Source organism: Saccharopolyspora sp. NPDC045839, from assembly GCF_056431645.1.
Genome location: NZ_JBWKKH010000019.1, coordinates 1 through 56,970 on the forward strand (window position 1 = coordinate 1; position 56,970 = coordinate 56,970).

General features: G+C 71.0%; 53 protein-coding genes and 3 tRNA genes (1 of these 56 only partly in view). 17 read left to right on the forward strand and 39 right to left on the reverse strand.

Annotated features, from left to right (window positions below; translation table 11 throughout):
• Window positions 1–221 precede the first annotated feature (221 nt).
• The 5 genes from AC07EQ_RS24560 to AC07EQ_RS24580 all read right to left on the reverse strand — a co-directional run bounded on the left by AC07EQ_RS24560 (window position 222) and on the right by AC07EQ_RS24580 (window position 6,970).
• Window positions 222–1,670, reverse strand: coding sequence for a sensor histidine kinase (locus AC07EQ_RS24560; protein ID WP_478390243.1), 1,449 nt, complete (start codon window positions 1,668–1,670; stop codon window positions 222–224).
• Window positions 1,667–2,383 carry a response regulator transcription factor gene (locus tag AC07EQ_RS24565; RefSeq protein WP_093262694.1) on the reverse strand — a complete coding sequence of 239 codons (717 nt, stop codon included), beginning with the start codon at window positions 2,381–2,383 and terminating at the stop codon, window positions 1,667–1,669. The genes AC07EQ_RS24560 and AC07EQ_RS24565 overlap by 4 nt, the downstream gene beginning before the upstream one ends.
• Before the next feature lie 195 nt (window positions 2,384–2,578).
• Window positions 2,579–4,642, reverse strand: coding sequence for an ArnT family glycosyltransferase (locus AC07EQ_RS24570; protein ID WP_478390244.1), 2,064 nt, complete (start codon window positions 4,640–4,642; stop codon window positions 2,579–2,581).
• A complete protein-coding gene (locus AC07EQ_RS24575; protein WP_478390245.1) occupies window positions 4,639–5,892 on the reverse strand; it encodes a bifunctional glycosyltransferase family 2/GtrA family protein in 1,254 nt (417 codons plus the stop codon). Before AC07EQ_RS24575 ends, AC07EQ_RS24570 begins: the two co-directional genes overlap by 4 nt.
• Before the next feature lie 478 nt (window positions 5,893–6,370).
• Complete coding sequence (locus tag AC07EQ_RS24580) at window positions 6,371–6,970, reverse strand: CGNR zinc finger domain-containing protein (RefSeq protein ID WP_478390246.1); 600 nt, start codon at window positions 6,968–6,970, stop codon at window positions 6,371–6,373.
• A gap of 62 nt (window positions 6,971–7,032) precedes the next feature.
• Between AC07EQ_RS24580 and AC07EQ_RS24585 the strand changes: the two genes are divergently transcribed.
• The gene (locus AC07EQ_RS24585) at window positions 7,033–7,434 is read left to right on the forward strand and encodes an SRPBCC family protein (RefSeq protein WP_478390247.1); all 402 of its coding nucleotides are present in this window, start codon (window positions 7,033–7,035) and stop codon (window positions 7,432–7,434) included.
• A gap of 99 nt (window positions 7,435–7,533) precedes the next feature.
• Here the strand turns inward: AC07EQ_RS24585 and mutM are convergent, their stop codons facing one another.
• The 8 genes from mutM to rsmD form a co-directional block, all read right to left on the reverse strand.
• Window positions 7,534–8,424, reverse strand: coding sequence for a bifunctional DNA-formamidopyrimidine glycosylase/DNA-(apurinic or apyrimidinic site) lyase (gene mutM / locus AC07EQ_RS24590; RefSeq protein WP_478390248.1), 891 nt, complete (start codon window positions 8,422–8,424; stop codon window positions 7,534–7,536).
• A gap of 53 nt (window positions 8,425–8,477) precedes the next feature.
• The gene (gene rnc / locus AC07EQ_RS24595) at window positions 8,478–9,224 is read right to left on the reverse strand and encodes a ribonuclease III (protein WP_478390249.1); all 747 of its coding nucleotides are present in this window, start codon (window positions 9,222–9,224) and stop codon (window positions 8,478–8,480) included.
• Between the two features lie 14 nt (window positions 9,225–9,238).
• Window positions 9,239–9,421, reverse strand: coding sequence for a 50S ribosomal protein L32 (gene rpmF / locus AC07EQ_RS24600; protein ID WP_093262685.1), 183 nt, complete (start codon window positions 9,419–9,421; stop codon window positions 9,239–9,241).
• Window positions 9,422–9,423: 2 nt separating this feature from the next.
• Complete coding sequence (locus AC07EQ_RS24605) at window positions 9,424–9,996, reverse strand: YceD family protein (RefSeq protein ID WP_165968092.1); 573 nt, start codon at window positions 9,994–9,996, stop codon at window positions 9,424–9,426.
• A 167-nt stretch (window positions 9,997–10,163) separates the two neighbouring features.
• On the reverse strand, window positions 10,164–10,898 hold the full coding sequence (locus AC07EQ_RS24610; protein WP_478390250.1) for a DivIVA domain-containing protein: 735 nt from the start codon (window positions 10,896–10,898) through the stop codon (window positions 10,164–10,166).
• A 197-nt stretch (window positions 10,899–11,095) separates the two neighbouring features.
• Window positions 11,096–11,521: a guanyl-specific ribonuclease gene (locus tag AC07EQ_RS24615; protein ID WP_478390251.1), complete on the reverse strand. Its 426-nt coding sequence runs from the start codon at window positions 11,519–11,521 to the stop codon at window positions 11,096–11,098.
• A gap of 189 nt (window positions 11,522–11,710) precedes the next feature.
• Window positions 11,711–12,193, reverse strand: a complete 483-nt coding sequence (coaD, locus tag AC07EQ_RS24620) for a pantetheine-phosphate adenylyltransferase (protein ID WP_093262682.1) — start codon at window positions 12,191–12,193, stop codon at window positions 11,711–11,713.
• Between the two features lie 106 nt (window positions 12,194–12,299).
• A complete protein-coding gene (gene rsmD / locus AC07EQ_RS24625; protein WP_478390252.1) occupies window positions 12,300–12,860 on the reverse strand; it encodes a 16S rRNA (guanine(966)-N(2))-methyltransferase RsmD in 561 nt (186 codons plus the stop codon).
• Between the two features lie 223 nt (window positions 12,861–13,083).
• Here rsmD and AC07EQ_RS24630 point away from each other — a divergent pair, with 223 nt between their 5' ends.
• From AC07EQ_RS24630 to AC07EQ_RS24655, 6 genes are all read left to right on the forward strand, one after another.
• Window positions 13,084–15,138 (forward strand): HelD family protein, encoded by a 2,055-nt coding sequence (locus AC07EQ_RS24630; RefSeq protein ID WP_478390253.1) that lies wholly within the window; start codon window positions 13,084–13,086, stop codon window positions 15,136–15,138.
• Between the two features lie 61 nt (window positions 15,139–15,199).
• Complete coding sequence (locus AC07EQ_RS24635) at window positions 15,200–16,615, forward strand: alpha/beta fold hydrolase (protein WP_478390254.1); 1,416 nt, start codon at window positions 15,200–15,202, stop codon at window positions 16,613–16,615.
• Between the two features lies 1 nt (window position 16,616).
• On the forward strand, window positions 16,617–17,699 hold the full coding sequence (locus AC07EQ_RS24640; protein ID WP_478390255.1) for a sensor histidine kinase: 1,083 nt from the start codon (window positions 16,617–16,619) through the stop codon (window positions 17,697–17,699).
• A complete protein-coding gene (locus AC07EQ_RS24645) occupies window positions 17,696–18,349 on the forward strand; it encodes a response regulator (protein ID WP_478390256.1) in 654 nt (217 codons plus the stop codon). The genes AC07EQ_RS24640 and AC07EQ_RS24645 overlap by 4 nt, the downstream gene beginning before the upstream one ends.
• 89 nt (window positions 18,350–18,438) lie before the next feature.
• The gene (locus AC07EQ_RS24650; RefSeq protein ID WP_478390257.1) at window positions 18,439–18,678 is read left to right on the forward strand and encodes a DUF6364 family protein; all 240 of its coding nucleotides are present in this window, start codon (window positions 18,439–18,441) and stop codon (window positions 18,676–18,678) included.
• The gene (locus AC07EQ_RS24655; protein WP_478390258.1) at window positions 18,675–19,097 is read left to right on the forward strand and encodes a PIN domain-containing protein; all 423 of its coding nucleotides are present in this window, start codon (window positions 18,675–18,677) and stop codon (window positions 19,095–19,097) included. Before AC07EQ_RS24650 ends, AC07EQ_RS24655 begins: the two co-directional genes overlap by 4 nt.
• Before the next feature lie 53 nt (window positions 19,098–19,150).
• Here AC07EQ_RS24655 and AC07EQ_RS24660 read toward each other — a convergent pair whose 3' ends face one another.
• From AC07EQ_RS24660 to AC07EQ_RS24690, 7 genes are all read right to left on the reverse strand, one after another.
• Window positions 19,151–22,528, reverse strand: a complete 3,378-nt coding sequence (locus tag AC07EQ_RS24660; RefSeq protein WP_478390259.1) for a pyruvate carboxylase — start codon at window positions 22,526–22,528, stop codon at window positions 19,151–19,153.
• A 407-nt stretch (window positions 22,529–22,935) separates the two neighbouring features.
• Window positions 22,936–25,173: an ATP-dependent DNA helicase RecG gene (gene recG / locus AC07EQ_RS24665; RefSeq protein WP_478390260.1), complete on the reverse strand. Its 2,238-nt coding sequence runs from the start codon at window positions 25,171–25,173 to the stop codon at window positions 22,936–22,938.
• Window positions 25,174–25,257: 84 nt separating this feature from the next.
• A complete protein-coding gene (locus AC07EQ_RS24670) occupies window positions 25,258–25,719 on the reverse strand; it encodes a hypothetical protein (RefSeq protein ID WP_478390261.1) in 462 nt (153 codons plus the stop codon).
• A gap of 99 nt (window positions 25,720–25,818) precedes the next feature.
• Window positions 25,819–26,703 carry a lysostaphin resistance A-like protein gene (locus tag AC07EQ_RS24675; protein WP_478390262.1) on the reverse strand — a complete coding sequence of 295 codons (885 nt, stop codon included), beginning with the start codon at window positions 26,701–26,703 and terminating at the stop codon, window positions 25,819–25,821.
• An 11-nt stretch (window positions 26,704–26,714) separates the two neighbouring features.
• Window positions 26,715–27,665, reverse strand: a complete 951-nt coding sequence (locus tag AC07EQ_RS24680) for a DUF1648 domain-containing protein (protein ID WP_478390263.1) — start codon at window positions 27,663–27,665, stop codon at window positions 26,715–26,717.
• A gap of 50 nt (window positions 27,666–27,715) precedes the next feature.
• Window positions 27,716–28,054: a GntR family transcriptional regulator gene (locus AC07EQ_RS24685; RefSeq protein ID WP_397529872.1), complete on the reverse strand. Its 339-nt coding sequence runs from the start codon at window positions 28,052–28,054 to the stop codon at window positions 27,716–27,718.
• Between the two features lie 189 nt (window positions 28,055–28,243).
• A complete protein-coding gene (locus AC07EQ_RS24690; RefSeq protein ID WP_478390264.1) occupies window positions 28,244–29,794 on the reverse strand; it encodes a DAK2 domain-containing protein in 1,551 nt (516 codons plus the stop codon).
• Window positions 29,795–30,082: 288 nt separating this feature from the next.
• On the opposite strand from AC07EQ_RS24690, the gene rpmB reads away from it, so the two are divergent.
• A complete protein-coding gene (gene rpmB / locus AC07EQ_RS24695) occupies window positions 30,083–30,274 on the forward strand; it encodes a 50S ribosomal protein L28 (RefSeq protein WP_093262649.1) in 192 nt (63 codons plus the stop codon).
• Between the two features lie 59 nt (window positions 30,275–30,333).
• On the opposite strand, the gene AC07EQ_RS24700 is transcribed toward rpmB, so the two are convergent.
• Complete coding sequence (locus AC07EQ_RS24700) at window positions 30,334–30,921, reverse strand: Rv1733c family protein (protein ID WP_478390265.1); 588 nt, start codon at window positions 30,919–30,921, stop codon at window positions 30,334–30,336.
• 181 nt (window positions 30,922–31,102) lie between these two features.
• Complete coding sequence (locus tag AC07EQ_RS24705) at window positions 31,103–31,777, reverse strand: uracil-DNA glycosylase (RefSeq protein WP_478390266.1); 675 nt, start codon at window positions 31,775–31,777, stop codon at window positions 31,103–31,105.
• Window positions 31,778–32,145: 368 nt separating this feature from the next.
• Between AC07EQ_RS24705 and AC07EQ_RS24710 the strand changes: the two genes are divergently transcribed.
• Window positions 32,146–33,483, forward strand: coding sequence for an MFS transporter (locus tag AC07EQ_RS24710; protein ID WP_478390267.1), 1,338 nt, complete (start codon window positions 32,146–32,148; stop codon window positions 33,481–33,483).
• An 82-nt stretch (window positions 33,484–33,565) separates the two neighbouring features.
• Here the strand turns inward: AC07EQ_RS24710 and AC07EQ_RS24715 are convergent, their stop codons facing one another.
• The gene (locus AC07EQ_RS24715; RefSeq protein WP_478390268.1) at window positions 33,566–34,555 is read right to left on the reverse strand and encodes a thiamine-phosphate kinase; all 990 of its coding nucleotides are present in this window, start codon (window positions 34,553–34,555) and stop codon (window positions 33,566–33,568) included.
• A 73-nt stretch (window positions 34,556–34,628) separates the two neighbouring features.
• Here AC07EQ_RS24715 and AC07EQ_RS24720 point away from each other — a divergent pair, with 73 nt between their 5' ends.
• Entirely contained in the window at window positions 34,629–34,862 is a 234-nt protein-coding gene (locus AC07EQ_RS24720; RefSeq protein WP_452618736.1) for an Lrp/AsnC ligand binding domain-containing protein, read from the forward strand.
• A 213-nt stretch (window positions 34,863–35,075) separates the two neighbouring features.
• Entirely contained in the window at window positions 35,076–35,609 is a 534-nt protein-coding gene (locus AC07EQ_RS24725; RefSeq protein ID WP_328592458.1) for a DUF3515 domain-containing protein, read from the forward strand.
• A 68-nt stretch (window positions 35,610–35,677) separates the two neighbouring features.
• On the opposite strand, the gene AC07EQ_RS24730 is transcribed toward AC07EQ_RS24725, so the two are convergent.
• Entirely contained in the window at window positions 35,678–36,769 is a 1,092-nt protein-coding gene (locus AC07EQ_RS24730) for a D-alanine--D-alanine ligase family protein (RefSeq protein ID WP_478390269.1), read from the reverse strand.
• A 96-nt stretch (window positions 36,770–36,865) separates the two neighbouring features.
• The gene (pdxR, locus tag AC07EQ_RS24735) at window positions 36,866–38,278 is read right to left on the reverse strand and encodes a MocR-like pyridoxine biosynthesis transcription factor PdxR (RefSeq protein WP_478390270.1); all 1,413 of its coding nucleotides are present in this window, start codon (window positions 38,276–38,278) and stop codon (window positions 36,866–36,868) included.
• Between the two features lie 60 nt (window positions 38,279–38,338).
• Between pdxR and AC07EQ_RS24740 the strand changes: the two genes are divergently transcribed.
• Together AC07EQ_RS24740 and AC07EQ_RS24745 are read left to right on the forward strand one after the other, a co-directional pair.
• Window positions 38,339–39,001, forward strand: coding sequence for a pyridoxamine 5'-phosphate oxidase family protein (locus tag AC07EQ_RS24740; RefSeq protein WP_478390271.1), 663 nt, complete (start codon window positions 38,339–38,341; stop codon window positions 38,999–39,001).
• Window positions 38,998–39,423 carry a GNAT family N-acetyltransferase gene (locus AC07EQ_RS24745; protein WP_478390272.1) on the forward strand — a complete coding sequence of 142 codons (426 nt, stop codon included), beginning with the start codon at window positions 38,998–39,000 and terminating at the stop codon, window positions 39,421–39,423. Before AC07EQ_RS24740 ends, AC07EQ_RS24745 begins: the two co-directional genes overlap by 4 nt.
• An 82-nt stretch (window positions 39,424–39,505) precedes the next feature.
• Here AC07EQ_RS24745 and AC07EQ_RS24750 read toward each other — a convergent pair whose 3' ends face one another.
• The 4 genes from AC07EQ_RS24750 to AC07EQ_RS24765 all read right to left on the reverse strand — a co-directional run bounded on the left by AC07EQ_RS24750 (window position 39,506) and on the right by AC07EQ_RS24765 (window position 43,374).
• Entirely contained in the window at window positions 39,506–39,976 is a 471-nt protein-coding gene (locus AC07EQ_RS24750) for a cysteine dioxygenase (RefSeq protein WP_478390273.1), read from the reverse strand.
• 414 nt (window positions 39,977–40,390) lie between these two features.
• Window positions 40,391–41,509, reverse strand: coding sequence for a cystathionine gamma-lyase (locus tag AC07EQ_RS24755; protein ID WP_478390274.1), 1,119 nt, complete (start codon window positions 41,507–41,509; stop codon window positions 40,391–40,393).
• Between the two features lie 94 nt (window positions 41,510–41,603).
• Complete coding sequence (locus AC07EQ_RS24760) at window positions 41,604–42,611, reverse strand: NAD(P)H-dependent glycerol-3-phosphate dehydrogenase (RefSeq protein ID WP_478390275.1); 1,008 nt, start codon at window positions 42,609–42,611, stop codon at window positions 41,604–41,606.
• Window positions 42,598–43,374: a lysophospholipid acyltransferase family protein gene (locus AC07EQ_RS24765; RefSeq protein WP_478390276.1), complete on the reverse strand. Its 777-nt coding sequence runs from the start codon at window positions 43,372–43,374 to the stop codon at window positions 42,598–42,600. The genes AC07EQ_RS24760 and AC07EQ_RS24765 overlap by 14 nt, the downstream gene beginning before the upstream one ends.
• A gap of 136 nt (window positions 43,375–43,510) precedes the next feature.
• Here AC07EQ_RS24765 and cofC point away from each other — a divergent pair, with 136 nt between their 5' ends.
• From cofC to AC07EQ_RS24780, 3 genes are all read left to right on the forward strand, one after another.
• Complete coding sequence (cofC, locus tag AC07EQ_RS24770) at window positions 43,511–44,131, forward strand: 2-phospho-L-lactate guanylyltransferase (protein WP_478390277.1); 621 nt, start codon at window positions 43,511–43,513, stop codon at window positions 44,129–44,131.
• Window positions 44,132–44,245: 114 nt separating this feature from the next.
• Window positions 44,246–46,522, forward strand: a complete 2,277-nt coding sequence (locus AC07EQ_RS24775) for an RNA degradosome polyphosphate kinase (RefSeq protein ID WP_478390278.1) — start codon at window positions 44,246–44,248, stop codon at window positions 46,520–46,522.
• A gap of 5 nt (window positions 46,523–46,527) precedes the next feature.
• Window positions 46,528–47,505, forward strand: a complete 978-nt coding sequence (locus AC07EQ_RS24780; protein WP_478390279.1) for an NUDIX hydrolase — start codon at window positions 46,528–46,530, stop codon at window positions 47,503–47,505.
• A gap of 569 nt (window positions 47,506–48,074) precedes the next feature.
• Here AC07EQ_RS24780 and AC07EQ_RS24785 read toward each other — a convergent pair.
• The 3 genes from AC07EQ_RS24785 to leuC all read right to left on the reverse strand — a co-directional run bounded on the left by AC07EQ_RS24785 (window position 48,075) and on the right by leuC (window position 51,215).
• Window positions 48,075–48,734: an HU family DNA-binding protein gene (locus AC07EQ_RS24785; protein ID WP_478390280.1), complete on the reverse strand. Its 660-nt coding sequence runs from the start codon at window positions 48,732–48,734 to the stop codon at window positions 48,075–48,077.
• Window positions 48,735–48,966: 232 nt separating this feature from the next.
• The gene (gene leuD / locus AC07EQ_RS24790) at window positions 48,967–49,569 is read right to left on the reverse strand and encodes a 3-isopropylmalate dehydratase small subunit (protein WP_478390281.1); all 603 of its coding nucleotides are present in this window, start codon (window positions 49,567–49,569) and stop codon (window positions 48,967–48,969) included.
• A gap of 242 nt (window positions 49,570–49,811) precedes the next feature.
• Complete coding sequence (gene leuC / locus AC07EQ_RS24795) at window positions 49,812–51,215, reverse strand: 3-isopropylmalate dehydratase large subunit (protein ID WP_478390282.1); 1,404 nt, start codon at window positions 51,213–51,215, stop codon at window positions 49,812–49,814.
• 88 nt (window positions 51,216–51,303) lie between these two features.
• On the opposite strand from leuC, the gene AC07EQ_RS24800 reads away from it, so the two are divergent.
• Window positions 51,304–52,005, forward strand: coding sequence for an IclR family transcriptional regulator (locus AC07EQ_RS24800; RefSeq protein WP_165968088.1), 702 nt, complete (start codon window positions 51,304–51,306; stop codon window positions 52,003–52,005).
• A 718-nt stretch (window positions 52,006–52,723) separates the two neighbouring features.
• Here AC07EQ_RS24800 and AC07EQ_RS24805 read toward each other — a convergent pair.
• From AC07EQ_RS24805 to gltX, 7 genes are all read right to left on the reverse strand, one after another.
• Window positions 52,724–52,796, reverse strand: a tRNA-Glu gene (locus tag AC07EQ_RS24805).
• Between the two features lie 106 nt (window positions 52,797–52,902).
• A complete protein-coding gene (locus tag AC07EQ_RS24810) occupies window positions 52,903–53,646 on the reverse strand; it encodes a DJ-1/PfpI family protein (RefSeq protein ID WP_478390283.1) in 744 nt (247 codons plus the stop codon).
• On the reverse strand, window positions 53,643–54,659 hold the full coding sequence (locus tag AC07EQ_RS24815; protein ID WP_478390284.1) for a GlxA family transcriptional regulator: 1,017 nt from the start codon (window positions 54,657–54,659) through the stop codon (window positions 53,643–53,645). Before AC07EQ_RS24815 ends, AC07EQ_RS24810 begins: the two co-directional genes overlap by 4 nt.
• 512 nt (window positions 54,660–55,171) lie before the next feature.
• A tRNA-Glu gene (locus AC07EQ_RS24820) sits at window positions 55,172–55,244 on the reverse strand.
• Window positions 55,245–55,277: 33 nt separating this feature from the next.
• Window positions 55,278–55,349: transfer RNA gene (locus AC07EQ_RS24825), tRNA-Gln, on the reverse strand.
• A gap of 175 nt (window positions 55,350–55,524) precedes the next feature.
• Window positions 55,525–56,298, reverse strand: a complete 774-nt coding sequence (locus AC07EQ_RS24830) for an HAD family hydrolase (RefSeq protein WP_478390285.1) — start codon at window positions 56,296–56,298, stop codon at window positions 55,525–55,527.
• Window positions 56,299–56,632: 334 nt separating this feature from the next.
• Window positions 56,633–56,970: the 3' portion of a glutamate--tRNA ligase gene (gene gltX, locus AC07EQ_RS24835; protein ID WP_478390286.1), read on the reverse strand. The gene runs 1,159 nt beyond the window's last position; only the last 338 of its 1,497 coding nucleotides appear in the window; its start codon lies beyond the right edge, outside the window — the gene reads right to left on this strand; the stop codon is at window positions 56,633–56,635.

Here is a 56,970-nt window from a genome sequence, read left to right on the forward strand (position 1 = left end):
CTCGATCAACTCCCACAGCTCGTCACTGATCTCCCACGGCTTCGGCTGAGCCATCCCACGCTCCTCCACAAGCAAACGTGATCAACTCCAGCCACCACCTTGCCACAACAAGATCATTATGCAAGGACCCCTAAAATTGGAAAGCCCACTTCCGGTGGTGCCGTTCCGGGTTTGGCAGGAGCCCGATTTTGCCTAAAACTGGGCACTTTTCGGCGTGTCCGTCAGGTAAGGGGCAGGAGGACGCGGAAGGTGCTGCCTCCGTCTGGGTTGGCGTGCAGTTCCACCCGGCCGTTGTGGGACTCGGCTATCGCCGTCGTGATCGCCAGGCCGAGGCCCGTTCCGCCGGCGTCGCGGTGCCGGCCGTCGTCGACCCGGTAGAAGCGGTCGAAGATCCTCGGTGCGTGCTCCGGCGGGATGCCCGGACCGGTGTCGGTGACCGAGATCAACGCCACCGGGGTGCCCGCCGGCAGCTCCGCGCCGGCCGCCGCGAGCGCCCCTCCCCCGGCCGAACCCCGCGCGACCTCGACGGTGACCGGCGAGCCCGGCGGGGTGTGCATCAGGGCGTTGTTCACCAGATTCGTCAGCACCTGGCGGAGCCGGGGGCTGTCGGCGAGCACCCGCAGCGGGCGATCCCCGTCCCGCAGCTCGATCTCCCGCTCGGGGTCGCGCGCCCGCCCGTCCTGCACGACGTCCTGCACCAGCGGCACCACATCGACGTCGACCAGGTCTATGGTGCGCTCCCGGTCCAGCCGGGCCAGGAGCAGCATGTCGTCGACGAGGCCGCCCATGCGCACCGCCTCGGACTCGATGCGCCGCATCATCATCCGCACGTCCTCCTCGCGGTGCTGATCGCTGCGCCGGTACAGCTCCGCGAAGCCCCGGATCGACGTCAACGGCGTCCGCAGCTCGTGCCCGGCGTCCGCGACGAACCGCCGCAACCGGAGCTCGGAGTGCTCCCGCTGCTGCAACGCGTCCACCAGCCGCCCGAGCATCGTGTTCAGCGCCGCGCCGAGCCGGCCAGTCTCGGTGCGCGGGTCCTGGTCGGGCACGCGCCGGTCTAGCTGCCCGGCCGCGATCGCGTCGGCGGTGTGCTCGATCCGGTTCAGCGGCCGCAGGCTCAGCCGCACCGTCAGCGCCGCCGCGACGGCCAGCACGAGCAGCACCGCGCCGCCGACGACCAGCTCGATGACGATCAGCTGGCGCACGGTCGCCTCGACGTTCGCCAGCGACAGCGCGAGCACCACGAACCGCCCGTTGGGCAGGCCGACCGTCCGCACCCGCCAGTCCGAGCCGCCCGCCCGGTCGGGCACGGTCTTGATCGCCGGACCGTGCTGCGGATCCCGCAGCACCGGGCCGCCCTGGTCGGTCTGGGGCTGCCCGATCACGGCGCCGACCTGGCCGCCACCGGGATCGAACATCAGCACCCGGAACTCGGTGGGCAGCTCGCCGCGTTCGAGCGCGGGGTCCGGTGGGGGCCGCAGCGGGTCCGGCGGCGCGACCAGCCCGTGCTCCCACGGCTCGGACAGCGCCGCCAGCCGGTCGTCGGTGCGCTCGACCAGCGACCGGCTCAGCAGGGCGGTGCTGGTCACCCCCATCAGGAACAGGCCGACCACCAGCGCGCCGACCAGCACGAGCACCAACCGCCCGCGCAGCGTCCGCAGCACCGTCATCGCTGCTCCGGCGGCAGGCGCAGCACGTAGCCGACGCCGCGGATGGTGTGGATCAGCGGCGGCGCGGCGGAGTCGACCTTGCGCCGCAGGTAGCTGATGTAGGACTCGACGATCCTGCTGTCCCCGCCGAACTCGTAGTTCCACACCCGGTCCAGGATCTGCACCTTGCTGACCACCTTCTCCGCGTTGATCAGCAGGTAGCGCAGCAGCTTGAACTCGGTCGGCGACAGGTTCACCAGGCTGCCGCCGCGGCGGACCTCGTAGGTCTCCTCGTCCAGCTCCAGGTCGTGGTAGCGCAGCCGCGAGTCGTTGGCCTGCGCGGGCTGCACCCGGCGCAGGATCGCGCGCAGCCGCAGCACCACCTCGTCGAGGCTGAACGGCTTGGTGACGTAGTCGTCGCCGCCGGCGGTCAGCCCGGCGATGCGGTCCTCGACGGCGTCCCGGGCGGTCAGGAACAGCACCGGCACGGCGTTGCCGTTGGCGCGCAGCTCGGAGGCGACCGAGAACCCGTCCCGGTCCGGGAGCATCACGTCGAGCACCACGATGTCCGGCCGGAACTCCACGGCGGCCCGCAGCGCATCGGCACCGGTGCCCGCGCCGTGCACCTCGAATCCGCTGAGGCGCAGCGCCGCCGTCAGCAGCTCCAGGATGTTCGGCTCGTCGTCGACGACCAGGACGCGCGCGCTGTTGGTATCCGCCACGCCGTCAAGCATCGCCCACCTCCCTGGGAAAAGCCTGAAAGAAGTCCGGGAACCGGATGGGCCCGCGTTTCCGCAGGTCCGGGGCCGTGAGTCTTTTGGGTTGCTATAGCGACCCAAAACACTCACGGGCCCTGACCAGGCAGAACAGTACCCACCGCGGAGCTCCCCGGGGTGGGTACGCGACTCGGCCGCGCACCCACCCGCGGGTCAGTTGCACCGGTAGAGCTGTACCGCCGTGTCCGCCGCGCCTCCCCAGGCGGCCGGGTCGACGGGGGTGCAGTTCTGCTTCACCCACTCGTCGCGTTCCTGCCTGACCTCGCCGCCCGGCATGCCGCCGGGAGGCTGCGCGCCATCCGGTGCGCCGTCGCCCATGCCGTCCCGACGCGGCATGCCACCCATGCCGCCGAGCTGGACGAAGCCGAGCTGGCCGGTCCGCTTCCACTCGGTCAGCTGAGCCACCGACGGGGCGTCGTCACCGCCGCTGAATCCGCCCATGCCGATCACGGTCACGTCCGCGTTGATGATGTAGGACGAAGCGCCCATCGAGCCGGCCTCCACCGCGAGCGGCACGTCGAGATCGCCCGCATTGGCCTGGACGTAGTCGAGCATCTTGCGCTGCTCCGCGCTCAGCGACCCGCCGCCGCCCATGCCGCCGACGAGCAGGATCGGCCCTTGCTCGGCGCCGCCCGGCTCCACCGGGTTCTGCCCGTCCGGCGGCCCGCCGTCGCCCGCATCCGGGAACCGCATGCCGCCCGGTGGGCGCATACCCGTCTCCGGCCCGGCCATCGGGTTCGCACCGCCCATGCTCTTCTGGGCGCTGACCGCCCCGATCGCCGACCACGCCGTCGGCACCGCCAGGGCCGCGGCCAAGCCCAGCGCCAGGCCGGTTCTGGCCAGCGGCTTGCCGCGCCGGCCGATCACGAGCACGACCAGCGCGAGCACGCCCAACCCGGCGGCCGCGTACCCGGCCCACGCGTGCCAGCTCAAGTCGCGCGCGACGATGGCCACCGCCCACGCCACCGTGATCGCGACGCCGACCGGAAGCAGCAGCCACGCCTTGCCCTGCGGTTCGCGGTACCAGCGCCAGAACCGGACGACACCGGCTCCGACGATCGCGCCGACCGCAGGCGCGAGCATCGTCGTGTAGTAGGGGTGCATGATGCCCTGCGCGAAGCTGAACATGACGCCGATGACCACCAGCCAGCCGCCCCAGAGCACCCAGCCCGCGGCCTGCTCCCGGTCCAGCGGCCGCCCGCCGCGCCACCGCCGCACCCCGGCGACCAGCATCGCGACCAGCACCAACGCGCACAGCGGCAGCAGCCAGCTGATCTGACCGGCGAGCTGCTCGTTGAACAACCGCAGCACGCCCGACGAGCCGGAGAAACCGCCGCCACCGCCCGGCGGCTGGCTGCCGCCACCCGGCGGTTGGAGCCCGCCGCTGGGCGGTCGAAGGCCCCCACCGCCGCCGAAGATCCGCCCGAAGCCGTTGTAGCCGAACACGAGATCCCAGGCGGAACCGTCCGCGCTGCCCCCGATGTACGGTTTCGGCGACGGCCACAGCGCGGTCGCGACGACCCACCAGAACGAGCCGACCAGGACCACCGCCGCGGCCACGCCCAGGTCCAGCAAGCGCCGCCCCCAACCGGTGCGGCTGCCGACCAGGTATGCCGCGATGAAGGCGGGCAGCACCATCCACGCCTGCAACATCTTCGTCAGGAAGCCGCAGCCGACCAGGAACGCTGCCAACGCGACCCACCCGGTGGCCTTGCGGGACTCGAAGGATCGCGTCATCGCGTACGCGGCCGCCACGACCAGCAGCACGAGCAGCGTGTCCGGGTTGTTGTCCCGGTTGATCACCACCGTGATCGGGGTCAGCGCCAGCACCAGCCCGGCGATCAGCGCGGCGTGCTCCCCCGCCCACCGCCGGACCGCGCGGTGCAGCAGGAAGACCGCCGCGACACCCGCCACCACCTGCGGGAACAGCACGGCGAACTGGTTGAACCCGAACACCTTCACCGAAAGCACCTGCACCCACAGCGCCATCGGCGGCTTGTCCACGGTGACCACGCCGGCCGGGTCGAAGGAACCGAAGAAGAAGTTCTCGAAGCTCTGCGACATCGACTTCACGGCCGCCGAGTAGTACGAGTTCCCCCAGGACTCGCCGATTCCCCAGCAGTACAGCACCCCGGACAGCACGCAGATCGTGGCCAGCGAGATCCGCTGCCACGGCGCGGCCGCGCGCTGCGCGTTCGTCGCATCAACCGACGTCATCCCTGTTCCTCTTCCTCCGGCAGTGGCGCGGGCCGGAAGACCCACGACCTCAGCAGCACGAACCGCAGCCCGGTTCCGATCATCGAAGACACCACGAGCACGAGAACTTCCAGCCACCGCGACGAATCCGGCTGCCAGGCGTGCAACCCGAGCAGCGCGCCGGAGGTGACGACGTAGTAGAGGGCGAACACGACCAGCCCCTGCAGGTGCACGCGGCCGGAGGAGGCCGGCCCGCCGAGGAAGGTGAACCGGCGGTTGGCCTCGGTGTTCCACAGCGTGGTGACGGTCAGCGCCGCCAGGTTCGCCAGCAGCGGCGGCCACCAGGAGCGCAGCAGGGCGTACAGGACCGAGGTGAGCACTGTGGACACCAGGCCGATCACGCCGAACGAAACCAGCTGCCACAGCAGACCGTTCTCCCGCTTCGCCAGCACCGCCTGCGGGTGCGCGGCACGCGGCGCGGGCCGCTGCGGCAGGCCGGGAACCTTCGCCGCACCCGTGATCTTGACTCGGGTCACCCGGACCAGGCCCGCGACGTCGTCGACGGCGGTCCGCACCACGTTGACCCGGGTGTCGACGTCCTCGACCCAGTCCACCGGCACCTCGTGCACCCGCAGCCCGTTGTGCTCGGCCAGCAGCAGGAGTTCGGTGTCGAAGAACCAGGAATCGTCGCTCACGTGCTTCAGCAGCGGCTTCACCACGTCTGCGCGCGCCGCCTTGAAACCGCACTGCGCGTCGGTGAACCGGGCACCGTGCGTCCAGCGGATCATCTTGTTGTAGCAGCGCGAGATCAGCTCCCGCTTGCCGCCGCGGACCGTGCGGGCGCCGGTCGCCAGCCGGGAACCGATCGCCAGGTCCGAATGCCCGTTGACCAGCGGGGCGACCAGCGGGAGCAGCGCGTCCAGGCCGGTCGACAGGTCGACGTCCATGTAGACCACGACATCCGCGTCGCTGTAACCCCACGCGGTGCGCAACGCCAGGCCGCGCCCCTTGCGGTCCAGGTGCAGCACCCGCACCCCGTCCACCGCACGAGCCAGCTCGCGGGCGACGCCCAGCGTGCCGTCCGTGCTCGCGTTGTCGACCACCGTGATGGTCCAGGCGAACGGAAAACCCTCGGACAGGTGCTCGCGCAACACCTCCAGGCATCCCGGGAGCGTTCGTTCCTCGTTGAAGACCGGGATCACCACGTCGATCGTCGCGGTCCGGCGAGCCACGCGATGCGCGTCGACGCCGAGCTGCGGCACAGCATTCATCTCCCACCACCTCGCTTCCGGCGTCCATCAAGCCGGGGCGAGGTGCGAGTGCCGTGGAAACAGGCTGGGAAATCCCTGGGAATCGGCGGCCGCGACCGGACCGATCGCATTTCCGCAGCTCGGCCAGGCCCATTCGAGACGCGATCAGCGGCCGTCCGGCAATTTCCCGAAGATTTCCCAGAAAGGCCCGCTCGCCGCAGGATCCGGCAACGGCCACTGTGGACGCGGTGTCGGAGTGCCGGAAAGTTCGCGATTTCGCCTAAATCGCGAACCTCTCCGGAGAGTTCGGGCTCCCGATTCCGGGGGGGCGTTGCAGCTTGGGTGCGAACGTTTGTGGGGCGTGGCCGGCTAGGGCGCAGGACGTCGATTTCGCGCGAAATCGCCGCCGACGTCAGGCGCCGGGCGCCTTAGGGATGAGCCGGGCGGAGGAATTCTGAAACGTGCTCTTGGGCAATGTCGGGAGACCTACCCGCGAACGTCAGGACTGGCGGGCCCGGTGGGCGTTCACCTTGTGGCGATTGCCGCAGCGCTGCATCGAGCACCACCGGCGGGAGCCCGGCCGGGAGGTGTCGAGGAAGAGCAGCGAGCAGTCGTCCGCCGCGCATTCCCGGAGCCGCTCGGCTCGATCGCCGCCGAGCAGCTCGATGGCCTCGCGGGCCGCGGCGCCGAGGATCTGGCCGCCGGTGACGGGCGAGACCCACTGCCGGACGCCCGTCGCCGGGTCCAGCCGCGGCCGGGGCGGCGGCTCCGCGCTGTTGTTGAGCACCTCCAGGTCGGCGCTCGACGGGCGCTCGCCGTGCGCCACGGCCTTCGCGACCGGCCACATCGTGTCCCGGAACCGCTTGATGCGGCGGAGTTCGGCGGGCTGGATGCGGATGTCGTCGCTGCTCAGCGGCGCGACCTCGGCCAGCCGCGAGCCTTCCAGCCAGCGCGCCAGATCCGCCGGCTCGTGCAGGATCTCGTAGCGCTGGTACGGCCCCGGCCCGCCGGTGATCAGCAGCTCCAGGCAGAAGCATCCGGCGTCGAACCGGAACCGCTCGCCGGTCGCCGCGGTCAGCAGCCTTGTTCCCACCCTCATGTAACCACTATATTCGGTTTCTCTTCCACTTTAACCGGTTACATCGAGGGCGGGGCGCGGACATGATCGGGCGGACCAAGGACGTCGGCTTCCAGATCGGGGTCTCCAAGACCGTGCCCCACCCGCCGGAAGCGGTCTGGCGCTTCCTCACCAGCCCGGCGGGCGTCGCGCTGTGGCTCGGCGCGGGCGCCACCCTGGAGAAGGGCGCGACCTACCGGACGGCGGACGGCACGACCGGCGAGATCCGCAGCCACCGCGAGCTCGACCGGGTCCGGCTCACCTGGCGACCGGCCGACTGGGACCACGACACGACGGTGCAGGTCGCGATCGTGGGCAAGGGCGACCGCACGCAACTGCGCTTCCACCAGGAGTGGCTGGCGGACGCGGACGAGCGCGCCCGCCAACGAGACCACTGGCAGCGCACGATCACCGCCGTGACGACCGCCCTGGCAACGGAGCCGTGAGCCCTTGCTGGCGGCGTTTTCGCGCGAAACCGCCGTTCACCACGCCTGCCGGACGACGGTTTCGCGCGAAAACGCCATCACTGCCCGGAAGGATGAACGTCAGAGGTGGGCGTTGCGGGGCGTGGGTTGGCACACCGGGCAGGTGTAGGACGAGCGGTTCATGAACGGATCGCGTCGCACCGACGCCCCGCACCGCGGGCACGGGTGCCCCGCCTGCCCGTACACCGCCAGCGACCGGTCGAAGTAGCCGGATTCGCCGTTCACGTTGACGTACAAGGCATCGAACGAGGTGCCACCCGCGTGCAGCGCCTGCTGCATGACATCGGTGACGGCGCCGAAAAGCTCGCGGATCTTGGGCCGCGTCAGCGTCGCCGTGGGCCGGGCCCAGTGCAGCTTCGCCCGCCACAGCGCCTCGTCGGCGTAGATGTTGCCGACGCCGGACACCAGGCTCTGGTCCAGCAGCGCCCGCTTGATCCCGGTGCGCCGCGCCCGCAGCCGGTCGGCCACCGCCTCGATGTCGAACACCTGCTCCAGCGGGTCGGGCGCGATGTGCGCCACCGGCTTCGGCAGCGCGATCCCGTCCACCTCGACCAGATCGGCCAGGTGCAGACCGCCGAAGGTGCGCTGGTCCACGAACCGCAGCTCCGGACCGCCGTCGGAGAACCTCATCCGCACCCGCAGGTGCTTCTCGTCCGGGGCGTCGCCGGGCTGCACGAGCAGCTGACCGCTCATCCCCAGGTGCACCACGAGCGCTTCGCCGCCGGACTCGGGCGCACCGGCCTCATCGCCGAGCTCCAGCCACAGGTACTTGCCGCGCCGCCGCGCCGCGCTCAGGCAGCGACCGACGAGCCGACCGGCGAAATCATCCGGACCGGGCACGTGTCGGCGGACAGCGCGCGGATGCAGGACCTCGACGCCGGACAACGTCCGGCCGACAGCATGTTCGGCGACACCGCGCCGGACGACCTCGACCTCAGGCAACTCGGGCACGAAAACATCTTCGACCACCCGCGCCGGACCCCGGCGCGCGGCCCCGGATTCCGCTACGCGGACGGGGTGCCGGCGTCTTCGGTGGTCTGTTCGGAGAGCTGGCGCCAGGCCGCTTCGGCGGCCTTCTGCTCGGCTTCCTTCTTGGTGCGGCCATCGCCGCGACCGTAGGTCTGCCCGCCGACCGCCACGAAGGCGCTGAACTCCTTGCGGTGGTCCGGACCCTGCTCCTCGACCCGGTACTCGGGCACGCCGAGCCCCGCCGACGCGGTCAGCTCCTGCAGGCTCGTCTTCCAGTCCAGCCCGGCCCCGCGCTGCGGCGCCTCGGCCAGCAGCGGCTCGAACAGCCGGTGGACGACGCCGCGGGCGACGTCGATGCCCTCCGCCAGGTACACCGCGCCGAGCACGGCTTCCAGGCCGTCCGCGAGGATGCTCGCCTTGTCCCGGCCCCCCGTGAGCTCCTCGCCCCTGCCCAACAGCAGGTATTCACCCAGGCCGCCCTCACCGAGCCCGCGAGCGACGCCGGCCAGCGCGTGCATGTTGACCACGCTGGCGCGAAGCTTCGCGAGCTGCCCCTCGGGCAGGTCCGGGTGCTCGGTGTACAGGTGATCGGTGATCACCAGGCCGAGCACCGCGTCGCCGAGGAACTCCAGCCGCTCGTTGGGCGGCAGGCCACCGTTCTCGTAGGCGTACGAGCGGTGGGTGAGGGCAAGGGTGAGCAGCTCGGCGTCGAGCTCGACGCCGAGCGCTGCCAACAGCGGAGCCCGATCGACCTTCCGGACCCGCGACTGCTTTCCCCCCACTGCACGACCGCCGATCAGGCGGGCTGGACGATCTGGCGGCCGTCGTACTGGCCGCAGGCCGGGCAGACGACGTGCGGCAGCTTCTGCTCGCGGCAGGAGCGGTTGGAGCACTGCACCAGCGTCGGCGCCGAGGTCTTCCACTGCGACCGGCGGTGACGGGTGTTGGCCCGGGACATCTTGCGCTTCGGGACGGCCACGACTACTTCTCCTCCTCGGTCCCGCCGAGCCGCTCTTGCAGCGCAGCCCAGCGAGGATCAATGGTCTCATGCGTGTGATCCGGGGCGAGTTCGGCCCACTTCACGCCGCACCCGGAGCACAGCCCCTGGCAGTCCGGCGAGCACAACGGCGCCGAGGGCAGCGACAGCAACATCGCGTCCCGCACCACCGGTTCGAGGTCGATCAGGTCGTGCACGACCCGCTCCACCTCGTCGTCATCCGTGCTGACGTCCGTGGCGCTGTCCGGGTAGGCGAACAGCTCCCGCACCTCCACCTCGACCTCGTCGGAGATCGGGTCCAGGCACCGGACGCACTCGCCGGCCAGGGTGGCCACGGCGGTGCCGGACACCAGCACGCCCTCCACCACCGACTCGGCCAGCAGGTCGAGCTGCACCGGATCGCCCTCCGGCACCTTGATCATGTCCAGCCCGAACCCGGTCGGCGCCGGGGCACTACGCGTGTAGGCACGGCTGCTGCCGGCCCGGTGGCCGATCTCCCGGGTGTCGATCACCCAGGGGCCGACGTGCGCGGTGTGCGCTGCATGGTTCTGAGACATCACAAGTTTCGGTGGTCAATTCGACAGGGCGGTGCGGCATAGGCGGATGAGAAACTGCGCATCATCCCCAGCCAGCTTTCCCAGGGTACGCGACACCCTTCCAGCCGCGACACCAGGGCCTTCCACCACCGAGGACCGCCTCCGGCGCGGGCCCGGTGGCGCGGAGATCAGTTGGCGCCGGTGTTGTTGCCGGCGTGCCACTCCTCGTAGTCGAAGGGGGCGCCCATCGGGCTGCGCAGCTGCTGGCGGCCCTTGCCGACCGTGCGCAGCGTGCGGCTGAGCAGGTCCTCGAAGTCCGCGAGCCGGGAGTCGACGTACGCGTCGCACTCGCTGCGCAGCCGCTCGCCGTCCTCGTTCGCCTCGTCGACGATGCGCTTGGCCTCGGCGTTCGCCGCCTGCACCACCTCGGTGTCGGCCACCAGCCGGGCCTGCTCCGCCTTGCCCTCGTGCACCGACTGCTCGTAGGCGGCGCGGCCGGCCTGCACCATGCGGTCGGCTTCGCTCTGGGCGCGGCCGACGTAGTCCTCGTACTCGCGGCGGCCCGCGGTCACCGCCTGCTCCGCCTGCGCCCGCGCCTCGGCCAGCAGCTCGTCGGCCTGCTCCCGGGCGTCGGCGAGCAGCTGCTCCGCCTCGGCGCGCGCCGAGGCGACCGTGCGGTCGGCCTCGTTGCGGGCGTCGGTGACCGACTTGTCGGCCTGCGCCGCCGCGGTGGACACCACCTCGTCGCGGTGGTCGAGCACGTCCTGGGCGTCGTCGAGTTCCTGCGGGATCGCGTCCCGCACGTCGTCGAGCAGCTCCAGCACGTCGCCGCGGGGCACCACGCACCCCGAAGTCATGGGCACGCCACGCGCTTCCTCGACGATCGTGACCAGCTCGTCGAGCGCCTCGAACACCCGGTACACCTTGATCTCCCTGCCGTCGTAGCCGCCGCAGCGGCAAGCATGTCAGAACACCCGCAGTCGCCGATCATGGGTTTGTCCTGGTACCAGTCTGCCCGGGCCGGGCAGCGCGGCGGGGGAAATCCAGTTCCGCGTGTCAAGCCCCCGAACGCGCTCGTGCGCGCCCCGGACGGCCCGGAACGCGCACGGCTCGCGGTGGACTACGCGTTGATGTTGGTCAGCTGGAAGCTCTCGTAGTGGTCCTGGGTGTAGAAGTACTCGCCGCCGTCGCCGACCACGAACCGGCGGGCGCCGCGGTCGTCGCTGCCAGGGGTCTTGACGGTGTACTCGTGGTAGTAGCCGCTGGCGCACTTCGGCAGGATGCCTTCCCGGTTCTGGAAGACCGTGCCGTCCTGCGGGTACGGGTAGGGGCCGCCCTTCTTGATCAGGTTGACCGTGTCGGTCGCCTCCTTCGGCAGCGCCGAGAGGTCGACCTTCTGGAAGCCCGAGGTGTCCCCGCACGGCGCCTGCGCGACGGCAGCCGTCGGCGCGGCGGACAGGGCGCTCGCCTGGAACCCGACCAGCCCCACCACGGCGATCAGACCGGCCAACAGGACCTGGAGTGTCTTCGACGTGATCCGCTTCATGGTCGAGCACGCTACGTCGATGACGTGTGCACGCACTGAAGCTGACGTGAACCCGAAATGGCATAGGGCACGGTCGAAGGACACGTGCTAGTCCGAACGGCGCAGCGCGGCCCGCGAGGCTCGGCCGCTGAAGCGGCGATTTCGCGCGAAATCGGCGCACGCTCCCGTCGCGGCGCCGTTCCGCGCGGCTCAGTTCTGCTCGGCGAGCCGGTCGAGGAGCCGGCGCTCGATCGTCGGCGGCAGCAGGTTCGACACGTCGCCGCCGTAGGTGGCGACCTCCTTGACCAGCGAGCTGGCCAGGAAGCTGTACAGCGGGTTGGTGGACATGAACATCGTCTCGACCCCGGACAGCTGCTGGTTCATCTGCGCCATCTGCAGCTCGTAGTCGAAGTCGCTGACCGCGCGCAGGCCCTTGACGATCGCGCCGATGTCGTGCGCCTTGCAGTAGTCCACGAGCAGGCCGTGCCAGGCGTCGATGCGCACGTTCGGCCACTGGGCGGTGACCTCGCGCAGCATCTCCAGCCGCTCTTCGACGCTGAACAGGCTCTTCTTGTTCTTGTTGATGAGCACCGCGACGACGACCTCGTCGAACAGCTTCGACGCTCGCTCGATGATGTCCAGATGACCGTTCGTCACCGGGTCGTAGGAGCCAGGACACACGGCACGCCTCATGAGCTGGCACGTTAGCAGCAGGCAGGGGATGCCCCCACGATCACGTGGCGCGGGTCACCGCATGGGTCGTGAGTGCGAAAACGGGCTCCACCCCCCGGCTTCGCACTCACTGCTCCTCGTGCGCGGCCCAGTGGACGGCGGTGTCGCCGTAGCGCTTGGTGCGGAAAGCCTGCAGCGGCGGCGGCCAGTCCGGTTCGCCGCTGCGCACCGCGCGCTCGACGATGACGAGGCTGCCCGGCGCGGTCCAGCCGTTCGGGGCCAGCCCGGCCAGCACGCGCTGCAGCAGCTCGGGCGCGAGGTCGTAGGGCGGGTCGGCCAGCACCACGTCGAACGGCTGCGCCGTCGGGGTGCCGATCAGGGTTTCGGCCTTCGCCTGCTCCACCCGGACGTCGCGGAACCCGAGCGACGCGGCGTTGCGGCGCAGCAGCTGGGCGGCGCGCCGGTCGGATTCGACGAACGTGGCGTGCGCGGCGCCGCGGGAGAGGGCTTCGAGGCCGAGCGCCCCGGAGCCGCCGTAGAGGTCGAGCACCCGCGCGCCGGCCAGCTCGATGGCCGATTCGAGCGCGCTGAACAGGGCTTCCCGCACCCGCTCCGAGGTGGGTCTGGTGCCTCGCGGGGGCACGTCGATGCGCCGCCCGCCCACGCTTCCGGCCACGATCCGAGTCACCCGGCCATCGTCGCGCACCCGCGTCCGACCGGTGCTCCGCGGGCCTGGCAAGCGGCACCGCGACGCAGAACGCCCGCCAGGCTCTCGCGCGGCGGGCGTTGGTGTTCGGCTCAGTTTACGCCTGGGTATTCGGGTTCTTAGCTCCTGGGAGCAGCAAGCAGCCGCCGCGACGGGCCGTAGGCTGATTGGTCTGCCCACTGCGCCACACGGGAGAACGACACAGGTGTCCGAAGCGTCCACCAAGCAGGCCGAGATCGCGGTCGAGCAGCAGCACGTCGACCGGGTTTACGCCCGGCTCGACGAACTGCGCGCCGAAGCCGAGGCGATGCGCGACAAGAGCTACGAGTACGGCCTGGAGGCCACTCCCGAAGCGCTGAACGAGCGCGACGTGATGCTGTACCACGCGAACCGGACGCTGCAGGCGCTGAACGCCGAGTCCGAGGGACTGGTGTTCGGCCGCCTGGACTTCGCCGGCGGCGACGCCGTGCACATCGGCCGGCTGGGCATCCGCGACCCGCAGTTCGACAACCTGCTGGTGGACTGGCGGGCCCCGCTGGCCGCGGCGTTCTACCAGGCCACTCCCGAGCAGCCGCTGGACGTCGTGCGGCGCCGGGTGATCCGCTCGTCCCGCGAGCAGGTCGTCGACCTCTCCGACGACCTGCTGGACCCGGACCGGGCGCCCGCGGACATGCGGGTGATCGGCGACGGCGCGCTGATGGCGGCGCTCACCCGGTCGCGCGGCGACTCGATGCGCAACATCGTCGCCACCATCCAGAAGGAGCAGGACGACGCGATCCGGGCGCCCGAGGGCGGGGTCACCGAGATCACCGGCGGCCCGGGCACCGGCAAGACCGCGGTGGCGCTGCACCGCGCCGCCTACCTGCTCTACCGCGACCAGCGCCGGCTCGGCGGCCCCGGCGTGCTGGTGGTCGGCCCGTCCCCGGTGTTCATGTCCTACATCTCCCGCGTGCTGCCGTCGATGGGCGAGCACAACGTCGAGCTGCGGGCGCTCGGCGAGGTGCTGGACGGCATCGGCACGGCGAAGATCGACGATCCGCGCACAGCTGAGGTCAAGGGCTCATCGCGGATGGTCAAGGTGCTCCGGCGGGCGCTGCGGTTGCCGCCGCCGGACGCCCCGGACCACCTGCAGATGTTCTACCGGGGCACGGTGCTGAAGCTGCAGGCCGACGACCTGAAGCGGATCCGCCGCTCGCTGCACAACAAGGGCGGGCAGCCCAACCGGTACCGGATGCGCGCGGCCGACGCGCTGCTGGAAGCCCTGTGGCAGCAGGCGAAGCAGGCCGCCGACGAGGACTTCCAGCCCGAGCGGGAGCGGCTGATCAGCGAGATCGGCGAGCGCATCGAGTTCCACCGGTTCCTGGTCGCGTGGTGGCCGCCGCTGTACCCGATGCAGGTGCTGCGCTGGCTGTCCGACCCGGCGCGGCTGTCCCAGGCCGCCCGCCGGTTGCTGTCGGCCGAGGAGGTCGACCTGCTGGCGAAGTCGTGGTCCGAGGTGACCGAGTGGACGGTCGCCGACATCGCGCTGATCGACGAGCTGCGGGTGCTGGCCGGGCCGCCGCCGAAGCGCCGCCGCACCGCCCCGGAGGCGGAGCAGTCGCGCCGCGCGGTCAACTACGACGAGTACGCGCACGTGGTGGTCGACGAGTCGCAGGACCTCTCGCCGATGCAGTGGCGCATGGTGGGCCGCCGCGGGCGGCACGCGAGCTGGACGATCGTGGGCGACCCGGTCCAGTCGTCGTGGCCCAATCCGGCGGAGGCCGCCGCGGCGCGGCAGGAGGCGTTGAGCGCGCAGCGCACGCACCGCCGGTTCACGCTGCACACCAACTACCGGAACTCGGCGGAGATCTTCGCCGTCGCCGCCGACGCGGTCCGCGACCTGGTGCCGGCCGACGACCTGCCGGTCGCGGTGCGCACGACCGGCATCGAGCCGGCGGTGCGCGAGGTGGCCGCCGACGAGCTGCCGCAGGCGGCGCGGTCGGCCGCGGTGGAGCTGGTGGCGGCGGCCGAGGGCACGGTGGGCGTGGTCACCACGATGGCCCGCCGCGACGAGGTCCGCGAGTGGCTGTCCACTGTGGATGGGTCCGACTCGGACCGGCTCCGCGTGGTCGGCAGCCTGGAGGCCAAGGGCATGGAGTACGACGCGGTGGTGGTCGTCGACCCGGACGGCCTGGCCGCGGAATCCAGCACCGGCCGCCGCGCCCTCTACGTGGCGCTCAGCCGGGCGACCCAGCTCCTGACGGTCCTCAAGACGCCGTAGTCCGCGAAGATCTATCGAAGGTTGGACGCCAGGTCGCAGGGGTTCCCGAAAGCCTGGGCGCATGAAGAAACTGCTCACCGTCGTGCTCGGCGCGGCGCTGCTCGCGGTGGGGACGGTGCACGTCGCGTCCGCCGAACCGGGACCGTCCTGGCAGGACTGCGGGGACGGCCTGCAGTGCGGCCGGATCGACGTACCGGCCGACTGGGCCGATCCCGGCGGCGACCGGATCGGCCTGGGACTGGCCAGGCTCCCCGCGCAGGATCCGGCCAACCGCAAGGGCACCCTGCTGGTCAACATCGGCGGCCCCGCCCAGCAGATCTCGGTGCTGCGCCGGTCGAAGGCCGCCTTCGCCGACCTCACCCGGTGGTTCGACGTCGTCGTCTCCGACCCGCGCGGCTTCGAAGAGAGCGCCGGGGTGCGGTGCCCGGATCCGATGCCCATGCCGGAGAACGCGGAATGGGTGTTCCCGGACCGGGCCACCTACGACGCCTACGCCGCCGGGAACCGGCGTTTCGGCACCGGCTGCGCCGAAGCGGCCGGGCCGCTGGCGGGCAGGCTGAACACGTGGCAGGTCGCCCGCGACATGGACGCGATCAGGACCGCGTTGGGCGAGGAGAAGCTGAACTACTACGGCAACTCCTACGGAACGGTCTTCGGGCAGGCCTACGCCGAGTTCTTCCCGGACCGCATCGGCCGGATGTACCTGGACAGCGTCATGGACCACACCAACCGGTCCTGGCCCGCCTGGCTGCTGCCGCGCGCGAAGACCATGGAGGCGAACCTCGACCGCTTCGCGCAATGGTGCGCCACGAATCCGGGATGCGCGCTGCACGGCCGGGACGTGCTCGAGGTGTGGGACGAGGTGCTGGCGCGCGCCGAGCGCGATCCCATCCCCGCTCCCGGCGCGGGGCCGGACGCCACGGTGGGCCCCACGCTGATCGTCTCGCGCGCCAATCCCGGCTACGAGGGCCGGTGGCCCGAACTGGCCACGTCGCTGCTGGAGGCGCACGCCGGTGACGCCTCCAGATTCGCCGAAACCCCCACCGGCGGGATGGATCCCGCGCTGAGCCGGATCATGTTCTGCGCCGATTTCCCGTATCCGACCGAGTACGACGAGGTCAAGGCGCTGGAAACCGCTCTGCGGAGCCGAACTCCGCGAATCGGCTGGGCCACCGCGTGGCAGACGTCCTACCACTGCGCCGGTCTCCCCGGGACGACGAACTTCCGGCCGCATCCGATCCGCCCGCGGGGCCTCCCGCCGATCCTCGTCGCGAGCGGCGAGTACGACAGCATGACCCCGCCGCGGGACGCGCGCCGGGTGACCGCGCAACTCGACGGCGCCCGCTACCTCCCGGCCAAGGGCGCTCACGCGCTCTACCTCAGCGGGCACCCCTGCGTGCGGGACCGGGTGCACCGGTACCTGACCACCGGCGAACTGCCGCCGGAAGGCACCGCGTGCGGTGCTGCATCCTCTTGATATGCGCTACGTGCGGGAACTCCTACTCATCGCGGGCGTTTCGGCCGCGCTGATGCTGGTGGCGTGCTTGGAGCGGCGGGCCCCCGTGGACCTGCCGCTGCTGGCCGCCTTCAGCATCGGCGTCTGCCTCCCGCTGCCGGCCCGGCGGGCGCTGCCGCTGACCGTCGCGGTGGTGTCCTCGGTGATCGCGCTGCTGGGCATGGCTTTCCTGCCGAACTGGCCCGGAATGCTCGTCGCGATGGGGGCGTTCTGCGCCGCCGTCTACCACCGGCCGCGAAACCCGTTGCTGGTGCTGGCGATCGCCACCTGCTGGTCGGTGGGCACGCTCCTGATCGCCGGCGGGCCGGTGCAGGTCTTCACCGCGACCGACCTGATCGTCATGGCCATCGCCCCGGTCGCCACGGGCTACGCGTTGCGGCTGCACCGCGAGCGGGCGGGCCAGGCGCTCCGGCTGCAGCGCGCCGAGTCGGACCGCTTGCTGGCCGAAGAACGGGCGTGGCTCACCAGGAACGTGCACGACAGCGTCGGCCACCACCTGACCGCGATCAGGTTGCAGGCCACCGCGACCCGCCGGGCGCTCGACGGGGCTTCGCCGGTCGCCGACCGAGCGCTGGGCACGATCTCGGAGCTCTCGCGGACCGCGCTCGGCGAGGTGCGGAACCTGCTGCGGGAATTGCGGGAGGAACCGGCCGGCGGTCAGCCGGGCCTGGCCGACCTGGACCGGCTCGCCGACCGGCTCTCCTCCCAGGAGCGCAAGGTCAGCCTGCACGGCACCGGGGTCGCGGCCGGGCTGCCGCCGGCCGTCGACCGGACCGCGTACCGGGTGGTGCAGGAGGCCCTGACGAACGCCGCGCGCCATTCCGGTGCGGCGGAAGTCGTCGTCCACCTGCGGCGGGACGAGCGGAGCCTGTGCATCGAGGTCACCGACGACGGACCGCCGACCGACGCGGGAGCCGAGGGCCAGGGCATCCGCGGCATGCGGGAACGCGTGCACCTGCTCGGCGGGACGCTGTCGGTGGGCCCGGCCGTTGCGGGCGGCTGGCGGGTCGCGGCGGAACTGCCCGTGGAGAGGACGGCCTGGTGACGATCCGGGTGCTGGTGGCCGACGACCAGGAGGCGGTGCGCGACGCGCTCCGCCTGGTCCTGGACGGCGAGCCGGACATCGAGGTCGTCGACGTGGCGGCCAACGGGGCCGAAGCGGTCCGGCTCGCGCAGTGGCGACGGCCCGACGTCGTGGTGATGGACCTGCGGATGCCGCACCTGGACGGGATCGCGGCGATCCGCCGCCTCATGGGCGCGCAACCCGCGCCGCGGGTGCTGGCGCTGACGACCTTCGACCTCGACGAATACCTCTTCGGCGCGCTGCAGGCGGGCGCGGCCGGTTTCCTGCTCAAGGACAACGAACCCGACGTGCTGGTGGCCGCGGTCCGCGAGCTGCACCAGGGCCGGGGGCTGGTCGACCCGCAGGTCACCGGGCGCCTGATCAGCCGCTTCGCGGCGCTCTCGCCGCACCCGGCGACCCCGGAGCTGGACCGCCTCACGCCCCGCGAGCACGACGTGCTGCGGCTGGTGGCGCGCGGGATGAGCAACGCCGAGATCGCCGCGGCCTGCACGATCGAAGAGGGCACGGTGAAGACCCACGTGAACCGGATCCTCGCGAAACTCGGCCTGCGAACCCGCGTGCACGCGGTGATCTACGCCTACGAACACGGCCTCGTCCCGCCCGGCCGGTGACCGTGCCACGACACTCGAACGGGCGCAAAACTGCACCTCAACTCGCCTTTCACGTCAAACTAACGTGGCGCACGTGATATCGTGTGGTCATGGGTAGCAGAAATGTGACAGTCCAGCTGGACGAAGCAGTAATTCGGCGCGCGAAAATCGCAGCAGCGCGAAGGCACACGTCGCTAAGCGGACTTCTGGCCCAGCAGATCACCAAGATCGCCGACTCCGATGAGCGCTACGAACGCGCCAAGCAAGAAGCCCTCGCACTCATGGACGAGGCCGCGCGGTCGACCGAAAGCGCACCATCATGGACCCGTGAGGAGCTTTACGACAGGTGACCGCTGAACTCACATTCATCGACACGAACATCCTGGTCTACGCCCACATCGTGCACGACGGCGACCTGCGCGCCAGCCAGTCGCGCCAACTGCTGAAAGAGCTCTGGGCAACGGAAACCGGGGTGTTGAGCACCCAGGTGCTCCAGGAGTTCTACTCCGTAGCCACCCGAAAGACGAAGCTGCCCCGCGAAACCGCCCGCCAGGTGGTGGCGAAGTACGCCGAGTGGGACCCGGTTCGCACCGACCCGCTGTTGATCGTCTTGGCCAGCAAGCTGGAAGAGGACCACACGGTCGCGTTCTACGACGCGCTCATCGTTGAAGCAGCGTTGCGATCGGGTGCGACGAAGCTGCTCACCGAGGACATGCAGCACGGTCGGCGCTTCGGGAATCTCCTGATCGAGAACCCGTTCCGCCCCTGACACGCCGAAAGCGGGCCGCCTCCTGGGGAAACGGCCCGCTTTCGTGGTTCCGGTCAGCCGAGTTCGATGATCAGGTCGCCGCCCTCGACCTGCTGGACCGCGCCGATCGCCAGGCGCTTCACCCGACCGCCCTGCGGGGCCGTGATCGCCGCCTCCATCTTCATCGCCTCGATGGTGGCGATCGTCTGGCCCGACTCCACCGCGTCGCCTTCGCCGACCGACAGCGTCACCACGCCCGCGAACGGCGCCGGCACGTGGCCGGGGTTGGACCGGTCGGCCTTCTCCGCGACCGGCAGGTTCGTGGCCACCGAGCGGTCGCGGACCTGGATCGGCCGCAGCTGCCCGTTCAGGATGGCCATCACGGTGCGGATGCCGCGCTCGTCGGGCTCGCTGATCGCTTCCAGGCCGATCAGCAGCCGCACGCCCGGCTCCAGGTCCACCGAGTACTCCTCCCCCGCGCGCAGCCCGTAGAAGAAGTCCTTGCTGCGCAGCAGGGAGGTGTCGCCGTACGCCTCGCGGTGCTCGGTGAACTCCTTGGTGGGCTTGGCGAACATCAGCCGGTTCAGGGTGCTCCGGCGGTCCGAGACGAGCCCCTCGCGGTCCTCATCGGACAGTTCCGCGAGCTTGCGCACCGCGGTGCGGCCCGCCAGCGCGCGGGTGCGGAACGGCTCCGGCCAGCCCGCCGGCGGCTCGCCGAGCTCGCCCTGCAGGAACCCGATCACCGAGTCCGGGATGTCGAACTTGCGCGGGTCGGCCTCGAAGTCGGCCGGGTCCACGCCGGCGCCCACCAGGTGCAGCGCCAGGTCGCCGACCACCTTCGACGAGGGGGTCACCTTGACCAGCCGGCCGAGGATCCGGTCGGCCGCGGCGTACATCGCCTCGATCTCCTCGAACTTGTCGCCCAGCCCGAGCGCGACCGCCTGGGTGCGCAGGTTCGACAGCTGGCCGCCGGGGATCTCGTGCTTGTACACGCGCCCGGTCGGCGACGCCAGGCCCGCCTCGAAGGGCTGGTAGACCTTGCGCACCGACTCCCAGTACGGCTCCAGGTCGCACACCGCCTGCAGGTCCAGCCCGGTCGCCTGCTCGGTGTAGTCGGTGGCGGCCACCACCGACGACAGCGCGGGCTGCGAGGTGGTGCCGGCCAGCGACGCCGTCGCGGCGTCCACCGCGTCCGCCCCGGCCTGGACGGCCGCCAGGTAGGTGGCCAGCTGACCGCCCGGCGTGTCGTGGGTGTGCACGTGGACCGGCAGGCCGAATTCCTTGCGCAGCGCGGAGATCAGCTTCGCCGCCGCCGGCGCGCGCAGCAGCCCGGCCATGTCCTTGACCGCCAGCACGTGTGCGCCGGCGTCGACGATCTGCTCGGCCAGCCGCAGGTAGTAGTCCAGCGTGTACAGCTTCTCGTCCGGGTTGGACAGATCGGCCGTGTAGCACAGCGCGACCTCGGCGACCGACTTCCCGGTGGCCCGCACCGCCTCGATGGCCGGGCGCATCTGCTCGACGTCGTTGAGGGCGTCGAAGATGCGGAAGATGTCGATGCCGGTGTCGGTGGCCTCCTGCACGAAGTGCTCGGTCACCTCGGTCGGGTAAGGCGTGTAGCCGACCGTGTTGCGGCCGCGCAGCAGCATCTGCAGGCAGATGTTGGGCACCGCCTCGCGCAGCTTCGCCAGCCGCTCCCACGGGTCCTCGGCGAGGAACCGCAGCGCCACGTCGTAGGTCGCGCCGCCCCAGCACTCCAGGGACAGCAGCTCCGGCGTCAGCCGCGCCACGTGCGGCGCGACCGCGAGCAGGTCGCGGGTGCGTACTCGGGTCGCCAGCAGCGACTGGTGGGCGTCCCGGAAGGTGGTGTCGGTGACGCCGACGGCCTTGGATTCCCGCAGCCAGCGGGCGAAACCCTCCGGGCCGAGCTCGGTGAGCCGCTGCTTGGAGCCGGCCGCCGGCGGCACCGACAGGTCGATCGCCGGCAGCTTGTGCACCGGGTCCGGGGTGGTCGGGCGCTCGCCGTTGGGCCGGTTGACGGTGACGTCGGCGAGGTAGTTCAGCAGCCGGGTGCCGCGGTCGGCCGAGTGGCGGGCGGTGAGCAGGTGCGGCCGCTCGCCGATGAACGACGTGGTGACCTTGCCCGCGGCGAAGTCCGGATCGTCCAGCACCGCCTGCAGGAACGGGATGTTCGTGGACACGCCGCGGATCCGGAACTCGGCGACCGCGCGGCGGGCGCGGGCGACGGCGGTGGCGAAGTCGCGGCCCCGGCAGGACAGCTTCACCAGCATCGAGTCGAAGTGCGCGCTGACGCTGGTGCCGGCGAACGCGGTGCCGCCGTCGAGCCGGATGCCCGCGCCGCCCGGCGAGCGGTAGGCGCTGATCATGCCGGTGTCCGGGCGGAACCCGTTGGCCGGGTCCTCGGTGGTGATGCGGCACTGCAGGGCCGCGCCGCGCAACCGGATCGCGTCCTGCGTCATGCCGAGGTCTTCGAGCGTCTCGCCGGCGGCGATGCGCAGCTGCGACTGCACCAGGTCGGCGTCGGTGACCTCCTCGGTGACCGTGTGCTCCACCTGGATGCGCGGGTTCATCTCGATGAACACGTGGCGGCCCTGCTCGTCGACCAGGAACTCCACGGTGCCCGCGTTGACGTAGCCGATCTTGCGGGCGAAGGCGACGGCGTCGGCACAGATCCGCTCCCGCAGCTTCGGGTCCAGGTTCGGCGCCGGGGCGATCTCGATGACCTTCTGGTGGCGGCGCTGCACGGAGCAGTCGCGCTCGTAGAGGTGGATCACGTTGCCCGCGGCGTCGGCGAGGATCTGCACCTCGATGTGCCGCGGGTTGATGACCGCCTGCTCCAGGAAGACCGTCGGGTCGCCGAAGGCCGATTCGGCCTCGCGCATCGCGGCTTCCAGCGCCTCGCGCAGCCCGGCGGGGTCGTCGACGCGGCGCATGCCGCGCCCGCCGCCACCGGCGACGGCCTTGACGAACACCGGGAACGTCATGCTCTCGGCGGCGGTGAGCAGCTCGCCGATCTCGCGGGACGGCGCCGAGGAGTCCAGCACCGGCACGCCGGCCTCGCGGGCGGCGGCGACCGCGGTCGCCTTGTTGCCGGTCATCTGCAGGATCTCGTGGCTGGGGCCGACGAAGGTGATCCCGGCTTCCCGGCAGGCGCGCGCCAGTTCGGGGTTCTCGGAGAGGAAGCCGTAGCCGGGGTAGACGGCGTCCGCGCCGGCCTCCCGCGCGGCCTTGACGATCTCCTCGACGGACAGGTAAGCGCGGACGGGATGCCCAGGCTCGCCGATCTCGTACGACTCATCGGCTTTCAGGCGGTGCAGCGAGTTGCGGTCTTCGTGAGGGAACACCGCGACCGTGCCCGCGCCTAGTTCGTACGCGGCGCGGAACGCGCGGATCGCAATCTCACCGCGATTCGCGACGAGGACCTTGCGGAACATGCCGGCTCCTCCTGGGCAGGTGTCGGTCGGTGTGAGCACCGTACCGCGAAAATTCCCCTAACCGGGAGAACCTCTCAAGTGATGGACACCTCGATACCTTTATGACCTGCCTAAATACCTGATCGATGCAAGGTCTAGACCAAAAGAAATAGGTGAAAATTTCGCTTGATTCGAATTTTCGATCTCTTACTGGAGCCCAGGCGTGGCGTCCGCTCGGGATCACCGCCCGATCGGCGGCTGCCGGCCCCAGAAGACCACAAGACCGTGGATGGCGCTGAGAAGCTCGAACGCTTCGCCCGACCTGGTACTGGCCGGGCGCTGGTCGCCCACTGCCGGACCTGACCCTCGCGGTCCCGCCGACGGGACTGCGCCACCCGTGAGTGTTCTGGGGTGCTACGGCACCCGATTCAGGATTTCTCCAGGTACTCCGCGCGTTCGGCGTCGACGACCTCCGCGACCATCCGGGCCAGGCCCGGGTGGTTCCGCAGCCGCGGGTCCTCGCCGACCACCCGGTCCGCCTCCTCCCGGGCCTGGGCGATCACGTCCTCGTCGCGCAGCAGCGACAGCATCTTCAGCCCCGACTTCCGGCCCGATTGCGCCGCGCCGAGGATGTCGCCCTCGCGGCGCAGTTCCAGGTCCAGGCGGGCCAGCTCGAAGCCGTCCGTGGTGGAGGCGACCGCGTCCAGCCGGTCCCGCGTCGTGGTACCCGCCATCGCCTCGCTGACCAGCAGGCACAGGCCCGGCGCGCTGCCCCGGCCGACGCGGCCGCGCAGCTGGTGCAGCTGGCTGACGCCGAACCGGTCGGCGTCCATGATCACCATGACGGTCGCGTTCGGGACGTTGACGCCGACCTCGATGACGGTGGTGGCGACCAGCACGTCGAGCTCGCCCGCGGCGAAGGCGCGCATCACCGCGTCCTTGTCATCGGCGGGCAGCCTGCCGTGCAGGATGCCCAGCCGCAGGCCCGCCAGCGGCCCGGCCGCGAGCTGCTCCGCGACGTCGAGCACCGCCAGCGGCGGCCGCCGCTCCTCGCCGTCCTCCGGCGGCGGCTCCTCGCCGCCGCCGTCGCTGTCGTCCACAGCGGACTTCGCCGCTTTCTTCTTGCCCTTGCCCGGGTTCTCCTCGTCGTCGCCGATCCGCGGGCACACCACGTAGACCTGGTGCCCGGCCGCGACCTCCTCGTGGATGCGCGCCCAGGCCCGGTCCAGCCAGGCCGGTTTCTCCGCCACCGGAACGACGCTCGTGCTGATCGGCGAGCGGCCGCGCGGAAGTTCCCGCAGCGCCGAGGTTTCCAGGTCGCCGTAGACCGTCATCGCCACCGTGCGCGGGATCGGCGTCGCGGTCATGACCAGCACGTGCGGCGACGCGTCGTCCCCGCCGCGCGCCCGCAGCGCATCGCGCTGCTCGACGCCGAAGCGGTGCTGCTCGTCCACCACGACCAGGCCGAGATCCGCGAACGACACCCGGTCCTGGATCAGCGCGTGCGTGCCGACGACGATCCCGGCTTCGCCGGAAGCCGCCTCCAGCAAGGCCTTCTTGCGCTGCGCCGCGTTCAGCGAGCCGGTCAGCAGCGTGACGCGGGTGGCGTTCTCCGCGCCACCGAGCTCGCCGGCCATCGCCAGGTCGCCGAGCAGTTCGCGCAGCGAGCGGGCGTGCTGCGCGGCGAGCACCTCGGTCGGCGCGAGCATCGCCGCCTGCCGGCCGGCGTCCACCACCTGCAGCATCGCGCGCAGCGCCACCACCGTCTTGCCGCTGCCGACCTCGCCCTGCACCAGGCGGTTCATCGGGTGCTCGGTGGTCAGGTCGGCGGCGATCTGCTCGCCGATCTCCTGCTGCCCCTTGGTCAGCTCGAACGGCATCCGCTGGTCGAACGCCGCCAGGACGCCGTCGTCGCGCATCCGGCACACCGGCGCCGGGTGCGACTTCGCCGCGCCGCGCAGCTGTGCGAGCGCCAGCTGCACCGCCAGCGCCTCGTCCCACTTCAGCCGGTCCTGCGCGGCCTGGACGTCGCCGAAGTTCTGCGGGCGGTGGATCTTGCGCAGCGCCGACTCGAGACCGGCCAGCCCCATCCGGTCGCGCAGCTCCTCCGGCAGCGGGTCTTCGGCGCCGTCCCAGACGTCCAGCACCTGGCCCACGCACCGCGCGAGGGACCACGACGGCAGGCCCTGCGCGGCCGGGTAGACCGGGAGCACAGCGGAGGCGAATTCCTCGGCCGCCGAACCGAGATCGGTCTTGTCCGCGTCGAAGAGCTGGTACTCGGGGTGCGCCAGCTGCAGCTGGTCGCGGAAGGCGGTGACCTTGCCCGCGAACATGCCGCGCCGCCCCGGCAGCAGCTCGCGCTCCCGCCACGCCTGGTTGAAGAACGTGCAGCTCAGCGAGCGGTGGCCGTCGGTGATCCGGGCCTCGACGATGGTGCCGCGGCGGGACTTCATGGTGCGCTTGCTGACCCGCTCGACCTGCGCGAGCACCGTGGCGTGCTCGCCGAGCTCCAGCCCGGCGATCGCGGTCAGCTCGCCGCGCTCGGCGTAGCGGCGCGGGTAGTGGCGCAGCAGATCCCCCACCGTGACGAGGCCCAGCGCCGAATCGAGCGCCTTGCCGGTCTTGGCGCCGAGCACCCGGTCGAGCTTCGCGTCCAATGTGGTCACTGCATGTCCTCCGCCGTGCGCATCGTCACCGGTCGTCCCGCCGGGCAGGCACTCGCAAGTTATCGGACGGCACCGACGAGTCGATCAGTCGGTGGCGGCGACCCGCGCGCTCTGGCTGCCCAGCCGCCAGCCGAGCCAGCCCGCGAGCGCACCGCCCAGCAGCAGCCAGCCCTGCGCGTGGAGATCGACGGTGTCCCGGAAGTCCGGGGCGTCCAGGTTGGTGAGCGTGGTCAGCACGACGGTGCCGAGCATCAGCGAGCCGAAGACGCCCAGCGCCGCCCCGGCCCAGGCCAGGCCGCGCCGTCGCAGCACCCCGCGGACCCCGAACACGCTCCACACCGCGGCGACCGCCAGCCACCAGACGAGCTTGTCGAGCACGAAGTCGCGCAACGAACTGGAACTCTTCGGCGCCCCCGACGACGTCCACTCGATCGCGATGGGCTCCGGCAACCGGGCGCGCAGCAGCAGCGGGACGGCGATCATCAGCAGCGCGATGAGCACGGTCCAGCCACCGACGAACCACAGATACCGGCTTCGGACACTCACTGGACGCTCCCGGGACAGTCGACGACCAGTAACGACAGTAGCGCCAGGCCGCCGCCACCGGTCGGCCCGGCCGGGCATCGCCGACCGGGCCGGGGCTGGTCAGGCGGCCGCGACCGGCTGCGGGGCCCGGTCCAGGCGCCACCGGCGCGTCACGAACAAGGCCAGCGCGGCCATCAGCACCCAGCCGACCAGGCCGGTGATCCCGGCGATGACCACGTTCGGCGGCTCGGCCGCGGAACCCAGGAGCATCGGCAGCCCGGCGGACGCGTTGAACGAGCCGTGGCACAGCACCGCGGGCCAGACGCTGCCCGAGTACAGCCGCAGCCAGCCCATCAGCACCCCGTAGATCACGCAGAACCCGGTGAACAGGACCGCCGCCCAGGGGCCGAGCTGCGGGTAGTTGTAGCCGAGCAGCGTCAGCGGTGCGTGCCAGACGCCCCAGATCAGGCCGGAGAGCAGCAGCGCGGGCCAGGTGCCGGACTCCACCAGCCGCGGCAGCAGCCAGCCCCGCCAGCCCCACTCCTCGCCGAAGGCCGGCACCGAGTTGATCAGCGGCGCGAACAGGACCATCGCCACCAGCTGGATCAGCACGATGGTCCCGACGCCGATCGGCGAGGCGCCGCCCATCGCCTCGCGCATCAGGCTGAAGTCGAAGTCCACCGCGAGGACCCCGACGGCCGCGCTCAGCGCGACGGCCGCCGCGCTGATCAGCGGTGGGCCGAGCCAGGCGGCCAGCAGCAGCACGACCGTGCGCCCCTTGCGCGGCCCGAACGTCAGGCCGGTCGCGCGGGCCCATTCGCGGGCCGGCACGCGGCGGTCCAGCAGCCGCACCGCGAGCACGCCCAGCGTCGGCGTGAACATCATGACTCCGGCGAGCCACTGGAAACCGCTGCCCAGGCCGCCCGCGAGCCACAGCGGCAGCGCCACCAGCCACGCGCCGCCCAGCGCCACCAGCAAGTACACCCACAGATCGCGACGTCCCACGTGGTCCCCCCTCACAGCGCCGAGCGTTCGGTGATGAGCGCGTTGACCAGTTCCGCGCCGCGTTCGGCGTGGTCGACGCTGATGTAGAAGTCGCGGCCGGAGGTCAGCCGCAGGACCAGGCATTCGCCGCCCCGCAGCATGATCGCGGTGCTGCTCGGCAGAACCCGGTAGCCCCAGCCGCCGACCTCCAGCGGCCGCCGGGTCTCGACCCGCGCACCGTCGATCTTCGCCAGCGGGATCAGCCGGGCGGGCCAGCGCTGCGGCCCGAACGCGACCCGGACCCCGCGCTCGTCGATTTGCACCCGCGCCGAGGACAGGGCCAGGCAGGCCGCGCCCGCCAGCAGCGGGGCCAGCACGATCGGCCAGGGCTGGAAGACCGCGGTCGCGGCCGCGGCCAGCAGCACGAGCCAGCCACCCGCGCGGAGCGCCGGGCTCGACACCGACGCCAGCCACACCGCCCGCCGGCCCGGCTTCAGCGCCAGCTCCGGTTCTTCGGCCGCGTCCTGCGCGGCCTCGTCCGGCCCCCGGTGGCAGGCGGACCAGCCGAGCCGGCCCGCGAGCGCCGCGATCAGCAGCACCGGGATCATCTGCCAGTTCACCGACCGGGCCTGCCGCCACTCGGCGACGTCGAGGTTCGCCCACACCGTCAGCGCCGCCAGGCCGATCATGAACAGCGCGCCGGCGGCGAGGACGGCGCCCGCGGCGGCCCGGGTGCGCCGCCGACGCCAGCCGCGCGCGACGTACCCGGCGACGGCCAACCCGAGCACCAACCAGCCGACCGGCACGAAGATCAGGAAACCCGCGACCGGCGTCGAGTCGTCCGGCGCGCCGGCGAAGCCCCAGTGCGACGCGATCGGATCGGGCAGCCGGTCGCGGAAGGCCCGGGTGCCGAAGTAGAGCATCGCCGCCACGGCCACGACCCAGAGGCCCGAGGCGGCCAGGAACCGGGTGCGGTAGGTCATTTCGCCTCCTGCGTCTGGTGGGCCACCCGACTCCGGCCCGGATGAATCCCTCATCTCTCCCCCTGCCTGATCCACTCGATGACGTCGTCCGGCCGATAGCCGTGGCGCTCGGCCTCGGCCAGCAGCTCGCCGACCTTCCGCTGCAGCGCGGCCTTCGCATCCGGGCGACGCAGCACCGTGACGCCGCGCCCGCGGCGGAACTCCAGCAGCCCCTCTTCTCGCAGCTCGCGCAGCGCGCGGAGCACGGTGTTGGGGTTGATCTGCAGCGCGACCGCCAGGTCCCGCGCGGGCGGCAGCCGATCGCCCGGCGCGACCTCGCCGTCGGTGATGGCGCGCCGGATGGCGTCGGCGGCCTGCTCGTGCAGGGGCCGCTGATCGTGCAAATCCAACGAAAGCAACATGGTGCTAATGACACTAGCACCATTGACTTCTTGCTTACCAGCAACCTCGCCGTTCGCGCAGGTCAGGACCCGTGCGTACTTCTTGTCGCTATGGCAGCAAGACGTGCACACGGGCCCTGAACAGGCAAAACGCGACCGCATCGGAGCGATGCGGTGCCGGCGAACGCGACGGAGGTGCTACTCGACGCCGATGAGGAGCAGTGCGTCGAGGTTCCCGCCCGGGTAGTGGGCGAACTCGACCTCGGGATGGGCGTGGCGGAGGTGCCCGGCCAGCGCGTCCGGCAGGCCGTCCGGGGCATCGGCCCGGACCAGCGCCGTGAGCAGCTCGCCACCGGTGGCGAGCATTCTGGTCGCCAGCTCGCGGGCCGCGGCGGGCACGTCGTCGCCGATGAGCACGACCTCGCCGTCGATCAGCCCGAGCACGTCGCCGGGCAGGCAGCGGCCGACCCAGGTCAGCGCCTCGGCATCGGCGATGCGCAGCTCGCCGCGCCGCGTCGCGGCCGCCGCCTCGGCCATCGCCACCTGGTCGGCGGCCCGGCGCCGGGTCGGATCGTGCACCGCGAGCGCGGCCAGCCCCTGCACCGGCGACGCCATCGGCACCACGACCACGTCCTGCCCCTCATCGATCGCGCCGACCCGCTCCACCACGGCGACCGTGGCCGCGTTGTTGGGCAGCACGACGACGTGCGCGGCACCGGTCGCGAGGAACGCCTCGCGGAGCCGCTCCTCGGTCAGCTCCGCGCCGCCGACAAGCACATCCGCGCCCTCGGCGGCGAACAGCTCCCCCAGGACGTCGTCGGTGACGCAGGCGAGCACGGCGACGTCCCGCGCGAACGCGGCCTGCTGGTCGGCGAACCGGGTGACCTTGATCTTGTGCACGCGCCCGGCCCCGATGCCCGACTCGATCGCCGCCCCGATGTCGTCGCAGTGCACGTGCACGGCCCAGGAATCCGCGCCGTCACCGACCACCGACACGCAGTCGCCGAGCGCGCACAACGCATCGCGCAGCACCGCGACCCGGTCCTGATCGGTGTCGGCGAGCAGGTACATGACCTCGTACTCGTGCTGCGACTCGTGCTCCAGCACACCCGAGTCACCCGGCACCGGCGCCTCCGGCGCGAGCCGCTCGCCATCGCGCACCACCGCGTGCAACGCGTCGAGCACGATCACCAGGCCCCGCCCGCCGGCATCGACGACGCCGGCGTCGGAGAGCACCGGGAGCTGGCCCGGAGTGGCAGCCAACGCGTCTACAGCGGCCCGGGTCGCGCGATGCACGACCACGTCGAGCTCGCCAGGGCTGGCCGCGAGCGCCGCGGCGCGCAACACCGACAGCACCGTGCCCTCGGTGGGCTCGGCGACGGCCTGCCTGGCCAGCTCGTCCGCGCGAGCCAACGCCACACCGAGCGCCCCGCCATCGGCTTCGGCGACGTCGCGCAACGACTCGGCGATACCGCGCAGGGCCTGCGAGAGCAGCACGCCGGAGTTCCCGCACGCGCCACCGAGCGCGCCCTTCGACAACGCGGCGAGCACGCCGCCGAGCGTGTCCGGCTCGACCGCGTCGAGCGCTTCCACCGCCGCGCGCATCGTATGCAGCAGGTTGGTGCCGGTGTCGCCATCGGCGACCGGGTAGACGTTGATCCGGTCGATCGCGTCGCGCTCGGCCGCCAGCCCGGCCAGCGCCAGGTCGGCCCACCGGCGGGCAGCCGCCGCAGTCAGCGTCCGCAACACCCGCGACCTCCCACGCAGCCACCTACGATCGGATTGTCCGAGAGTAGTCGCTGTCCGCGCCGGGTTCGGCGCGCATCGGCACTCGCCCCCACCACCGGGAGCGCCTCCGCCGGTGGGCTACACTGATCCGGTCCCAGGGTGGCGATGACCCCGGGCAACCGGGTTCTCCGGGCTGAGACCGCCGGTCACGGCGGTGGACAGTGAGCGCTCACGCGAGGCTGATGCGGCCGTGGTGCGCTTGCGGCTCTCATCGCTGTAACCGTCAAGCAAAGTTAAGGGGTGTCTGACGTGGCTGCCGTCTGCGACGTCTGCGGTAAGGGACCAGGCTTCGGCAACTCGGTCTCGCACTCCCACCGGAAGACCAAGCGCCGGTGGAACCCGAACATTCAGACCGTGCACGCCAAGATCGGCCTTTCGCAGCGCAAGCGCATGAACGTGTGCACCTCTTGCCTGAAGGCCGGCAAGGTCGTCCGCGGCTGAACTCGACTGCGCGCAAAACCCCGGGGCCCAGCGCCCCGGGGTTTTCTGCGTTCACGGCCTCACGAAGCGTGGTTGCGCCACTGGGGGCCTACCTTCTCCCACTCCGCGGCCCAGGCCGCGAGCCGCCTGCGGGTCACGATCAACCGGGCTCCCATCAGGGCGACCGTGGTGACCAGCGCAGATCCGAGCAGCACGCTCGCCCCGGCCATCCCTGCCGCCTGGGTCGCCTCGGCGCGGGTCAGCGGCGGCGAGGTCGGCCGGCCCTGCTGGTCCAGCCACACCGGGACGGTTCCGGCCGCCGGGGCGCGGGCCGGTAGCTCGATGACGGCGAAGCGCTCGTCCGGCGGCTGGCCCCAGCGCACCGCGACCGGCCGGTGCGCGTTCCCGGCGCCGGCGCCGAGCTCGGCGACGACCGTCGCCACCACCTGGTGCTTGGCCGTCTGCTCGCGATCCACGTCGGCGAGCCGGCCGCGCAGCTCGGACTGCGCGACGAACAGGGCCGCCACCACTGTGGCGACCGCGATCAGCGCGACCAGCAGCAGCGCGGCGGGCTCGAAGTAGTCGGTGCGCCGCCGCATCGGGTTCGCGCCCGGAAAAATCCTGCGGATCAGGCACCGCAGCTCGCTGCCGTTCCGGCCGGCTCTCATGACGAGCCTTCTTCCGCCCTGAACGCATCATCCGGCAAGGGCCAATGTACGACCGGGCGGAACCGAAATCCATACGCCGCGAACAGGCAAAACGCACCCGCGCCCGGGGCTTGCTCGGCGGCACCGGGTGGTCAGGCAAGCGGCCACCCGCACCGCTGAGCGGGGCGAGCAGAAACCCCTTCTACGGCAGCTTCCAGTCGACGGGCTCCATGCCCCGGCGTTCGAGGATCTCGTTCACCCGGCTGAACGGGCGGGAACCGAAGAAGCCGCGGTCGGCCGACATCGGGCTCGGGTGCGGCGATTCGACGCACTCCACGCCGGGCATCAGCGGGCGCAGGTCGCGGGCGTCGCGGCCCCAGAGGATCGCCACCAGCGGCTCCTCCCGCGCGGCCAGCGCGCGGATGGCCTGCGCGGTGATCTCCTCCCAGCCCTTGCCCCGGTGCGAACCGGGGTTGCGGGGCCGGACCGTCAGCGACCTGTTGAGCAGCAGCACCCCGCGCTCGGTCCACGGCGTGAGGTCGCCGCCGGAGGGCGTGGGGTGGCCGAGGTCCTCGGTGTACTCGCGGTAGATGTTGACCAGGCTGCGCGGCGGCGCGACGCCGGGCGCGACGGAGAAGCTGAGGCCGACCGCGTGCCCGGGCGTCGGGTACGGGTCCTGGCCCACGATCAGCACCCGCACGTCGTGGAACGGCTGCTGGAAGGCGCGGAGCACGTGCTCCGGGGCGGGCAGGTACGTCCGGCCCTCGGCTACCTCGGTGCGCAGGAACTCGCCCATCTTCTTGATCTGATCGGCGACCGGCTCCAGGGCTTGCGCCCACCCGGCCTCCACGAGCTCGTGCAACGGACGTGCGACCATGCGAGCACCCTAGCGAGCTACCAAGATCGCCCTCCGGACAGCCCCGAGATCGACTTCGAGCAGCCAATGTGTCACACGTCACACTCGATGGAAGTAACATGCCGAGCGATATGGCGCACACCCGTATCCGGCTGTCACACGAAAGCACCATTTCCGCTAGTCATCCGCCGAATTCGGCTGTCAAATCGGCGACGCTCCGACACAACGCGCGGACCGCTCGATCGGTGACCTTTTGCATATACGAAATAACATCGGAATAACGCAATCCACGTCTTTTGGTGGCCTCGTCAAGGCCGCTCGGCTAGGTTCACCGGAGTTCTGAAGACCGCAAGGGTGGATGGCATGACCCGGAGGTGGGCCGCAAACTCATGACTTCGCAGGAATCAGCCGAAACATCAGCCGAGCAGCGCTCGCTGCTCCGTCGCGCGGTCGGCGCAGCGGCAATCGGCAACTGCACGGAGTGGTACGACTTCGGCGTATATGCATATGTGGCCGCATACGTGGGCCACCAGTTCTTCCCCGGCCCGCTCGAGACCATCTCGGCCTTCGGTGTCTTCGCGATCTCCTTCCTGTTCCGGCCGCTGGGCAGCCTGTTCTTCGGCCCGCTGGGCGACCGGATCGGCAGGCAGAAGGTGCTGGCGCTGACGATCCTGCTGATGTCCGGATCGACGTTCGCGATCGGCCTGCTGCCGACTTACGAGGCCATCGGCGTCTTCGCCCCGATGCTCCTGCTGCTGTGCAGGTTGCTGCAGGGCTTCTCGACCGGCGGCGAATACGGCGGCGCGGCGACCTACATCGCCGAGTTCGCGCCGGACCGCCGCCGCGGCTTCTGGGGTAGCTGGCTGGAATTCGGCACGCTCGTCGGATTCGGATTCGGCGCGCTGGTGCCGACGATCCTGATCTTGAACCTGGACAGCGCCTCGATGGAAAGCTGGGGCTGGCGCATTCCGTTCCTGATCGCCGGTCCGCTCGGCGCCGTCGGCCTCTATCTGCGGAGCAAGCTGGAGGACACGCCGGCGTTCAAGCAGCTGGAAGCGACGCACCAGGTGGCCAAGTCGCCGCTGAAGGACCTGGTCAAGGAATGGTGGCGGCAGCTGCTGATCCTGATGGGCATCGTGGTGCTGATCAACATCGCCAACTACACGATCCTGACCTACATGGAGACGTACCTCAAGAACACGCTCCACGTGGAGGACGGTCAGGAGTCCCAGGTCCTGGTCCCGCTGTTGCTCACGGTGCTGTTCATGCTGGTGATCATCACCCCGGTGGGCGCGCTGTCGGACCGGATCGGCCGCAAGCCGCTGTTCCTGTCCGCGGCGATCTGCTTCATCGTGCTGCCGATCCCGGCGTTCATGCTGATCTCCCAGGGCACCGTGCTGACCACGATCCTGGGGCTGGGCCTGCTGGCGATCGGGCACGTGCAGCTGATCGGGCCGCTGGCGGCGACGCTGCCGGCGATGTTCCCGACGAAGGTCCGCTACGCGGCCTTCTGCATCGGGTACAACATCTCCACGGCGGCCTTCGGCGGGACCGCACCGCTGGTCAACGACGCCGTGGTCACCTCGACCGGCAACACCATGTTCCCGGCGTTCTACCTGATGGCCGCGGCCCTGGTGGCGCTGGTGCCGATCCTGCTGATGAAGGAGACGGCGAACAAGCCGCTGATGCAGGACGCGCCTGCCCCGGCGGGTTCCTCGGCGAGCTAGTCGCACCGAACGCGGAGAACCCCGATGCGCCAGTTGCGCATCGGGGTTCTCCGCGTTCGGGGGAGCACTCGGCGATCCCGCCTCAACGCCAGTGCTCCCAGCCCCCCGGGCCCTCGTACTCGCCGCCGTCCACCGTGACACCGGCGCCTTCGGAGACCACGCCGATCGCGCGCCAGCCCTCCGGCAACGGACGTCCCGGCGGGAACGTCGCGGCCAGCGCCTGGTCCTCGCCGCCGGTGAGCACCCAGTGCCGGGCGTCCGCGCCCAGCGCCGAGGCGACCTCGGTCAGCCGCTGCGGCACCTCGACCTGCTCGGTCCGGACGTCGATGGCCACCTGCGACGCCTCGGCGATGTGCGCGAGATCGGCCAGCAGCCCGTCCGAGGTGTCCACCATGGACGTCGCGCCCGCGACGGCCGCCTGCGGCCCCGCCGCGTACGGCGGCTCCGGCACGCGGTGCGCGCCGACGACCGCGACCGGCGAGCGGAAACCCCGCCCCAGCACGGCCAAACCGGCCGCCGACCAGCCCAGCCGCCCGGCCACCGCGACCACGTCCCCCGGCCGCGCGCCCGACCGCGTCACCGGCTCCCGGCCCTGCAGGTCGCCCAGCGCTGTGATCGAGATCGTCAGTGAGGTCGCCGACACCATGTCGCCGCCGACGATGCCGATGCCGACCCGCTGTGCTTCTTCCCACATGCCCGCGGACAGCTCGTCGGCCACGTTCGTCGGCAGGTCCGGGGAGCAGGCCAGGCCCACCAGCAGGCCGGTCGGCACCGCGCCCATCGCGGCGATGTCCGAGAGGTTCACGGCGACGGCCTTGCGGCCCACCTGCTCCGGCGTCGACCAGTCGAAACGGAAGTGCACCCCTTCGACCAGCACGTCGGTGGCGGCCACCACCCGGCCGTCCGGTGCCGCCAGGACCGCGGCGTCGTCGCCCGGCCCGATTAACGTGCCAGGAGACTGCGGCCGCCCGGCCGTTACCCGATCGATGAGGCCGAACTCACCCAACTGGGAAACGGTCTGTGCGTCCTGCGATGAATCAGGACCCAACTGGGACCTTCCTTCCTTGAGCATCCGCTCGGTCCGATGGGGTAGCTTTCTGCCAGTTTCCTACCCCGAGCACATCGGCCACACGAAGGGGCACGCCGTGGTTCAGGCATACATCCTCATCCAGACCGAAGTCGGCAAGGCCGCCGCGGTCGCCAGCGAGATCAAGGACTTCGCCGGCATCATCAGCGCCGAAGACGTCACCGGCCCGTACGACGTGATCGTGCGCGCCGAGGCCGAGAACGTCGACCTGCTCGGCAAGATGGTCGTGGCGAAGATCCAGAACGTCGAAGGCATCACCCGCACCCTGACCTGCCCCGTGGTGCACCTGTGACGATCCGTCACTGAACTGGTTCCGCGTCGCCGGAGATCTCCCGCATCGGCGCGAGCCACCCGGGCGGCGGCGCCGCTCGAAGAAAGCGCGGGTGGGCAGCCCGCACCAGAGTGGAGCACGGCCGGGCCGGTGACCGCACCCGGCGGCGGCCGTGCTGTAGTGGACGACGTGGTTCACCAATCAGCGCCCGGATTGCCCCGGCCGGTGTTGATCGTGGCGATCACGCTCGGCGCACTCCTCGCCCTGGCGGTCGCCGGCGTCGGCGCGTACGGCTGGTACGGCGAGCACCAGGCGCAGCAAGCCCAAGCGGAAGCGGAGGCGGCCCGGCGAAGCGGGCCGCTTCCGCTCGCGCCCGTCCCGGCGCCGAAGGCGTCGTCGCCGGAGTGCGCGGCGGTGCTCGAAGCGCTGCCGCGCGAGCTGGCCGTGGGCGACGCGCTCGTGCCGCGCCGCGCGCTGGCGGAGCCGGCGCCGGCGGGAACCGTCGCGTGGGGAGATGCGAAGCACGACCCGCTGACCGTGCGGTGCGGCATCGACGCCCCGCAGGAGCTGACGCCGACGGCGCAGCTGCTGGACGTCTCCGGCGTCAGCTGGCTGGAGATCAACCAGGGCGGCGACACCTCGTGGCTGGCGGTCGACCGCCCCGTGTACGTCGCGCTCACCGCCCCGGAGGGCACCGGGACCGGCCCCATCCAGGACCTCTCCGAGATCCTCCGCAACACCTTCCCCAAGCAGCCGGTCTTCCCGTAACCGGCACTGCACGAGCGAACGGCCCGTTCACCTCGCCTAGCGAAGTGAACGGGCCGTTCGCTCGCGGGTCAGCGGAGGCCGGTGCCCCGGGAGATCGCCGTTTCGACGAGGGTGGTCAGGAGGGTCCGGTAGTCGACGCCCGTGTCCGCCCACATCCGCGGGTACAGCGAGATCGCCGTGAAGCCCGGCATCGTGTTGACCTCGTTGACGATCAGCTCGCCGTCCTCGGCGAGGAAGAAGTCGACCCGCGCCAGGCCCTGGCAGTCCAGCGCGCGGAAGGCCCGCACCGCCGCGGCGCGCAGCTCCTCGATCGCGTCGTCGCCGATCTTGGCCGGGATGTCGAACTCGGTGACGTCGTCGAGGTACTTGGATTCGTAGTCGTACCAGTCGGATTCGCCGGTGACCCGCAGCTCGGCGGGCAGCGACGCCTCGATCCGGCCGTCCGGGAACTCCAGCACGCCGCACTCGATCTCGCGGCCCACCACCGCCGACTCGATGATCACCTTCGGGTCGGTGCGCCGCGCCTCCGCGATCGCCGCGTCCAGGTCCGCCCAGTCGGTGACCTTGGTGATGCCCAGCGACGATCCGGCCCGGGTCGGCTTGACGAACACCGGCAGCCCGAGCCGTTCGCGCTGCCGCTCGTCCAGCGTGGCCTGATCGCGGCGCAGCACCTCGAAGCGCCCCACACCCAGGCCCTCCGCGGCGAGCAGCTTCTTGGTGTACTCCTTGTCCATCGACACGGCGCTGGAAAGCACGCCCGCCCCGACGTAGGGCACGTCGGCCATCTCCAGCAGCCCCTGGATGGTGCCGTCCTCGCCGAACGCGCCGTGCAGCACCGGGAACACCACGTCGACCGACGACAACACCTCGCCGCCGCGGCCCGGCTCCAGCAGCACCAGCTCGCGGCGGGTGGGATCACCGGGCAGCGCGAGCGCGGTGCCCGGCGCGACCTCGGGAGCCTGGCGGTCCCGGATCTCCAACTGCTTCGGGTCGTCGGTGCCGAGCACCCAGGCGCCCTCTCGGGTGATGCCGACCGGCAGGATCTCGAAGCGGTCCTGGTCCAGGTGCGCGAGCACGCTACCGGCGGACACGCAGGAAATGCCGTGCTCGGTGCTGCGCCCGCCGAAGACGACGGCCACCCGGGTCTTGCGCTGTGTCATGCGCCGGACCATACCTGCCGTGCCGAAGGCCCGTTTCACAAAGGTTGACCGGCGCACAGCGGAACCGATCGGCTCCCCCGCCGCGAGCGAGCTGTTTCACGCGTTCCCGCACAGCCGGGCCAGAATCGGCAGCGCGCGTTCCAGTTCATCGCGCGAGCACGCGGCGTAGCCGAGCGCCAACCCGAACCACTGCTGCGGTCCGCAGTGGTGCCGCCGCAGCCCGTCGAGCACCAGTCCTTGCTCCGCAGCCATCGCGACCACGTGCTGTTCTGTCTCCGCGTCCGGCAGCGGCAGCACCACGTGCGCCCCGGCGCGGTCGCCGAACACCTCGACGCCTTCGGCGGCGAGCTTCTCCACCACGAACGCCCGGCGCTGCGACAGCTCCCGCCGCAGGCGTCGCAGGTGCCGTCCGAGGTCGCCGTGGCGGGCGAGCTCCACCAGCACGCGCTGCCCCGCCGGAGCCGGGCTGGTCCCGGTGCGATCGCGGTGCTGCAGCACGGAAGCCGCGACGTCGTCGGGCGCCAGCATCCAGCCCACGCCCAGGGTCGGGGTGAGGATCTTGCTCGTCGTGCCGAGGTGCACGACGACGTCCGGGGCCATCGACGCGAGCACCGGCAGCGGCGCCACGTCGTAGCGGAGCTCGCCGTCGTAGTCGTCCTCGATGATCAGCCAGCCCTCGGCGCGCGCCCGCTCCACCAGCGCGATCCGGCGCTCCGCGGGCAACCGGCCGCCGATCGGGTACTGGTGCGCAGGCGAGCAGTAGACCGCTCGCACGCCGCGCGGAATGGCATCGACCACGATGCCCGCGTGATCGACCGGTGCCGCCACCACCCGCACGCCCACCGACCGCAGCGCGCCCACCGCACGCTGATATCCGGGCTCCTCCACGGCGACCGCCGCGCCGCGGCGGAGCACCGAGCCGGCCAGCTCGACGACCGCCGCCGTGGTGCCGCCGGTGGCCAGCACGTTGTCCACCGTCAGCCCGCCGACGACCAGACCGCGGTGGCGCAGCAGGTGGTCGGCGATGGCTTCGCGGTATTCGATCGACCCGCCGCGATGCGGCTTCGAGTCGGGCGGGGTGTCCGCCGCCGCGCGCCAGGCCCGCCGCCACGCCGCCCGGTCGACTCCGCCCGCCCACGGCACGCCGGGCGTCAGCACCACCATCGGCTCGTCCGCCTGCCGCGCACCGCGGCCGGCGCCGGCGGGGGCCCCGGTCCGCGATCCGGGCGGGCTGGTCGTGACGTAGGTGCCCGAGCCGTGCCGTCCGGCGATCCAGCCCTCGGCGTGCAGCTGCTCGTACGCCGCGGCGGTCACCGTGCGGCTCACTTCGAGGTGCCGCGCGAGCGCGCGCGTGGACGGCAGGCGGTCGCCGCCGCGGAGCTGGCCGAGGGTGGCGGCGTGCCGCAACGCGTCGGCGAGCTGAACGGCGAGCGGACGCGGATCGTCGCGGCGCAGGTCGATGGCCAGCTCCAGCAGCGGGGAGCTGGCTGCGGGCACGGAATGTGGCATTTCGAAATTCTCCCTGATTGGCACTTCGATAATGCCACTTGCTGAAAGATCCTGTTCCTCGTGACCCGACAGCTCTCCACCACAGAACGGACCACCATCCGCCGCGGCAGCGACCGGGCCCGCACCGAGCGCAGCGACCTGCACGCCGCCCTGGACGCCGGCCTGATCTGCCACCTCGGCCTGCTGGTCGACGGCTCGCCCCGGGTCGTGCCCACAGGCTACGGACGCAGCGACGACACGCTCTACGTGCACGGCTCGACCGGCGCGCGCAGCCTGCGGGAAGCCGCCGAGGGCGTCGAGGTGTGCGTCACGGTGACCCACCTCGACGGGATCGTCTACGCGCGCTCGCTGTTCCACCACTCCGTGAACTTCCGCTCCGCGATGATCCACGGGCGCGCCCGGAACGTCGTCGACGACGACGAGAAGCTGCGGGCGCTGCGGGTGATCACCGAACAGCTCGCGCCCGGTTCGTGGGACCACGCGCGGCAGCCGAACAAGCGGGAACTGGCCGCGACGGCGGTCCTGGCCGTCGACCTCGCCGAAGCCGCGGTGAAGGTCCGCAGCGGCGGCCCCAGCGACGACACCGAGGACGTCGAGGCGGGCAAGGCGTGGGCCGGGGTGCTGCCGCTGCGCATGCACTGGGGCGCGCCGGAATCCGCGCCGGACCTGCCTGCGGGGTTCGAGGTGCCGCGGCACGTCGGCGAGCGGCAGTACCGGCCATGAGCGTCGTGGAGCTGGAAGACGTCGCGCCCGCCTACCCGGTGCTCCGCGAGCTGCGGCCGGATCTGGCTTCGAGGGAGGAGTTCCGCGCGCAGGCGGAGCAGCAGCGGGCGGCGGGTTACCGGCTGATCGCGTCGCTCGACGGCGACGGCGGGGTCGCCGCCGTCGCCGGGTTCCGCACCGGGCGGTCGTTCGCGTGGGGCCACTACCTGTACGTCGACGACCTCGTCACCCTGCCGGCGGCCCGGCAGCAGGGGCATGCGAAGGCGCTGCTCGACTGGATCGACGCGGAGGCCCGCAGGCTCGGAATCGGGGAAATCCACCTGGATTCGGGCACGCACCGCCACGACGCGCACCGCCGCTACCTCGGGACGGGGTTCGGGATCACGTCCTTCCACTTCTCGAAACCCGCGCCCGGGGCCTGACACCGCGGCCGGGTCGATTGTGGACACCGCGCGAAAGCCGTTGCGGCGCGGGGCGCCCGGTCCCCCGGGTGCCCCGCGCGCGTCACCGCGCCTGGTGGAGGCCGGTGACCGGGTCGTGGGTGTAGACGGTCATCCGGGCCCGGGCCGGGCGGTAGACGTGGACGCTCACCGCCGGGTCCGGCCCGTTGTTGTGCACCTGGTGCACGTAGTTCGGGCCGAAGACGCGGGACTGGCCCGCGGTCAGCGGGTGCAGCACCTCGGTGCCCCGGGGTTGGACGACGCGCTCGGTCAGGTTGCCGGTGATCACGGTGAAGGCGCCGGTGGCGCCGCCGTGGTCGTGCAGTTCGGTGTGCTGGCCGGGCAGCCAGCTCAGCAGCCACGCCTCGTAGCTCTCGGTGCGCGCGAGCAGGCCCGACCAGCGCTGGTCCGGGTCGTAGCGCAGCAGGTGCGTCCACGAGCCGCGGTCGGCGGCGAGTTCCCGGGCGATGCGAACCGGGTGCGCGATGGAGAGATCGGCAGGTGCGGCAAGGGTATTCGGCGGAACGGCGAACACGGCGGATGTCCTTCGGGATCGTGATGAGCCCCGGACCGTCGGCGCGCGTGCGTGCGCGCCCGGAAACGCCCGGGAATTACGGGAGAACGATCAACACGAAGAACACAGACAGAGCGCGCTGGCGACGCGGCGCAGGTCGATGTGACCCCGTCGATCAGTCATAGCACGCAGCAACACGTGGAGCACTGAACCAGCCCGCGGGGACCCGCGTCAACTCGAACCCGCAAGATCTCACACTCCCGTGCAACACCCGGGATCGGAGCGAGGGCGCGCGTGGCCCGGGTCCTGGGTGGCGTTTTCGCGCGAAACCGTCGTCCGGCAGGCATGGCGAGCGCCGTTTTCGCGCGAAAACGGCGCTCCCGCACCCGGGACAGGACATCGTCCGCAGACCTTCAGCCGTCACCCGAACGTGGTTCAGCCCAGGGCTCGGAGGACGTCGGCGACCAGGTCGGCGGGGTCTTCGCAGCCCGCTGAGAACCGGACGAAGCCCTCCGGCACCGGGTCGCCCCACTGGGCCCGGCGGTCGACCGTGCTGTGCAGGCCGCCGAAGCTCGTCGCCGCCACGACCAGCTCGCTGCGCCGGACGAACTCCTCGACCGCCCGCGCGTCGGCCAGCTCGAACCGGAACACCCCGCCCCAACGGCGCATCTGCCGCCGGGCGAGCTCGTGCGACGGGTCGCCGGGCAACCCCGGCCAGCGCAGCCCGGACACCGCCGGGTGCTCGCGCAGCGCCTCGACGAGCGCCGCCGCGTTCTCGGCCTGCCGCGCCAGGCGCAGGTCCAGCGTGCCCATGCTGCGATGCGCCAGCCAGGTCTCGAAGGGACCGGGGATCGAACCGGAGAGCGTCCGCGCCCGCACCAGCCGCTGCGCCAGCTCCTCGTCGCGGACCGACACGTGCCCCATCAGGATGTCGCTGTGCCCGGACAGGGCCTTGGTGTCGCTGGCCACCACGATGTCCGCGCCCAGCTCCAGCGGCCGCTGCCCGAGCGGCGTCGCCGTCGTGTTGTCCACCGCCAGCAGCGCGCCCGCCGCGTGCGCGCGCTCCGCGAGCTCGGCGATGTCGCAGACGTCCAGCCCCGGGTTCGACGGGGTTTCCAGCAGCACCAGGCGAACCCCGGCGAAGACGTCGTCGTGCCAGGGACCGGGCGTGTCGATCTCCCGGACGTCCAGCTCCAGTCCGGCGAGCTCGTCGCGGACGAACTGGCGCGTCGCGTAATACCCGTCGCTGGGCAGGATCAGCGCGTCGCCGGGGCGGAGCACCGCGCGCAGCAGCGTGCTGATCGCCGCCATGCCCGACGGCAGCAGGACGCAGTGCCCGCCGTCCAGGTCGCCGATCGCCGACTCCAGCGCCCGCCAGGTGGGATTGCCCGCCCGGCCGTAGAAATCGGCGGCATGGACGTCCTCGCCCAGGTGGAACGGCGCGGCGAAGACCGGGCCCGGCAGCAGCGGGGTCCCGCCGGCCGGCTCCGGGTGCCCACCGCGCACGCAGCGCGTGCCGTCGCCAAGGTCCGATGTGCTCACAAGTTCTCCCATCGCGAGTTCGGTGCCCCCTCGCGGTAATGGTTGTCGTGAGTGGCGATGGCCGCTCCGGCGACCACAGCCGCTCACGACCTCGGGAAGCCGCCCGTCACTCCGGCTTGCGCTCGCGGCCGAGCAGCTCGGCGGCCGCGGGCGCGGGTGCGAGTCCTTCGTGGCACACCCGGTGCACCACGTCCGTGATCGGCATCTCGACGCCGTGCCGCGCCGCCAGCTGGCGGATCGACGAGCACGACTTCACGCCCTCGGAAACCTGCCCGTGCGCGGCCTCCTGCGCCTGCGCCAGGGTTTCGCCGCGCCCCAGCCGCTCGCCGAAGGTCCGGTTGCGCGACAGCGGCGACATGGCGGTGGCGACCAGGTCGCCCAGCCCGGCCAGGCCCGCGAACGTCATCGGGTCGGCTCCCAGCGCGACGCCGAGCCGGGTCGTCTCGGCCAGGCCGCGGGTGATCAGCGAGGACATCGTGTTGTGCCCGAAGCCCAGCCCGGCGGCCATCCCGCAGGCCAGCGCGATCACGTTCTTGCACGCCCCGGCGATCTCGATGCCGACGAGGTCCGTGTTGGTGTAGGGCCGGAAGTACGGCGTCGAGCAGGCGTGCTGCAGCGCGACGGCCCGGTCGTGGTCCGGGCAGGCCACCACCGTCGCGGTCGGCTGCTCGGCGGCGATCTCCTTGGCCAGGTTGGGGCCGGAGACCACCGCGACGTGCTCCATCGGCACGTCGGCGACCTCGCCGATCACCTCGCTCATCCGCTTCAGCGTGCTCAGCTCGACGCCCTTGGCCAGGCTCACCAGCGTCACCTCCGGCGGCAGCAGCGGCTGCCAGCCGGCGAGGTTCTCGCGCAACGTCTGGCTGGGCACCGCGAGCACCACCGCGCCGGCGCCGTGCACCGCCTCGGCGGCGTCATCGGTGGCGCGCAACGTCGACGGCAGCCGGATGTCCGGCAGGTACGCGGCGTTGCAGCGGGTTTCGTTGATCACCGCGGCGACCTCCGCGCGCCGCGCCCACAGGACTACGTCGTTGCCCGCGTCGGCGAGGACCTTCGCGAACGTGGTGCCCCAGGATCCTGCGCCGAGGACGGTGATCCGCTCAGGCCGCGCCATCGTCGCCCCGGCTCTTGCGAGCGCTGCTGTAGAACTCGGCGGGCGGCTGCTCGCCGCGGATCTCGCCGAGCAGTTCCCGCACACGCGTCATCGCCAGCTGCGTGACCTCGCGCAACGCGTGCGTGTCGTGCTCCATGCCGCGGTAGGCCGACAGGTCCAGCGGCTCGCCGAAGACGATCTCCACGGTCTTGCGCGGGAACGGCCGGAACCGCTTCTTGTAGTGGTCGTAGATGTCGCGGGTGCCCCACCGGGCGGCCGGGATCACCGGGATGTCGTGCGCCAGCGCCAACCGCGCCACCCCGACCTTCGGCATCATCGGCCAGCCGTCCGGGTCCTTGGTGATGGTGCCGTCGGGGTAGATCACGATCGCCTTGCCGCGCTCCAGCGCGTTGTGCGCGTCCTGCAGGCTCTTCTGCGCGTCGGCGGTGCCGCGGTAGACGGGGATCTGCTGGACGCCCACCAGGACGCTCTTGAGCACCGGCACGTTCCAGAGCGTGTTCTTCGCGAGGAACCGCGGCACCCGGCCGGCCCGGTGCACGGTGACGGCGTCGAAGATCGGGTCCAGGTGCGAGACGTGGTTGAACACCAGCAGCGCCGGGCCCTCGGCGGGGATGCGCTCCAGCCCGGTCACCTTGGTGCGGGCCAGCGCGGCCGTCAACGGGTAGAAGACACCGCGGGCGAGGCCGAGCCAGAACTTGCCCATGCCCTGCGCCTTTTCGCTGGTCTGCCTCCGCTGGCGCCGGAGGCTCTTCGGTTCCGCCACGGCATCTCCTTCAACTGGTCGCAAGCGCCCCGACAAGTTACCTGCCGGGCCGGGCCGCCGGACATCCCGCACGGCGGAAGCCGAATGCCGCCGGAGCGGTGCCGGTCCGGGGCCGCGCGACGGCAAGATGGCAGACGTGACCGCAGGTTTGTACCTCATAGTGCCGATCAAGCCGCTGCACCTGGCGAAGTCGCGGCTGCTCGGCGCCGCCGAGCGGGGCGCGGCGCACGTCGACCTGGTCACGGCCGTGGCCTTGGACACAGTGACGGCCGCGCGCCGGGCGGCCGGTGTCGCCGGAGTCGTCGTGGTGACCTCCGACCCGACGCTCACCGAGACGTTCGCCGCCGAGGGCGTCGAGGTGCTCCCGGACACCCCGGCGGCCGGGCTGAACGCCGCGTTGCGGCACGGTGACGCCCAGTTGCGGCGGCGCGGGATCGCGACGCGGATCGGCGCGCTGCAGGCGGACCTGCCCGCCCTGCGCCCCGCCGAGCTCGCCGCCGCGATCGCCGCCGCCGGTGACGACCGCTCGTTCTGCCCGGACAGGCACGGCACCGGCACCACGCTGCTGCTGGCGGAGCCCGCCGCCCCGCTCGCGCCCCGGTTCGGGCCGGGCTCGGCGGACGCGCACGCCGACTCCGGGGCGAAAACGCTCCTGGGGCAGTGGGACTCGCTGCGCTGCGACGTCGACACGCAGGCCGACCTGGCCGCCGCGGCGGCGCTCGGCCTCGGCCCGCGCACCGCCCGCCGGGTGTGGTGACGACGTCCTCCGAGCGGCCGCGCGAGACGCGTCGTTAAGCGGCTCGTACGTGAATGTTCATCCACAACCGTGAACATCACACGCGCACGTCAGAAGTCGAGGAGAACCGCCCGGATGAGCGACAATGGAAGGGTGAGCACCGACAGCAGCGACCGGATCCCGAAGCAGCCAGCCAAGCGGACCTCCAGCGGCCGGACGCCTCGCGCGACCCGCCGCACCGGAAACCCGGTCGCTGCCGAGGCGCCGGCGACCGCCGACACCACCGGCAACACCGCCGACGGTGCCAGGGTGCCCTCCGCCCCGCCCGCGGTGACCCGCGCGGCGGCCACCACCGACCTGCCCGAAGACCGGTACCTCAACCGCGAACTGTCGTGGCTCGACTTCAACGCGCGGGTGCTGGCGATCGCCGAGGACCAGTCGCAGCCGGTGCTGGAGCGCACCAAGTTCCTCGCGATCTTCGCGTCCAACCTGGACGAGTTCTACATGGTCCGGGTCGCCGGGCTGAAGCGCCGCGAGGAGACCGGCCTCTCGGTGCGCAGCGCCGACGGGCTCACCCCGCACGAGCAGCTGGTGCGGATCGCCGCCCGCAACCAGGACCTGATGGAGAAGCTGAGCCGCGTCTTCCTCGACGAGCTGCTGCCGGAACTGGCGGCGCACGGCGTCCGGATCCTGCGCTGGACCGAGCTGGAAACCGCCGACCAGGACAGGCTGACCCGCTACTTCGAGGACCACATCTTCCCGGTGCTCACCCCGTTGGCGGTCGACCCGGCGCACCCGTTCCCCTACATCTCGGGGCTGTCGCTGAACCTCGCGGTCACCGTCGCCGACCCGGACGCCGGGCTGCGGCGCTTCGCGCGGGTCAAGGTGCCGGACAACGTGCCGCGGCTGATCCGCGTCGAAACCGACCGGGAGAACGAGCACGCCACCTTCCTGCCGCTGGAGGAACTCATCGCGGCACACCTCGGGAAGCTGTTCCCCGGGATGCGGGTCGCCGAGCACCACATCTTCCGCGTCACCCGCAACGCCGACCTGGAGGTCGAGGAGGACCGCGACGAGGACCTCCTGCAGGCCATGGAGCGGGAACTCGCACGCCGCCGCTTCGGGCCGCCGGTGCGGCTGGAGGTGACCGAGACGATGAGCGAGAACATGCTCGAACTCCTGCTGCGCGAGCTGGAGGTCGACCAGCACGACGTGGTGGAGGTCAAGGGGCTCCTGGACCTGTCCTGCCTGTTCCAGCTGGACCGGTTGCACCGCCCGGACCTCAAGGAATCGCCGTTCGTGCCCGCGACGCACCCGGCGTTCGCCGAAGGGCAGACGCCGAAGAGCATCTTCTCCACGCTGCGCGAGGGCGACGTGCTGGTGCACCATCCCTACGACTCGTTCTCCACGTCGGTGCAGCGGTTCATCGAGCAGGCCGCGGCGGATCCGCACGTGCTGGCCATCAAGCAGACCCTGTACCGGACCTCCGGCGACTCCCCCATCGTCAACGCGCTCATCGACGCCGCCGAGGCGGGCAAGCAGGTGGTGGCGCTGGTGGAGCTGAAGGCGCGGTTCGACGAGCAGGCCAACATCCAGTGGGCGCGGACCCTGGAGCGCGCCGGCGTGCACGTCGTCTACGGCCTGGTGGGGTTGAAGACGCACTGCAAGACGGCGCTCGTGGTGCGCCAGGAGGGTTCCACGATCCGCCGCTACTGCCACCTGGGCACCGGCAACTACAACCCGAAGACCGCGCGGATCTACGAGGATCTGGGCCTGCTGACCGCCTCGCCGGAGATCGGCGCGGACCTCACCGACCTGTTCAACGTGCTCACCGGCTACGCCCGGCACGGCGAGTACCGCCGGATCCTGGTGTCGCCGCAGGGCATCCGCAACGGCATCGTGGAGCGCGTCGAGGACGAGATCGAGCGGGCCCGGCAGGGTTTGCCGTGCGGCATCAGGATGAAGGTGAACTCGCTGGTCGACGAGCAGATCATCGACACCCTCTACCGGGCTTCGCTGGCCGGTGTGCCGGTGCGCGTGGTGGTGCGCGGGATCTGCTCGCTGAAGGCCGGCGTGGAGGGGCTCAGCGAGAACATCGAGGTGCGCTCGATCCTGGGCCGCTTCCTGGAGCATTCCCGGGTGTTCCACTTCGTCGGCATCGACGAGCACTGGCTCGGCAGCGCTGACATGATGCACCGGAACCTGGACCGGCGGATCGAGACCCAGGTTCGGGTGACCGACGTGAAGCTCACCCGCCAGCTCGACGCGATGCTGGATTCGGCGCTGCACCCGGCGACCCGCTGCTGGGTGCTCAACGCGAAGGGCGACTGGGAAGCGTCGCCGCGCAGCGGGGAGCAGGTCCGCGATCACCAGGTGGAAATGCTGCGCATGCACGGTGCGAAGGTGTCCTGAGGAAGATGAGCACGACCGAGAACCAGCCGGTGCCCGGCGGAATCGACGAGGAAGCGTCCGCACCGGTCCGGGCGGCCGGCGCCGTCCTGTGGCGCGCGGGCGCCGGCGGTACCGAGGTGGCGCTGGTGCACCGGCCCCGCTACGACGACTGGTCGCTGCCGAAGGGCAAGCTCCACCCGGGCGAGCTGCCCGCGCATGCGGCGGTGCGCGAGGTGGCCGAGGAGACCGGGTTTCCCTGCGTGCTGTCGCGATTCCTGACCCAGGTGGACTACTCGGTGCCGGTGGCCGACGGCGGCCGGGCCCCGAAGGTCGTCGACTACTTCACGGCCCGGGCCGGCGACGGGTCATTCGCGCCGAACGACGAAGTGGACGAATTGCGCTGGCTGCCCACCGGCCGGGCTCGGGAGCTGCTGAGCTATCCGCACGACGCCGGGGTGCTCGACGCATTCGAGGACTCGCCCGCCGAATCCGCGACCGTGTTGCTGGTGCGGCACGCGAAAGCAGGCAAGAGGTCCGAATGGGCCGGGGACGACAACCTGCGCCCGCTCACCGAAGCCGGACAGCGGCAGCGCGATGCATTGCATTCGCTGTTGTCGTTGTTCGGTCCCGCTCGCATCTATTCCGCGCCGCGACTGCGCTGTGAACAAACGGTGGCGCCGATCGCTGCGGACCTCGGAATCGGGATTGCGACCGAGCCGCTCTTTTCCGAAGAGGGCTATCTCGGCGATCCGGACGCGGCCGCCGACGTGCTCCGCAGGGTGGCCGGCGGTCTCGGCACGGCGGTGGTGTGCAGCCAGGGCGGCGTGATCCCGGACCTGGTGGCGCGGCTGGCCGATTCCGCCGACCTGTCGCTCGGCGAGGTGGCCAGCCGGAAGGGCAGCGTCTGGACGCTGACGTTCGCCCGGGACAGGTCTTCTGGGAACGGCAGCGCCCCGGCGCTGCGGCTGGCCGCGGCGGACTACCTCGCGGACCCGCTGGCCTGAGAGGCTGTCTTGCTCCCCCTGCGCGGCCTGCGGGGGTTGCAGACGCGGCCTGGACTGCGGGATCCCGACTTGTGCATGACCGATACGCGGCGCTGGGCACTGGCCTCGCCCGGTAGCCCAGAAGGGCGGGCACAGCCTGAGAACCCAAGGCGGTGCCCGCTTGCATTAGGTGAACCCAGCGGCTGCGCCGCCTTAAGAACAAGACCACGCCGTGCAGGAGACGGATGCGTCGGCGAATTCGGTGCCGGCGAATGATCCGCCGACGCCCCGGCTCCAACTGACGACCGCGACCGCACCAGCACCGAACCGGCCGGGCCGGTGTGTGCTGCGCGGGCGCTGTCCGGCGCTGATCGCGCCGTGTGGACGTTGCGCGCCGTCCACGGGTGAATCCTGTGCGACCGCCGGCGCCCCGGCGGTCACGGCCTTCTCAAGCGGTTTTCCGGGCATCGCCTGACGTCGGGGCGATGACCGGACGACCGGGGAACGCCGTGAGCGGGCGGCTGGTAACCCCTTGCCGGGTCATCTCGCCGCCCGCTCGGTCCACTGGTGCTCGCTGCAGTAGCGAGCAGTCACTTCTTCGTGGACTTGCGCGTCGTCGTCGCCTTCTTGGTCGCCGGACGGGTCGTCTTGGCCGTCGACTTCGTGGCGGCCTTGGCCGTCGTCGCCCGCTTCGCGGTGGACTTGGCCGGGGTCGCCTTGGCGGCGGGCTTCGCCGGGGCCGCCTTGGCCGTGGTCGCCTTGGCAGCGGTCGCCTTGGCGGCGGTCCGCTTCGGGGCGGCCTTGGTGGCGGTCGCCTTGGCCGTGGTGGCGCGGGTCGCGGTCTTCGTCGCGGCGGCACGCGTGGTGGTGGCGGCCTTGGCGCGAGTACCGGCGGGGGCCTTGGCGGCGCCCGCGGTCTTCGTGGTGGCACCGCGGGTGGTGGCCGCCTTGGCCGTGGTGGCGCGCGGCAGTTTCCGCTGTCCGCCCACGACTTCCTTGAACTGGGTGCCGGCGCGGAAGGCGGGGACGTTTGTCTTCTTGACCTTCACGCTCTCACCGGTGCGCGGGTTGCGAGCGGTGCGTGCGGCGCGGGCCCGCTTCTCGAAAACCCCGAAGCCGGTGATGTTGACCTTTTCGCCCTTGTTGACGTTGCGAACGATGATGTCCACAACGCTTTCCACAGCCTGGCTGGCGGTCTTCTTGTCTCCGAGGCGTTCTGCCAGAGCCTCGATGAGTTGGGCCTTGTTCACTTCAGTCCCTCCCAGGACACAACAACGGCCCCGTTGGGCCGACTCAATGTCAACGGTAAAGCCCCGGACAAGCAAATGCCATTCGCCACGCCTCATTTTTTCGTTGGGGCGTGGGCATTCGCGTCCGGGCAACGGGGTCCGCAGAGCTCCTGGAGCAACTGTTCAGTTGTCCCCCGGCAGGCGAGTTTTTCCTTTCACAACAGGAAAAACTCGCCCCCGAAAGGCGTCTCGATCAGCCCTGGTGAGCGGGCAGGGTCGCCGGTTTGAAGCTCGGCCGGGCCTGCTCAAAAGTGTCGATCGTCTCGGCGTGCCGAAGGGTCAGACCGATGTCGTCGAGCCCTTCCAGCAGCCGCCAGCGCGTGTAGTCGTCGATGCCGAAGGGCACCGTGAGGTCCTTGGCTTGCACCGTCCGCTGCTCCAGATCCACCGTCACGGCGGTACCCGGCTCGTTCTCCAGCAGCTTCCACAGCAGCTCCACATCGGACTGCTCGCACTGGGCCGCCAGCAGCCCCTGCTTGCCCGAGTTGCCGCGGAAGATGTCCGCGAAACGGCTGGAGATGACCACCCGGAAGCCGTAGTCCTTCAACGCCCACACGGCGTGCTCGCGCGACGAGCCGGTGCCGAAGTCGGGCCCGGCGACCAGCACGCTGCCGGCGCGGAAGGGCTCTTGGTTGAGGATGAAGTCCTCGTCCCCGCGCCAGGCGGCGAACAAGGCGTCCTCGAACCCGGTCCGGGAAACCCGCTTGAGGTAGACGGCCGGGATGATCTGGTCGGTGTCCACGTTGGACCGGCGCAGCGGGACGCCGACCCCGGTGTGCGTCTTGAACGGTTCCATCGTCACTGCTCCTGGTGGGATGTGGTTCAGGTCTTGTCTTCGAAGCGGCGGAGCCGCTTGGCCCACGCACGCACGGCTACCACCCGCGGGTTCTCAGGCTGCGCCCACCCCGCCGGGGTTCTCCGGGAGAACCTGCCCCGATGCCGCGCATTGGACATGCACAGGTCGGGGATCCCGGACCGAGAAGGCGTCTGAGGTTCCGCTGCGGGACCACCTGCGCAGGCCGAGTTCAACGTCGGCGTTCAGCTCAGGTCTTCGGGGGAGGACAGGGTTCCGCGCACGGCGGTGGCGGCGGCGACCAGCGGGGAGACCAGGTGCGTGCGGCCGCCCTTGCCTTGCCTGCCCTCGAAGTTGCGGTTGGAGGTCGACGCGCTGCGCTCGCCCGGCGTCAGCTGGTCCGGGTTCATGCCCAGGCACATCGAACAACCGGCCGAACGCCATTCCGCCCCGGCCGCGGTGAAAACCTCGTGCAGCCCCTCGGACTCCGCCTGCTTGCGGACCTTCATCGAGCCTGGCACGACGAGCATCCGCACGTCCGCGGCCACCTTGCGGCCCTTGAGGACCTCGGCAGCGGCGCGCAGGTCCTCGATCCGACCGTTGGTGCACGAACCGAGGAAGACGGTGTCCACGGCGACCTCGCGCAGCGGCGTCCCGGGCGTCAAGCCCATGTACGCCAAGGCCTTCTCGGCGGCGAACCGCGCGCCCTCGTCGGCGATCTCCGCCGGGTCCGGCACCCGCTCGCCCAGCGGCAGGCCCTGCCCCGGGTTGGTGCCCCAGGTGACGAACGGGGTCAGTTCGTCGGCGTTCAGCGTGACTTCTGCGTCGAATGTGGCGTCGTCGTCGGTGCGCAGCGTCCGCCAGTACTCGACGGCGGTGTCCCAGTCCGCGCCCTCGGGGGCGTGCGGCCGCCCCTTCAGGTAGGCGAAAGTCGTTTCGTCGGGCGCGATCATGCCGGCCCGCGCGCCCGCCTCGATCGACATGTTGCAGACCGTCATGCGGGCTTCCATGGACAGCTTGCGGATCGCCTCGCCGCGGTACTCCAGGACGTAGCCCTGGCCGCCGCCGGTGCCGATCTTCGCGATGACGGCGAGGATCACGTCCTTGCTGGTGACTCCCGGCCGCAGCGTGCCCTCGACGTTGATGGCCATGGTCTTGAACGGCTTCAGCGGCAGGGTCTGGGTGGCCAGCACGTGCTCGACCTCGGAAGTGCCGATGCCGAACGCCAAAGCGCCGAACGCGCCGTGCGTCGAGGTGTGGCTGTCACCGCAGACCACGGTCGTGCCGGGCTGCGTCAGCCCGAGCTGCGGCCCGACCACGTGCACGATGCCCTGCTCGGCATCGCCCATCGGGTGCAGCCGGATGCCGAATTCCTCGCAGTTCTTCCGCAAGGTGTCGACCTGGGTGCGCGACACCGGGTCGGCGATCGGGAGGTCGATGCCGGTGGTGGGCACGTTGTGGTCTTCGGTGGCCAGCGTCAGGTCGGGCCGCCGGACGGGCCGTCCGGCCAGCCGGAGCCCTTCGAATGCCTGCGGACTGGTGACCTCGTGCACCAGGTGGAGATCGATGTAGAGCAGGTCTGGCTCGTGCCCTTCACCACGGCGCACGATGTGCGCTTCCCAAACCTTCTCCGCGAGCGTTTTTCCCATCGCTGCTCCCAGTCGAGCCTGCCGAGACCCGGATCGGGTCTCTCCCACAGAGTGGACTTCCCAGATGCCGGGAAGTTAGTATCGGTACGTGGGACAGCATAGCGGCATCGGAGTACTGGACAAGGCAGTGGCCGTCCTCCAGGCGGTAGCGGCCGAACCTTGCGGCCTGGCCGAACTGTGCAGCCGCACGGGGCTGCCAAGGGCAACGGCGCACCGGCTGGCGGTGGGTCTGGAGGTCCATCGCCTCTTGCGGAGGGGCTCGGACGGTCGCTGGCGCCCGGGAGCGGCGCTGGCGGAATTGGCGGGCGGAGCGGTGGATCCGCTCCTGGAAGCGGCGGCGACGGTCCTGCCCAAGCTTAGAGACGTCACGGGCGAAAGCGTCCAGCTCTACAGGAGGGACGGAATGCAACGCCTGTGCATAGCGACGGCGGAACCGCCGAGCGGCCTGCGGGACACGGTGCCGGTGGGGACGGCGCTGTCGATGACGGCGGGCTCGGGGGCGAAGGTCCTCGCGGCCTGGTCCGACCCGGCGACCCAACGCGCGGTCCTGGCGGAAGCGGTCTACGGGGAACGAACGCTGATGGAGGTCCGGAGGAGGGGCTGGGCCCAGAGCGTCGCGGAACGGGAGTCGGGAGTGGCGAGCGTCTCGGCACCGGTCCGGGACACCCAGGGCAACGTCGTGGCGGCCATATCGGTTTCGGGCCCGATCGACCGGATGGGAAGGCGCCCGGGAGCCCGCTGGGCGGCGGACCTGCTGGCGGCGGCGGACGCGCTCCAGAACCGCCTGTGAACCCGAGCGATGCGGGCCCCCGGCCCGCATCGCCAAAACCCACGCGCCCCACCAGTCGAGAGACGCGACATCCACCGACACCCAGCGAAGAATTCCCACCGAAGACGCCCCTCCTCGGCGCAAGCGAAGGCGCCCACACAACACGATCCCCACCCGCGGCCGGCCCCGAGCAAAACCAACAACGCCCAGCAACCACCCGCCAAAAGCCACCGAAGGCCACCAAAAGCCACACCCCGAACTCCGCCACGACCCCATCAGAAGACCCAACGAACCGGCCCAAGCGAACCGCAGGGCCAACCCCAAAGACCCAAGCGAAGCGCAGCGCCGGCCCACCCAAGAACCCCAAGCGCAGCGCCGGCCCACCCAAGTAGCCCAAGCGAAGCGCAGGGCGAACCCCAAGCACCCAAGCGAAGCGCAGGGCCAGCCAACCCCAAAGGCCCAAGCGAAGCGCAGGGCCGGCAAACCCCCAACGCCCAAGCGAAGCGCAGGGCCGACCAACTCCGAAGGCCCGGATAAAGGCAACCCGGCTCCAAAGGCCCAGATCAGGCTGAACCTCCAGGCTGGTCGACAACCCAGGCCGGGTACCCCACGAAAAGCGATGGAGCCCACAAAAAAGCAACCCCCGCACCGTGGGGGGGCATGGGGGGCTCGGCCCCCCAATCAAAAAACGGAAAGAGCCCCATCTGCGCCTTCCGCAGATGGGGCTCCCCCACTCTTGTAGTCCCGACGGGATTTGAACCCGCGCTACCGCCTTGAGAGGGCGGCGTCCTAGGCCGCTAGACGACGGGACCTTGGAACGAGAAGAACTTTACAGCACCCGGGAATCACCTCGAACACCCACCCCCCGGCAAGCGGGGCTCAACGCCCCGGAGGCGCCGCTTCCGGGGCGTTGACGAGCTACTTCTGCGATTCGGCGACCAGCCGGAGGGCGAGTTCCTTGAGCTCCGGGCTCGCGGTGGCGGCGTTGCCGGATTCGAACGGCGGGTGCGGGTCGTATTCGACGGCGAGCTGGATGCCGCGGGCGATCTCGTCGCCGGCGAGGCGGGCGGCCAGGAAGAGCGCCATGTCGATGCCCGCCGAAACGCCTGCGGCGGTGATGACCTTGCCGACCTGGACGTACCGCTCTGGCACGTACTTCACGCCGAAGGTGCTCTCCAGGTAGCTCGCCGAGGCCCAGTACGTGGTCGCGCGGTCGCGGAGCAGACCGGCCGCGCCGAGGATCAGCGAGCCGGTGCAGACCGATGTGGTCCACGTCGTGCGCCGGTCCACGCGGCGGATCCAGTCGGTCAGAGCCGGGTTCTCCATCGCGGCGACCGTGCCGCGCTCTCCGGCGCCCGGGACGAGCAGCACGTCCAACCGGTCCACCTCAGCGATCGACCGCTCGGCCATCACCGAGACCTGGCGCGTGTCGGTGCGGACCGGGCCGCGGCGCTCGGCGATCATCGTGACGGTCGCGCCAGGCAGCCGGGACAACAGCTCGGCCGGGCCGGTGGGGTCCAGCAGGCTGAAACCGTCGTAGAGCAGGATTCCGATCCGCGGGCCGCTGCCTTCCGCGATGGCGGTGCCGGCCGGGATGCCGAATGCCGCGACGGCAGCCATGCCGGCGAGCATTGTCCGGCGGGTCGTTGGTTGACTCGTCATGCCCGGGGAGTCTTGGCGGTTTCCGGGTCGAGCGGACGGGGCATGTCCGCCATCCTGCGAATCTTGTCCCCGGTGACCCCGTAGTGGTCGAGGAAGGCTTGGCGCAGCGTCGTCGCCGACCGGAACCCGCACCGGCGCGCGACAGCGGCCAGCGACAGCTCGCTGGCCCGCACCAGCTGCGCGGCGGCCTCGGTCCGCGCAAGCCGCACAGCGCGAGCCGGAGTGGTGCCCAGATGCGTGGCGAACAGCCGGTTGAGGTGTCTGCTGGTAACTCCGGCGCGTGCGGCCAGCGCGGTCGGGCTCAGATCGTCGGCGAGGTTGGCGGTGATGTGCGCGAGCAGGTCCCGAACGAGCCGGTTGCTGGGCGGCGGAGCGGCCAGGAAGGTGCTGATCTGCGCCTGATCGGCCGGACGGTGCAGGTAGGTCACGAGTTCCCGGGCGACTTCACGAGCCAGGGTCGGGCCGTGGTCGTCTTCGATCAAAGCGAGCGTGAGGTCCAGTGCGCTGGTGACCCCGGCGGACGTGTAGACGTTGCCGTCCCGGATGTACAGCGGAGCGGGATCCACGGTCACGGAAGGAAATTCGGCGGCGAGGGATGCGCCGTACCCCCAGTGAGTGGTGACCCGCCGCTCGTCGAGCAACCCGGCGGCGGCCAGCACGAAGGTGCCGGTGCATACGGAAGCGATCCGCCGGCTCCGCTGAGCCAACCGCCGAACCTGCCCCAAGAGTCGCTGATCGGTGGCGGCGGCCCAAGTCCCGGCTCCACCAACAACGAGCAAGGTGTCGACCTCCCCGGTCAAGGACGCCAAGCGTCGTGCGCCCCCAACGACGATCCCGGAAGAACTACGCGCCCCGGCCCCGGAAACGGTGGCCAACTCGACGACGTAAGGAGGAGAGGCCCCATGAGAGTTGGCAACCTCCAAAGCCCCACAAGGACAAGCGACATCAAGGATCTGAGCCCCGTCATAAGCAACAACGACGAAGCGACGCCCAAGTCCCCCACCAAGCCCCACAAGAAAAAGCTACCGCCCCAAAAAAGAAGAACCCACCCCAAACCCCCAACAACCCCACCCAAACAAACCCCACCCAACCCAACAAAGCCAAGCCCCAACCAAGCCCCAACCAAAGCACAGGGCCACCACCCCAAAAGCCCAACCAAAGCGCAGAGCCACCCCAAAAGCCCAAGCGAAGCGCAGAGCGAACCCCAAGCACCCAAGCGAAGCGCAGGGCCAGCCAACCCCAAAGGCCCAAGCGAAGCGCAGGGCCGGCAAACCCCCAACGCCCAAGCGAAGCGCAGGGCCGACCAACTCCGAAGGCCCGCATAAAGGCAACCCGGCTCCAAAGGCCCAGATCAGGCTGAACCTCCAGGCTGGTCGGCAACCCAGGCCGGGTACCCCACGAAAAGCGATGGAGCCCACAAAAAGCAACCCCCGCACCGTGGGGGGCATGGGGGGCTCGGCCCCCCAATCAAAAAACGGAAAGAGCCCCATCTGCGCCTTCCGCAGATGGGGCTCCCCCACTCTTGTAGTCCCGACGGGATTTGAACCCGCGCTACCGCCTTGAGAGGGCGGCGTCCTAGGCCGCTAGACGACGGGACCGCGTTGTTGAGTGATCACGAGGTGATCAGCTCGCTGGGGTACCAGGACTCGAACCTAGACTAACTGAACCAGAATCAGTCGTGCTGCCAATTACACCATACCCCATGGTGCCGGATGGCCAGCTCGGTTTTCCGATCTCCTCTGGGAGAAGTTCGGGCTCCGGGCCGCTGCCCTCCGTGTTGATAAGAATATTAGACCATCCCTTCAGAGGCCCGAAAATCGCCCCCCTCTTTTGGGGATCGTCGCAGGTGGCGTCGGGGTCAGCGGCCCGGCGGCGGGGTCAGCGGCCGACCAGCTCGGCGGTCCGGCGCGGTGGCCGCGCGGGGGCGGGGACGGCGGGCAGGTCGGCGACGAGGAGTTCGGGCAGCTGGTGGAGGCCCGTGATGGTCGGCACGTTCGCGGCCGGGTCCTGGTTGCCGCCGCGGTTGAGCCAGATGCCGTGCAGGCCGGCGCGGGCGGCGCCGAGGGCGTCGATGTCGAGCTTGTCCCCGACGTGGGCGACTTCGCCGGGGCGCAGGCCGAGCGCGTCGCAAGCGGTGTGGAAGATGCGCGGGTCCGGTTTGGCGACGCCGATCTCGGCGGAGATGATCAGTTCGTCGAAGGCGTCGGCGAGGCCGACGGCGGCGATCTTCTTGCGCTGGTAGGCGCTGGGCGCGTTGGTGATCACGGCGAGCCGGAGGCCGCTGGCGCGGAGCCAGTCGAGGCATGGCCAGGCGTCGTCGTAGAGGGTCCAGGCGCGCTGCATGGCGGCCATTCGCAGGGTTTCGCGGCGCGCCGCTTCGGCGGTGTCGAGTTTCTCGCCGAAGGCCGCGAAGAACGCTTGGGTGCGTTCGACGCACATCGCGTCGAAGTCGACCTCGTTGGTGACGTACCGCGCGTAGTGCTGATCCGTGGTGCGCTGCCACACCGGCCAGGCGCGGTCGGTGCCGACGAGCTCCCGCAGGCTGTGCCGCGCCGCTCGTCCGCTGTCGAGCAGGGTGTCGTCGAAATCGAGGCAGACCGCTTTGATCTGTCCGAGTTCGTGGGTGGTCGGTGTTTCAGGCGCGGATGTCACTCCGAGAGGCTAGGCGCTCACCCGCTGCGTCCGACTCGGCCAACACGGTGATCCTGTTGGCCTGTTTCGGTTGAGTCCGGTTGGCGGCGGCGGTCGTGAGCGCGAGGTGTGTTCTCGCACTCACGACCGACCGGCAGGCTCGTTTCCTTTGAAGCGGCGCAGCCGCTTAGCGCACCCGCGCAACCCGCCCCGCCGCGGGTTCTCAGGGGTCTTCTCGCGAGGACGCCCCGACGTGGTGAATCGGCATTCATCACGTCGGGGATCCCACAGCGAGAAGACGACCGAAATTCCCGCAGGGGGCCGCCACCCAGGACGAGCCTGGAAGATCCGCTGCTCAGCCGAGGGCCTTGCGTAGGCGTTCGAGGGAGATGTCTCGGCCGAGGAGTTCCATCGACTCGTAGAGCGGCGGTGACACCGTGCGACCGGTGATCGCCACGCGGACCGGCGCGAAGGCCTTGCGGGGCTTGATGCCGAGGCCGTCGACGACGGAGTCCTTCAGCGCCTGCTCGATGGCCGCCGTGGTCCATTCGGGCAGCGCGTCGAGGGCGTTGATGGCGGCTTCCAGGACCGGCTTGGCGTCTTCACCGAGGGCCTTCTCCGCGGAGGCGGGTTCGGGCGCGAAGTCGTCGCCGGCGAACAGGAAGGCCATCATGCCGACGGCGTCGGAGAGCA

Bases quoted from the DNA above. Each gene is read 5' to 3' on its own strand.
- AC07EQ_RS24560 (WP_478390243.1), bottom strand. From the start codon at position 1,670: ATGACGGTGCTGCGGACGCTGCGCGGGCGGTTGGTGCTCGTGCTGGTC.
- AC07EQ_RS24565 (WP_093262694.1), bottom strand. From the start codon at position 2,383: ATGCTTGACGGCGTGGCGGATACCAACAGCGCGCGCGTCCTGGTCGTC.
- AC07EQ_RS24570 (WP_478390244.1), bottom strand. From the start codon at position 4,642: ATGACGTCGGTTGATGCGACGAACGCGCAGCGCGCGGCCGCGCCGTGG.
- AC07EQ_RS24575 (WP_478390245.1), bottom strand. From the start codon at position 5,892: ATGAATGCTGTGCCGCAGCTCGGCGTCGACGCGCATCGCGTGGCTCGC.
- AC07EQ_RS24580 (WP_478390246.1), bottom strand. From the start codon at position 6,970: ATGAGGGTGGGAACAAGGCTGCTGACCGCGGCGACCGGCGAGCGGTTC.
- AC07EQ_RS24585 (WP_478390247.1), top strand. From the start codon at position 7,033: ATGATCGGGCGGACCAAGGACGTCGGCTTCCAGATCGGGGTCTCCAAG.
- AC07EQ_RS24605 (WP_165968092.1), bottom strand. From the start codon at position 9,996: ATGTCTCAGAACCATGCAGCGCACACCGCGCACGTCGGCCCCTGGGTG.
- AC07EQ_RS24615 (WP_478390251.1), bottom strand. From the start codon at position 11,521: ATGAAGCGGATCACGTCGAAGACACTCCAGGTCCTGTTGGCCGGTCTG.
- coaD (WP_093262682.1), bottom strand. From the start codon at position 12,193: ATGAGGCGTGCCGTGTGTCCTGGCTCCTACGACCCGGTGACGAACGGT.
- AC07EQ_RS24635 (WP_478390254.1), top strand. From the start codon at position 15,200: ATGAAGAAACTGCTCACCGTCGTGCTCGGCGCGGCGCTGCTCGCGGTG.
- AC07EQ_RS24640 (WP_478390255.1), top strand. From the start codon at position 16,617: ATGCGCTACGTGCGGGAACTCCTACTCATCGCGGGCGTTTCGGCCGCG.
- AC07EQ_RS24650 (WP_478390257.1), top strand. From the start codon at position 18,439: ATGGGTAGCAGAAATGTGACAGTCCAGCTGGACGAAGCAGTAATTCGG.
- AC07EQ_RS24660 (WP_478390259.1), bottom strand. From the start codon at position 22,528: ATGTTCCGCAAGGTCCTCGTCGCGAATCGCGGTGAGATTGCGATCCGC.
- AC07EQ_RS24680 (WP_478390263.1), bottom strand. From the start codon at position 27,665: ATGACCTACCGCACCCGGTTCCTGGCCGCCTCGGGCCTCTGGGTCGTG.
- AC07EQ_RS24700 (WP_478390265.1), bottom strand. From the start codon at position 30,921: ATGAGAGCCGGCCGGAACGGCAGCGAGCTGCGGTGCCTGATCCGCAGG.
- AC07EQ_RS24705 (WP_478390266.1), bottom strand. From the start codon at position 31,777: ATGGTCGCACGTCCGTTGCACGAGCTCGTGGAGGCCGGGTGGGCGCAA.
- AC07EQ_RS24710 (WP_478390267.1), top strand. From the start codon at position 32,146: ATGACTTCGCAGGAATCAGCCGAAACATCAGCCGAGCAGCGCTCGCTG.
- AC07EQ_RS24715 (WP_478390268.1), bottom strand. From the start codon at position 34,555: ATGCTCAAGGAAGGAAGGTCCCAGTTGGGTCCTGATTCATCGCAGGAC.
- AC07EQ_RS24730 (WP_478390269.1), bottom strand. From the start codon at position 36,769: ATGACACAGCGCAAGACCCGGGTGGCCGTCGTCTTCGGCGGGCGCAGC.
- pdxR (WP_478390270.1), bottom strand. From the start codon at position 38,278: ATGCCACATTCCGTGCCCGCAGCCAGCTCCCCGCTGCTGGAGCTGGCC.
- AC07EQ_RS24745 (WP_478390272.1), top strand. From the start codon at position 38,998: ATGAGCGTCGTGGAGCTGGAAGACGTCGCGCCCGCCTACCCGGTGCTC.
- AC07EQ_RS24755 (WP_478390274.1), bottom strand. From the start codon at position 41,509: ATGGGAGAACTTGTGAGCACATCGGACCTTGGCGACGGCACGCGCTGC.
- AC07EQ_RS24760 (WP_478390275.1), bottom strand. From the start codon at position 42,611: ATGGCGCGGCCTGAGCGGATCACCGTCCTCGGCGCAGGATCCTGGGGC.
- AC07EQ_RS24775 (WP_478390278.1), top strand. From the start codon at position 44,246: ATGAGCGACAATGGAAGGGTGAGCACCGACAGCAGCGACCGGATCCCG.
- AC07EQ_RS24780 (WP_478390279.1), top strand. From the start codon at position 46,528: ATGAGCACGACCGAGAACCAGCCGGTGCCCGGCGGAATCGACGAGGAA.
- leuD (WP_478390281.1), bottom strand. From the start codon at position 49,569: ATGGAACCGTTCAAGACGCACACCGGGGTCGGCGTCCCGCTGCGCCGG.
- leuC (WP_478390282.1), bottom strand. From the start codon at position 51,215: ATGGGAAAAACGCTCGCGGAGAAGGTTTGGGAAGCGCACATCGTGCGC.
- AC07EQ_RS24810 (WP_478390283.1), bottom strand. From the start codon at position 53,646: ATGACGAGTCAACCAACGACCCGCCGGACAATGCTCGCCGGCATGGCT.